At 65.3% G+C, this 57,145-nt stretch carries 45 protein-coding genes, 2 tRNA genes, 3 rRNA genes and 2 pseudogenes (2 of these 52 only partly in view); 26 read left to right on the top strand and 26 right to left on the bottom strand.

Annotated features, from left to right (window positions below; all coding sequences use genetic code 11):
- A protein-coding gene (locus FCE95_RS14455; RefSeq protein WP_137267757.1) for a twin transmembrane helix small protein crosses the window boundary here: on the top strand, positions 1-191 show its 3' portion. 37 nt of this gene lie to the left of the window's left edge; 191 of the gene's 228 nt are visible here — the last part of the coding sequence; its start codon lies off the left edge, out of view; it ends in the stop codon at positions 189-191.
- Positions 192-375: 184 nt separating this feature from the next.
- On the opposite strand, the gene FCE95_RS14450 is transcribed toward FCE95_RS14455, so the two are convergent.
- From FCE95_RS14450 to coxB, 5 genes and pseudogenes are all read right to left on the bottom strand, one after another.
- Positions 376-1,263 (bottom strand): cytochrome c oxidase subunit 3, encoded by an 888-nt coding sequence (locus FCE95_RS14450; protein ID WP_137267756.1) that lies wholly within the window; start codon positions 1,261-1,263, stop codon positions 376-378.
- 27 nt (positions 1,264-1,290) lie between these two features.
- Complete coding sequence (locus tag FCE95_RS14445; RefSeq protein ID WP_137268221.1) at positions 1,291-1,842, bottom strand: cytochrome c oxidase assembly protein; 552 nt, start codon at positions 1,840-1,842, stop codon at positions 1,291-1,293.
- A gap of 35 nt (positions 1,843-1,877) precedes the next feature.
- The gene (locus FCE95_RS17395; RefSeq protein WP_262982807.1) at positions 1,878-2,006 is read right to left on the bottom strand and encodes a hypothetical protein; all 129 of its coding nucleotides are present in this window, start codon (positions 2,004-2,006) and stop codon (positions 1,878-1,880) included.
- Positions 2,007-2,055: 49 nt separating this feature from the next.
- A pseudogene (gene ctaD / locus FCE95_RS14440) lies at positions 2,056-3,669 on the bottom strand (cytochrome c oxidase subunit I); the annotation flags it as partial.
- 26 nt (positions 3,670-3,695) lie between these two features.
- Positions 3,696-4,586, bottom strand: a complete 891-nt coding sequence (gene coxB, locus FCE95_RS14435; RefSeq protein ID WP_223266910.1) for a cytochrome c oxidase subunit II — start codon at positions 4,584-4,586, stop codon at positions 3,696-3,698.
- Between the two features lie 248 nt (positions 4,587-4,834).
- On the opposite strand from coxB, the gene putA reads away from it, so the two are divergent.
- Both putA and FCE95_RS14425 read left to right on the top strand, forming a co-directional pair.
- A complete protein-coding gene (gene putA, locus FCE95_RS14430; RefSeq protein WP_425481313.1) occupies positions 4,835-8,017 on the top strand; it encodes a bifunctional proline dehydrogenase/L-glutamate gamma-semialdehyde dehydrogenase PutA in 3,183 nt (1,060 codons plus the stop codon).
- A 198-nt stretch (positions 8,018-8,215) separates the two neighbouring features.
- Positions 8,216-9,376, top strand: coding sequence for a GGDEF domain-containing protein (locus FCE95_RS14425; RefSeq protein WP_137267754.1), 1,161 nt, complete (start codon positions 8,216-8,218; stop codon positions 9,374-9,376).
- 180 nt (positions 9,377-9,556) lie between these two features.
- On the opposite strand, the gene FCE95_RS14420 is transcribed toward FCE95_RS14425, so the two are convergent.
- Positions 9,557-10,912, bottom strand: a complete 1,356-nt coding sequence (locus tag FCE95_RS14420; RefSeq protein ID WP_137267753.1) for an OmpP1/FadL family transporter — start codon at positions 10,910-10,912, stop codon at positions 9,557-9,559.
- 298 nt (positions 10,913-11,210) lie between these two features.
- On the opposite strand from FCE95_RS14420, the gene FCE95_RS14415 reads away from it, so the two are divergent.
- Genes FCE95_RS14415 through FCE95_RS14405 form a run of 3 tightly spaced genes read left to right on the top strand, consistent with a single transcriptional unit; the run spans position 11,211 to position 12,793 of the window.
- Entirely contained in the window at positions 11,211-11,903 is a 693-nt protein-coding gene (locus FCE95_RS14415) for a rhomboid family intramembrane serine protease (protein ID WP_137267752.1), read from the top strand.
- Positions 11,904-11,921: 18 nt separating this feature from the next.
- On the top strand, positions 11,922-12,242 hold the full coding sequence (locus FCE95_RS14410) for a DUF1820 family protein (protein ID WP_137267751.1): 321 nt from the start codon (positions 11,922-11,924) through the stop codon (positions 12,240-12,242).
- Between the two features lie 2 nt (positions 12,243-12,244).
- Positions 12,245-12,793, top strand: a complete 549-nt coding sequence (locus FCE95_RS14405; RefSeq protein WP_137267750.1) for a hypothetical protein — start codon at positions 12,245-12,247, stop codon at positions 12,791-12,793.
- 202 nt (positions 12,794-12,995) lie between these two features.
- On the opposite strand, the gene FCE95_RS14400 is transcribed toward FCE95_RS14405, so the two are convergent.
- The 5 genes and pseudogenes from FCE95_RS14400 to gpmI form a co-directional block, all read right to left on the bottom strand.
- Entirely contained in the window at positions 12,996-13,697 is a 702-nt protein-coding gene (locus FCE95_RS14400; protein ID WP_137267749.1) for an RES family NAD+ phosphorylase, read from the bottom strand.
- A 6-nt stretch (positions 13,698-13,703) separates the two neighbouring features.
- The gene (locus FCE95_RS14395) at positions 13,704-14,120 is read right to left on the bottom strand and encodes an antitoxin Xre/MbcA/ParS toxin-binding domain-containing protein (protein ID WP_137267748.1); all 417 of its coding nucleotides are present in this window, start codon (positions 14,118-14,120) and stop codon (positions 13,704-13,706) included.
- Positions 14,121-14,268: 148 nt separating this feature from the next.
- Positions 14,269-15,627 (bottom strand): annotated as a pseudogene (locus FCE95_RS14390) (S41 family peptidase); the annotation flags it as partial.
- Positions 15,628-15,716: 89 nt separating this feature from the next.
- Positions 15,717-16,928 (bottom strand): murein hydrolase activator EnvC family protein, encoded by a 1,212-nt coding sequence (locus tag FCE95_RS14385; RefSeq protein WP_137267746.1) that lies wholly within the window; start codon positions 16,926-16,928, stop codon positions 15,717-15,719.
- Positions 16,925-18,433 carry a 2,3-bisphosphoglycerate-independent phosphoglycerate mutase gene (gene gpmI / locus FCE95_RS14380; RefSeq protein WP_262982806.1) on the bottom strand — a complete coding sequence of 503 codons (1,509 nt, stop codon included), beginning with the start codon at positions 18,431-18,433 and terminating at the stop codon, positions 16,925-16,927. The genes FCE95_RS14385 and gpmI overlap by 4 nt, the downstream gene beginning before the upstream one ends.
- Before the next feature lie 164 nt (positions 18,434-18,597).
- Between gpmI and FCE95_RS14375 the strand changes: the two genes are divergently transcribed.
- A complete protein-coding gene (locus FCE95_RS14375) occupies positions 18,598-19,284 on the top strand; it encodes a DUF4097 family beta strand repeat-containing protein (RefSeq protein ID WP_223266909.1) in 687 nt (228 codons plus the stop codon).
- Between the two features lie 470 nt (positions 19,285-19,754).
- Positions 19,755-21,473: a M28 family metallopeptidase gene (locus FCE95_RS14370; protein ID WP_137267744.1), complete on the top strand. Its 1,719-nt coding sequence runs from the start codon at positions 19,755-19,757 to the stop codon at positions 21,471-21,473.
- A 220-nt stretch (positions 21,474-21,693) separates the two neighbouring features.
- Here the strand turns inward: FCE95_RS14370 and FCE95_RS14365 are convergent, their stop codons facing one another.
- A complete protein-coding gene (locus FCE95_RS14365; protein ID WP_137267743.1) occupies positions 21,694-23,049 on the bottom strand; it encodes an amidohydrolase family protein in 1,356 nt (451 codons plus the stop codon).
- 141 nt (positions 23,050-23,190) lie between these two features.
- Between FCE95_RS14365 and FCE95_RS14360 the strand changes: the two genes are divergently transcribed.
- The gene (locus FCE95_RS14360; protein ID WP_137267742.1) at positions 23,191-23,586 is read left to right on the top strand and encodes an MAPEG family protein; all 396 of its coding nucleotides are present in this window, start codon (positions 23,191-23,193) and stop codon (positions 23,584-23,586) included.
- Here the strand turns inward: FCE95_RS14360 and FCE95_RS14355 are convergent.
- The 7 genes from FCE95_RS14355 to tyrS form a co-directional block, all read right to left on the bottom strand.
- Positions 23,577-24,638, bottom strand: a complete 1,062-nt coding sequence (locus FCE95_RS14355; protein ID WP_137267741.1) for a serine hydrolase domain-containing protein — start codon at positions 24,636-24,638, stop codon at positions 23,577-23,579. The two genes, FCE95_RS14360 and FCE95_RS14355, sit on opposite strands and share 10 nt — an antisense overlap.
- A 157-nt stretch (positions 24,639-24,795) precedes the next feature.
- Positions 24,796-24,909 (bottom strand): 5S ribosomal RNA (gene rrf, locus FCE95_RS14350).
- Positions 24,910-25,041: 132 nt separating this feature from the next.
- A 23S ribosomal RNA gene (locus tag FCE95_RS14345) occupies positions 25,042-27,907 on the bottom strand.
- Positions 27,908-28,143: 236 nt separating this feature from the next.
- Positions 28,144-28,220 (bottom strand) — tRNA-Ile (locus FCE95_RS14340).
- Between the two features lie 11 nt (positions 28,221-28,231).
- Positions 28,232-28,307, bottom strand: a tRNA-Ala gene (locus FCE95_RS14335).
- Positions 28,308-28,381: 74 nt separating this feature from the next.
- Positions 28,382-29,926 (bottom strand): 16S ribosomal RNA (locus FCE95_RS14330).
- The 16S, 23S and 5S rRNA genes sit together here with 2 tRNA genes alongside, the layout of an rRNA operon.
- Positions 29,927-30,421: 495 nt before the next feature.
- Positions 30,422-31,633 (bottom strand): tyrosine--tRNA ligase, encoded by a 1,212-nt coding sequence (tyrS, locus tag FCE95_RS14325; RefSeq protein ID WP_137267740.1) that lies wholly within the window; start codon positions 31,631-31,633, stop codon positions 30,422-30,424.
- Between the two features lie 172 nt (positions 31,634-31,805).
- On the opposite strand from tyrS, the gene FCE95_RS14320 reads away from it, so the two are divergent.
- Together FCE95_RS14320 and FCE95_RS14315 are read left to right on the top strand one after the other, a co-directional pair.
- On the top strand, positions 31,806-33,233 hold the full coding sequence (locus FCE95_RS14320; protein ID WP_137267739.1) for a M23 family metallopeptidase: 1,428 nt from the start codon (positions 31,806-31,808) through the stop codon (positions 33,231-33,233).
- Between the two features lie 67 nt (positions 33,234-33,300).
- A complete protein-coding gene (locus FCE95_RS14315) occupies positions 33,301-34,422 on the top strand; it encodes an anhydro-N-acetylmuramic acid kinase (protein WP_137267738.1) in 1,122 nt (373 codons plus the stop codon).
- An 89-nt stretch (positions 34,423-34,511) separates the two neighbouring features.
- Here the strand turns inward: FCE95_RS14315 and FCE95_RS14310 are convergent, their stop codons facing one another.
- Together FCE95_RS14310 and FCE95_RS14305 are read right to left on the bottom strand one after the other, a co-directional pair.
- Positions 34,512-35,861, bottom strand: coding sequence for an AmpG family muropeptide MFS transporter (locus FCE95_RS14310; protein ID WP_137267737.1), 1,350 nt, complete (start codon positions 35,859-35,861; stop codon positions 34,512-34,514).
- A 62-nt stretch (positions 35,862-35,923) separates the two neighbouring features.
- Positions 35,924-36,697: an exodeoxyribonuclease III gene (locus FCE95_RS14305; protein ID WP_137267736.1), complete on the bottom strand. Its 774-nt coding sequence runs from the start codon at positions 36,695-36,697 to the stop codon at positions 35,924-35,926.
- A 177-nt stretch (positions 36,698-36,874) separates the two neighbouring features.
- Here FCE95_RS14305 and FCE95_RS14300 point away from each other — a divergent pair, with 177 nt between their 5' ends.
- The 3 genes from FCE95_RS14300 to FCE95_RS14290 are packed head-to-tail and all read left to right on the top strand — an operon-like array spanning position 36,875 to position 38,839.
- On the top strand, positions 36,875-37,366 hold the full coding sequence (locus FCE95_RS14300) for a GNAT family N-acetyltransferase (protein WP_189644784.1): 492 nt from the start codon (positions 36,875-36,877) through the stop codon (positions 37,364-37,366).
- A 15-nt stretch (positions 37,367-37,381) separates the two neighbouring features.
- Positions 37,382-38,044 (top strand): orotate phosphoribosyltransferase, encoded by a 663-nt coding sequence (pyrE, locus tag FCE95_RS14295; RefSeq protein WP_137267734.1) that lies wholly within the window; start codon positions 37,382-37,384, stop codon positions 38,042-38,044.
- 60 nt (positions 38,045-38,104) lie between these two features.
- Positions 38,105-38,839, top strand: coding sequence for a hypothetical protein (locus tag FCE95_RS14290; protein WP_137267733.1), 735 nt, complete (start codon positions 38,105-38,107; stop codon positions 38,837-38,839).
- 143 nt (positions 38,840-38,982) lie between these two features.
- On the opposite strand, the gene FCE95_RS14285 is transcribed toward FCE95_RS14290, so the two are convergent.
- Genes FCE95_RS14285 through coaBC form a run of 3 tightly spaced genes read right to left on the bottom strand, consistent with a single transcriptional unit; the run spans position 38,983 to position 42,966 of the window.
- Positions 38,983-41,304, bottom strand: coding sequence for a phosphomannomutase/phosphoglucomutase (locus FCE95_RS14285; RefSeq protein WP_137267732.1), 2,322 nt, complete (start codon positions 41,302-41,304; stop codon positions 38,983-38,985).
- Positions 41,305-41,317: 13 nt separating this feature from the next.
- Positions 41,318-41,776 (bottom strand): dUTP diphosphatase, encoded by a 459-nt coding sequence (dut, locus tag FCE95_RS14280; RefSeq protein WP_137267731.1) that lies wholly within the window; start codon positions 41,774-41,776, stop codon positions 41,318-41,320.
- Positions 41,773-42,966, bottom strand: a complete 1,194-nt coding sequence (gene coaBC / locus FCE95_RS14275) for a bifunctional phosphopantothenoylcysteine decarboxylase/phosphopantothenate--cysteine ligase CoaBC (RefSeq protein ID WP_223266908.1) — start codon at positions 42,964-42,966, stop codon at positions 41,773-41,775. Before coaBC ends, dut begins: the two co-directional genes overlap by 4 nt.
- 151 nt (positions 42,967-43,117) lie before the next feature.
- On the opposite strand from coaBC, the gene radC reads away from it, so the two are divergent.
- Entirely contained in the window at positions 43,118-43,792 is a 675-nt protein-coding gene (radC, locus tag FCE95_RS14270; RefSeq protein ID WP_137267730.1) for a RadC family protein, read from the top strand.
- Between the two features lie 342 nt (positions 43,793-44,134).
- Here radC and FCE95_RS14265 read toward each other — a convergent pair whose 3' ends face one another.
- Both FCE95_RS14265 and FCE95_RS14260 read right to left on the bottom strand, forming a co-directional pair.
- The gene (locus tag FCE95_RS14265; protein ID WP_137267729.1) at positions 44,135-46,207 is read right to left on the bottom strand and encodes a S9 family peptidase; all 2,073 of its coding nucleotides are present in this window, start codon (positions 46,205-46,207) and stop codon (positions 44,135-44,137) included.
- Positions 46,208-46,337: 130 nt separating this feature from the next.
- Positions 46,338-48,107 (bottom strand): potassium/proton antiporter, encoded by a 1,770-nt coding sequence (locus FCE95_RS14260; RefSeq protein WP_189644783.1) that lies wholly within the window; start codon positions 48,105-48,107, stop codon positions 46,338-46,340.
- A gap of 74 nt (positions 48,108-48,181) precedes the next feature.
- On the opposite strand from FCE95_RS14260, the gene rsmG reads away from it, so the two are divergent.
- The 11 genes from rsmG to FCE95_RS14205 all read left to right on the top strand — a co-directional run.
- Complete coding sequence (gene rsmG, locus FCE95_RS14255; protein ID WP_137267727.1) at positions 48,182-48,832, top strand: 16S rRNA (guanine(527)-N(7))-methyltransferase RsmG; 651 nt, start codon at positions 48,182-48,184, stop codon at positions 48,830-48,832.
- A gap of 230 nt (positions 48,833-49,062) precedes the next feature.
- Entirely contained in the window at positions 49,063-49,857 is a 795-nt protein-coding gene (locus FCE95_RS14250; protein ID WP_137267726.1) for a ParA family protein, read from the top strand.
- Complete coding sequence (locus FCE95_RS14245; protein WP_137267725.1) at positions 49,854-50,771, top strand: ParB/RepB/Spo0J family partition protein; 918 nt, start codon at positions 49,854-49,856, stop codon at positions 50,769-50,771. Before FCE95_RS14250 ends, FCE95_RS14245 begins: the two co-directional genes overlap by 4 nt.
- 10 nt (positions 50,772-50,781) lie before the next feature.
- The gene (locus tag FCE95_RS14240; RefSeq protein WP_137267724.1) at positions 50,782-51,525 is read left to right on the top strand and encodes a suppressor of fused domain protein; all 744 of its coding nucleotides are present in this window, start codon (positions 50,782-50,784) and stop codon (positions 51,523-51,525) included.
- Positions 51,526-51,632: 107 nt separating this feature from the next.
- Entirely contained in the window at positions 51,633-52,598 is a 966-nt protein-coding gene (locus FCE95_RS14235; protein WP_137267723.1) for an NAD-dependent epimerase/dehydratase family protein, read from the top strand.
- A 158-nt stretch (positions 52,599-52,756) separates the two neighbouring features.
- Positions 52,757-53,491 carry a glycosyltransferase family 2 protein gene (locus FCE95_RS14230; protein ID WP_137267722.1) on the top strand — a complete coding sequence of 245 codons (735 nt, stop codon included), beginning with the start codon at positions 52,757-52,759 and terminating at the stop codon, positions 53,489-53,491.
- A gap of 19 nt (positions 53,492-53,510) precedes the next feature.
- The gene (locus FCE95_RS14225; RefSeq protein WP_137267721.1) at positions 53,511-53,852 is read left to right on the top strand and encodes a lipid-A-disaccharide synthase N-terminal domain-containing protein; all 342 of its coding nucleotides are present in this window, start codon (positions 53,511-53,513) and stop codon (positions 53,850-53,852) included.
- A 333-nt stretch (positions 53,853-54,185) separates the two neighbouring features.
- Complete coding sequence (rpmB, locus tag FCE95_RS14220) at positions 54,186-54,422, top strand: 50S ribosomal protein L28 (RefSeq protein ID WP_137267720.1); 237 nt, start codon at positions 54,186-54,188, stop codon at positions 54,420-54,422.
- Positions 54,423-54,429: 7 nt separating this feature from the next.
- Complete coding sequence (gene rpmG / locus FCE95_RS14215; RefSeq protein WP_175489134.1) at positions 54,430-54,597, top strand: 50S ribosomal protein L33; 168 nt, start codon at positions 54,430-54,432, stop codon at positions 54,595-54,597.
- 111 nt (positions 54,598-54,708) lie between these two features.
- The gene (locus FCE95_RS14210) at positions 54,709-55,311 is read left to right on the top strand and encodes a DUF1579 family protein (protein ID WP_137267719.1); all 603 of its coding nucleotides are present in this window, start codon (positions 54,709-54,711) and stop codon (positions 55,309-55,311) included.
- A gap of 58 nt (positions 55,312-55,369) precedes the next feature.
- Positions 55,370-57,145, top strand: the 5' portion of a protein-coding gene (locus FCE95_RS14205) for a hybrid sensor histidine kinase/response regulator (RefSeq protein ID WP_137267718.1). Its footprint extends 1,677 nt past the window's final position; the window shows 1,776 of its 3,453 coding nt (coding positions 1-1,776); its start codon is at positions 55,370-55,372; its stop codon lies off the right edge, out of view.

Below are 57,145 nucleotides of genomic sequence, written 5' to 3'. Positions count from 1 at the left end.
TCCTGATCTTGATCCTGTGGAACCTCGGCGCGGGCCTGTACTACATGCTGGTCGACAAGGGCCAGACCAAACGCACCGTCAACGCGCTGACCAAGCGCATCGCGCTGTCCGTCGCGCTGATCCTGCTGGTGATCCTGGCGATCTACATGGGCTGGATCACGCCGCACGGGATCGGGCGCAATCCCGGGTGATTCCTGCTTCTCCTTCTCCCGCCGGGAGAATGTGGCGCGAAGCGCCGGATGAGGGTTCGGCGAAGTTTGCGACGCCAAAGATCGCGAGATTGAGCGGAATTCTGCGATCGGAAGCGTAGTCGCTTCCCCGAACCCTCATCCCAACCCTTCTCCCGGGGGAGAAGGGCTTGAAGCGCGAAGCCGCTTACAGCACGTAGACGAACATGAAGAGGCCCAGCCAGACCACGTCGACGAAGTGCCAGTACCAGGCCACCGCTTCGAAAGCGAAATGGTCGTCCTTGCTGAAGTGGCCCTTCAGGCACCGCAGCCAGATGATCGCCAGCATGATCGTGCCGAGCGTCACGTGCGCGCCGTGGAAGCCGGTCAGCATGAAGAAGGTCGAGCCGTAGATGCCCGAACCCAAAGTGAGGTTCAGTTCGGTGTAGGCGTGGATGTATTCCTCGGCCTGGAAAGCGAGGAACAAGCCGCCCAGCAGCACGGTCAGCCCCAGGAACAGCAGCAGTTGCTTGCGGTGGCCGGCCTTCAGCGCATGGTGCGCGATGGTCACGGTCACGCCCGAGGTGAGCAGGATCAGCGTATTGAGCAACGGCAGGCCCCAAGCCGGGATCGTCTGGTAGACGCCACCGACTTGGCCGGGACCGTTGCTCGGCCAAGCCGCGCTGAAGCCGTCCCACAACAGCGCGTTGGTCATCACGCCGTCGCCCTCGCCGCCCAGCCAGGGCATCGCGAATTGGCGGGCGTAGAACAGCGCGCCGAAGAACGCGGCGAAGAACATCACTTCGGAGAAGATGAACCACACCATCCCCATCCGGAACGAAGTGTCGACCTGCTTGTTGTAGTAGCCGCGCAGCGATTCGGTGATCACGTCGGCGAACCACTTGAACAGAATCAGCGCGAGGAACACCAGGCCGACGAAGAACGTCGGGCGGCCCCAATGCGCTTCGTTGAGCCAGCTGGCGAAGCCGAGCATGGTGATGAACAGCGCGACCGAGGCGATCACCGGCCAACGGCTGCCGTGCGGCACGTAATAGACGTTGGAGTCGTGCTGGTCGTGGGTGTGGGCCTGGGCCATGTCGGTCGTTCCGTTGTGCTTATCGGATCAAGGCGCGGAGCGCGCGACTTGCGGGGCGCCGACCGGCGCGTTCTGCAAGCGCGAGGTCAGCGCATCGTTTTTGTAGAAGGTGTAGGACAGGGTGAGCGTGGTGATCTCGCGCGGCAGCGCCGGGTCGACGATGAAGCGCACCGGCATGTCGCGCGATTCGCCCGGCTGCAGCGTTTGCGCGGTGAAGCAGAAGCATTCGGTCTTGCTGAAATAGCCCGAGGCCTTGGCCGGCGCCACCGAAGGCACCGCGTTGCCGACGATGGCGCGGTCGCCGTTGTTGCGGGCGAAATAGGTCGTTTCGTACTGCTCGCCCGGGCGCACTTTCATCGTCAGGTTGTTCGGATGGAAGCCCCACGGCAGCTTGGAATTGACGCCGCCGTCGAACTGCACCGTCACCCAGCGCTCGTTCGGATCGGCCTTGGCCGCCTGCGCGGACGCTTCGACCGGCGACTTCTCCAAGCGGATGCCGAACACTTTCTCGCAAGCGATCCGGTACAGCGGCACCAGCGCGAAAGTGAAGGCGAACGCGGCCACGGCCACGCCGACCATCTTGGCGACGCCGAACGGCTTGGCCTGCGGCGCAGTCACGACGCGGTCACTCCCGACAGGATGAAGGCGACGTAGATCGCCACCGCGATCGCCGCCAGCACCAGCACGGTGCGGCGCACGCCGCGGCGGGCGTTCTCGCTGCGCGGGTCAGGACTGGCGGGCATTCTGGTGGGCGGCGGTGTCGGCGCCGGTGGTCGCGGTGTCGTAGTCCAGGTGCTCGAAGTCGCCGTGCGCCAGGTCGCCTTCCTTGATCACCGGCGGCACGGTGAAGGTGTGGTGCGGGGCCGGCGAAGGCACCGTCCATTCCAGGCCGCGCGCGCCTTCCCAAGAACGGGCTTCGGCCTTCGCGCCGCTCTTCAGCGAGACGTAGAGGATCGCGAACATCATGAACGGCGTGAGGAACATGCCGAACGCGCCGATCGAGCTGACCAGGTTCCAGTCCGCGAACACCACGTTGTAGTCCGGGATGCGGCGCGGCATGCCGGCCAAGCCCAGGAAGTGCTGCGGGAAGAACAGCAGGTTGACGAACACGATCGTCCACCAGAAGTGGAACTTGCCCCAGAACTCGCTGTACATGCGGCCGGTCCACTTCGGCCACCAGTAGTAGGTCGCGGCGATGATGGAGAACAGCGCGCCGGTCACCAGCACGTAATGGAAGTGCGCGACCACGAAATAGGTGTCGTGGTACTGGAAGTCGGCCGGCACGATCGCCAGCATCAGGCCGGAGAAGCCGCCGATGGTGAACAGGATCACGAAGCCGATCGCCCACAGCATCGGCGTCTCGAAGCTCAGCGAGCCCTTCCACATCGTGCTGACCCAGTTGAACACCTTCACCCCGGTCGGCACCGCGATCAGCATGGTCGCGAACATGAAGTACAGCTCGCCGCCCAGCGGCATGCCGACCGTGAACATGTGGTGCGCCCACACGATGAAGCTCAGGAACGCGATCGAGGCGATCGCGTACACCATCGCCTGGTAGCCGAACAGCGGCTTGCGCGAGAACGTCGGCAGGATCTCCGAGACCACGCCGAACGCCGGCAGGATCATGATGTAGACCTCGGGATGGCCGAAGAACCAGAAGATGTGCTGGAACATCACCGGGTCGCCGCCGCCGGCCGCGTTGAAGAAGCTGGTGCCGAAGAACTTGTCGGTCAGCAGCATCGTCACCGCGCCCGCCAGCACCGGCATCACCGCGATCAGCAGGAAGGCGGTGATCAGCCAGCTCCACGCGAAGATCGGCATCTTCAGCAGGTCCACGCCCGGGGCGCGCATGTTGAGGATGGTGGCGATGACGTTGATCGCGCCCATGATCGAGCTGATGCCCATCATGTGGATGGCGAAGATCGCGAAGGCCACGTTCGCGCCGCCCTGCAGCGACAGCGGCGGATACAGCGTCCAGCCGCCGGCCGGCGCGCCGCCCGGCAGGAACAGGGTCAGCAGCAACATGGTGAAGGCGAACGGCAGGATCCAGAACGACCAGTTGTTCATGCGCGGCAGCGCCATGTCCGGCGCGCCGATCTGCAGCGGGATCATCCAGTTGGCCAGGCCGACGAAGGCCGGCATCACCCCGCCGAAGATCATGACCAGCGCGTGCACCGTGGTCATCTGGTTGAAGAACTCGGGCTTGACGAACTGCAGGCCCGGCTCGGCCAGTTCGGCGCGGATCACCACCGACATCGCCGCGCCGACGATGAACATGACGAAGCTGAAGATCAGGTACAGCGTGCCGATGTCTTTGTGGTTGGTCGAGAAGAACCAACGCTCGACGAAGGTCTGCTTGTGACCGTGATCGTCGTGATGATCTGCAACGGCGGAATGCGTGGCCATGTACGGACTACCTCGTTAAGACTTGATCAGCCGGCCGCAGGAGCGGGAGCGGCGGCGGAATTCGCGGCGGTGGGCGCGGCAGGCGCGGCCTCGGCGGGCGCCGCAGCGGGAGCGGCGGGCTGCGCCGGAGCCGGCGCGCGCTTGGCCTTCTCGGCCGCCAGCCAGCTGGCGAACTCTTCCTTGCTCACGGCCTTGACCACGATCGGCATGAAGCCGTGGTCCTTGCCGCACAGCTCGGCGCACTGGCCGCGGTAGATGCCTGGCTCGCGGATGTCGGCCCAGGCTTCGTTGACGATGCCGGGGATCGCGTCCTGCTTCCAGCCCAACGACGGCACCCACCAGGCGTGGATCACGTCGTCGGCGGTGACCACGAAGCGGACCTTGGTGTCCACCGGCAGCACCAGCACGTTGTCGACGTCGAGCAGGTAGTGCGGGTTCTTGACCGGATCGGGCTTCTCGCCGCTCTGGCGGATGCGGTCGCTCTCGCGGTCCAGGCGGCTGGTGAAGCTGACGTTCTCGCCCAGGTACTCGTACTTCCACATCCACTGGTAGCCGGTGATCTTCACCGTCATCGCAGAGTCGCGGGTGTCGTACATCTTGATCAGGTTGGCCGCGGCCGGCCAGGCCAGCGCGATCAGGATCACCACCGGCACCACGGTCCAGATGATCTCGGCGGTGGTGTTGTGGCTGAACTGGGCCGCGACGGCGCCCTTGGACTTGCGGAACTTGAACATGGCGTAGAACATCGCGCCGAACACCATCACGCCGATCACCACGCAGATCCACAGCACGATCATGTGCGATTCGTAAGCGATCTGCGAGGTGTGGGTCACGCCCTCGCGCATGTTCAGCTGCCAGCGGTGCACCTCGGCGGGCTGGGAGGCCCACGCCAGGCACGGCGCCAACAGCGCCAGCATTCCCCATCGCATCGCACGCGCTAGATTCATCGTTGCCTAGACCCCGGATCGCAGGTAATTCGTCGTCGGTATGGAGCGTCCGCAGCCGAGGGAGCCGCGACCGGCGCGATTCGCGCCGGATCGGGCGGCCTGACGGGCTGGCGACCGCGGAAAACTGCGAAATGGTAGCTCCCGGGGGCCTTCGCGGGCAAGCCAGACGCCCCCGTACGCGACTGCGCGGCTGCCGCTAAACCCGCGCAAACGCTAGAATTGGCGGTCTTGCGTCCGCGAATGCCATCGTGACCGAAATCCTCTCTTCCGAACTGCCCGGCCCGCCTTCGGCGCTGCGGGGAGCCATCACTGCCGCCTGGGCCCGCGACGAAGCCGAGCACGTGCGCGAGCTGCTCGCGCAGGCGCGCCAGCCCGACAGCGACCGCGCCGCGATCCAGGCCACCGCCGCCGATTTGGTGCGCCGCGTGCGCGCCCGCGCGCAGGACCAGGGCGCGATCGAGGCGTTCATGCGCCAATACGATCTGGGCAGCGAGGAAGGCGTGCTGCTGATGTGCGTGGCCGAGGCGCTGCTGCGCATCCCCGACCAGGACACCGCCGACAAGCTGATCCGCGACAAGCTGGGCGAAGCCGACTGGAAGCGGCATATGGGCCAATCGGACTCGGTCCTGGTCAACGCCTCGACCTGGGGCCTGATGCTGACCGGCCACTTGGTCGATCTGGCCGACGACACCAAGCGCGACGTCCATAGCGCGTTCAAGCGCCTGATCGGCCGCGTCGGCGAGCCGGTGATCCGCCTGGCGGTGCGCCAGGCGATGCGGATCATGGGCCACCAGTTCGTGATGGGCCGCACCATCGAGGAAGCTCTGGCCCGTTCGCGCAAGGGCGCCAATGCGGCCTATCGCTATTCGTTCGACATGTTGGGCGAAGGCGCGCTGACCACGAAGGACGCGCTGCGCTATCTGGAAGCTTATCGGCTCGCCATTCATGCCATCGGCAAGACTGGGCCGTTTGCGGACGTTTTCGCGGCACCCAGCATCTCGGTGAAGCTCTCCGCACTGCATCCGCGCTACGAACACGCCAAGCGCGCCCGGGTGATGGCCGAACTGACCCCGCGCGTGCTGGAGCTGGCGCAAATCGCCAAGTCCTACGGCATCGGCTTCACCATCGACGCGGAAGAGTCCGACCGCCTGGAGCTGTCGCTGGACGTGATCGCCGCGGCCTACGCCGATCCGTCGCTGGATGGCTGGCAGGGCTACGGCCTGGCGATCCAGGCTTACCAGAAGCGCGCGCCGTACGTGATCGACTTCATCGCCGACCTGGCGCGCCGCACCGGCCGCCGCATTCCGGTGCGGCTGGTGAAAGGCGCGTACTGGGATTCGGAAGTGAAGCGCGCGCAGGTCGACGGCCAGGCCGGCTACCCGGTGTTCACGCGCAAGCCGAATACGGACGTGTCGTATCTGGCCAACGCGCGCCGCATGCTCGATGCCAGCGACGCGTTGTATCCGATGTTCGCCACCCACAACGCGCAGACCATCGCCGCGATCCACCGCCTGGCCGCCGGCCGCGACTTCGAATTCCAGAAGCTGCACGGCATGGGCGACGATCTGTACGCGGAAGTGATCTCGGCCGATCGCTTGAACGTGCCGTGCCGCGTGTATGCGCCGGTCGGTTCGCACGAAGACCTGTTGCCGTACCTGGTGCGGCGCCTGCTCGAGAACGGCGCCAATTCCAGCTTCGTCAACCGCATCACCGACGAAGACGTGGCCATCGACGATCTGATCCGCGATCCGGTCGAGACCGTCGCCGCATTCGAATCGATTCCGCATCCGCGCATTCCGCTGCCGGTCGATCTGTACCGGTCGCAAGGTTTTGAGAGAGACAATTCCATGGGCATCAACCTCGCCAACGACGACCAGCTGCGCGCGCTCGCCGAGCAAGTGAACGCATCGACAGCGAACTGGCGCGCCGCGCCGCTGGTGCCGGGCGCGAAAGCGTCGGGTCCCGACATCGCGGTGACCAATCCGGCCGACCGCCGCCAGACCGTCGGCCAATGGCAGGCGGCCGATGCGGATACCGTGGAAAAAGCGCTGCAGAACGCGGTGGCCGCGCAACCGGCCTGGGACCGCACGCCGGCCGCATCGCGCGCCGCGATCCTGGAGCACGCCGCCGAGCTGCTGGAAAAGCGCATGCCGCAATACATGGCGCTGTGCACCAAGGAAGCCGGCAAGACCCTCGCCGACGGCGTCGCCGAAGTGCGCGAAGCGGTGGATTTCCTGCGCTATTACGCCGCCCAGGCGCGCAAGATCTTCGCCGCCGAAGCGCTGCCGGGCCCGACCGGCGAATCCAACACGCTGCAGCTGCAGGGTCGCGGCGTATTCGTCTGCATCAGCCCGTGGAATTTCCCGCTGGCGATCTTCACCGGTCAGATCGCGGCCGCGCTGGTCGCGGGCAATGCAGTGATCGCCAAGCCGGCCGAACAGACCAACCTGATCGGCTACGCCGCGGTGAAACTGCTGCACGAAGCCGGCGTGCCGGAAGCCGTGCTGCAGTTCCTGCCCGGCGACGGCGCCACCGTCGGCGCCGCGTTGACGAAAGATCCGCGCGTGGCCGGCGTCGCCTTCACCGGTTCCACCGACACCGCGCGCGCCATCAACCGCGCCCTGGCCGCGCGCGATGCGGCGATCGGCGTGCTGATCGCCGAGACCGGCGGCCAAAACGCGCTGATCGCCGACTCCTCGGCATTGCCGGAGCAATTGGTGAAGGACGCGCTGTCGTCCGCGTTCACCTCCGCCGGCCAGCGCTGCTCGGCCGCGCGCGTGCTGTACGTGCAGGAAGACATCGCCGACAAGGTGATCGGCATGCTGGCCGGTGCGATGGCCGAACTGAGCGTCGGCGATCCGGGCCTGCTCTCGACCGACGTCGGTCCGGTGATCGACTCCGACGCGCTGAAGCTGCTTGAAGACCACGCCGCCAAGATGGAGAAGATCGCCAAGCCGATCGCCACCGCCAAGACCGATGAGTCCGTCGCCCACGGCACCTTCTTCGCGCCGCGCGCCTGGGAGCTGCAGTCGCTGTCGCAGCTGACCCGAGAAAATTTCGGCCCGGCCTTGCACGTGCTGCGCTGGAAGGCCGACCAGCTGGACCAGGTGATCGACGCGATCAACGCCACCGGCTACGGCCTCACCCTCGGCATCCATTCGCGCATCGACGAGACCATCGAACGCATCGCCGCGCGCGCCAACGTCGGCAACGTCTACGTCAACCGCAACCAGATCGGCGCGGTGGTCGGTGTGCAGCCGTTCGGCGGCCAGAATTTGTCCGGCACCGGCCCCAAGGCCGGCGGCCCGCACTATCTGCCGCGCTTCGCCACCGAGAAGACGGTGACGGTCAACACCACGGCGGCCGGCGGCAACGCGTCGCTGCTGACGCTGGGCGACTGATCCGCTTTCGCTCTTTGTAGGAGCGGCTTCAGCCGCGAGCTTTCTCTCTGAAATCGCTGCGATGTCTCGGTTTGGAGGAAAGAGCTCGCGGCTGAAGCCGCTCCTACGAAAATCCAGCTCGCCGCGCGTGAAGGCCCGCAGGCCTGCGCTTGCTAAAGTGCGACCCATCGCGAGATCGGTGGGGGGCCGAGCGAGCGGATGGATACCGACATCTACCATGTCCTGCTGAGCGACTGCCTGCTGGCCGTCGTTCTGTTCGGATTGTTCTGGTACGTCGCGCGGCTGGCGCGCAGCGTGCGCGGCATCAAAGCATGGGGCGGCGCGCATCTGGTGTATACGCTCGGCGCGACCTTGCTCGACGCTTTCTCGCCGGCCTTCGCCGAAGCCGGCGAACCCGCCGCCGCCGTATTCACCCTGAATTTCGGCAGCTTGCTGGCCTGTATCGGCATGGTCGGGCTGGCGTGGTCGATCATCCTCTTCACCACGCAACGCGCTTTGTCGCGCATCGAAATGGCGCTGATGCCGGCGGGCATCGCCCTGTCGCTGTTGGCCTGGATCCTGCGCGGCGACACCGACGCGCAAGGCATCGCCCTGAGCACGGTGGAAATCGTATCGCTCGCCATCATGGCCTGGCGCTTGTTCCGCATGCGCGACCGCCCCGGCCGCTTGCCCGCGCGCTTGATGGCGGGCGGCTGCCTCGCCTTGATCCTGCTGTACGGCAGCGTGGTGCCCGGCTGGCTCGACGGCTTGTTCGGCATCGATCCGATCTGGGTCAGCGTGGATCTGTCGGTCTGGTTCATGCTCAATTTCTGCATGCTGATGCTGACCAGCTTCCGCGCCGCCGACTCCTGGCGCCACGGCGCGATGCACGATCTGCTGACCGGCCTGCTCAATCGCCGCGGCTTGGAACTGGAATTGGAATCGCGCACCGCGCGCCTGTCGGGCGATACCGAGATCGCCGCGATCGCCTTGGATCTAGACCGCTTCAAATCGATCAACGACCGCTACGGCCACGAAGCCGGCGACGGCGTGCTGGAACGCTTCGCGGCGATCGCGCGCAGCTGCCTGCCGGAGCGGGCGCTGTTCGCGCGGCTCGGCGGCGAGGAATTCGTGGTGGTGCTGACCGGCGCCGAGGCGGCGTCCGCGCCGGCGTTGGCCGATCGCATCCGCGAACACGTCGCCGAAGCCGAATTCGCCGCCGGCCAAGCGCCCACCCGGGTGAGCTGCAGCCTGGGCGTATGCCGCGGCGGCACGTTGCGCGATCCTTTCGCCGATCTGCTGCGCACCGCCGACCAGGCCTTGTACGACGCCAAGCGCGGCGGGCGCGACCGGGTGGCGCTGCGCGCCTACGCCGGCTGACATTCCGCTTTTTTGTAGGAGCGGCTTTAGCCGCGAGCTTCTCCCTCCAAATCGCTACATCGCAGCGATTTCAGGAAAAAAAGCTCGCGGCTAAAGCCGCTCCTACAAAAGCGAAAGGTCGTCGAGCGCAAAAAAGAAAACCCCGCCGAAGCGGGGTTTTCGGTAGCGCAGAACTTCGGATCAGAACTTGTACTGCGCCGACACGCCGAAGATGTTCACGTCCGCATCGTAGCTGCCGGTCAGGGTGCTCGCGGTGCTGGAGTGGATGTTGGCGATCTTCGGATCGTCGACGAAGATGCGGGTGTAGGCGGCATTCACTTCGAACGCGGGGCTCACGTTCCAGGTCAGGCCGATCGAACCCCACTGGCGGTCCGCATCGGGCAGGCGCGGGGTGCGGGTTTCGATCTTGGTCGGCGACTGGTCTTCGGCGTAGCCGGCGCGCAGGGTGAACTTGTCGTTCAATTCCCATTCGCCGCCGATCGACCAGAACGTGGTGTCCTTCCACTGGAACTGCTCGACCGAAGGCGCCTGGCGCGAGTTGAAGTAGATGGTCACGTTCTCCAGCGAACTCCACTGCGTGCGCGAGAAGTCGGCCAGCACCTTGAAGTTGTCGGTGATGCCGTAGGAGATGCTGATCGTGTCCACGGCCGGCGTGGTCAGCGGCGCGAGCGCGGTGGTGTCGACGAACTGGCCGGGACGCGCAGCCGCCAAAGCGACCGCGACGCTCGCCGGCATGGTGAAGTCGGCGGTGCCTTCCAGGTCGTGGTCGATTTCCGAGCGGTGCGAGAAGCCGATCGCGGTGCGCTCGTTCGGGTGGATGTGCATGCCGATCACCCAGCCGATGCCGGTGTCGTCGCCCTTCACTTCGACGAAGCCGTCGTTGCCCTGCGGATGGAACGGGAAGGCCGGATTGAAGCAGGCGGCCGGGTTCGGCGAGGCGCACAGCGCGGTGCCCATGTCGAGCGCGTTGGACAGCGTGGCTTCGGCGCGCTGATAGATCAGGCCGACGCCGATGGACACTTCGGAGCTGAAGTCGAACGAAGCGGCCAGGGTCAGGTCGACGGTCTTCACGTCCGACTTGACGGCGTTGTAGCGGCCGACCCAGTTGCGGTCGTATTCGGTCTTCAAACCGAACGGCGCGCTGACCTGGGCGCCGAGAGTCATGCCGGTGTCGCCGATCGGGAAGATCGCGGCGATCGACGGCACCGGCGTGGCATCGCCCGGATCGCCGCCGTTGCCGCCGGTGAGCGTGGTGCCGACCGCGGTCTTGCCGCCGCCGGTGAAGTCGGCCGACAGGTCGATCACCGCCACGTCGGCCTGCACCGCGCTCTGCTTGAAGGTCGACATCGCGGCGGGGTTGTTGGACACCACCGACACGTCGCCGGACGCGGCGCCCGAGCCGGCGAACGCGCGGCCCAACGCCTTGGTGCTGTTCTCTTTGATCTGGAAGCCGGACGCATGGGTCTGGCCCATGGCCAACGCACCGACGATGCCAATGGCCAGTGCGGTGACGCGGGCGAAATTCTGGTTGTGCATGTACGTTCTCTCCGGGGCAATTGAAAAAGGCCGGCTTGCACATGCAAGCCGCGGAAGCTTGGCTTCCCTGCTTCGCCGCGCCGGTTCCCCTCCCGACGTACGTCGCCGTATGCAATATACCGTGTTTTTAACCCTATGCTAACAATACGATTTATCACGGTTGCGTACGGAGCTCCGGTTTTTGTAGGAGCGGCTTTAGCCGCGAGCTTTCTCTGAAATCGCAGCGGTGTCGCGATTCAAGGGAAAGAGCTCGCGGCTAAAGCCGCTCCTACAAAAAAGCCGCCCCATAATCCCCGCCATGTTCGTCACCATCCCCTCCCGCTCGAAGAATTCCATCCGCTGGGCCACGCCGCTGCTGCTGGTTTCGCTGTGGGCGGCGTTCCTGTGGGTGATCGCGCGGCCGGACGCGGCCCACCGCACCCTGCTGATGGAATGGGGCGTGCTGACCGGCGCTTGGGACGCTTCGGGCGGCTGGCGTTCGGCGTTCGATCGCGACCACGGCCTGCGCCTGCTGTCGGCGCTGTTCCTGCACGCCGACTGGGCGCATCTGCTGGGCAATCTGGTGTTCTTGCTGATCTTCGGCCTGCCGGCGGAACGGGCGATGGGCTCGTGGCGTTTCCTGCTGCTGTTCCTGCTGGGCGGCGCGGTGGCGAACTTCGCGGCGATGTTCACGATCAGCGCGCCGGACCGGGTGATCATCGGCGCCAGCGGCGCGGTGTCGGCGGTGATCGGCGCTTATCTGGCGCTGTTCCCGCGCGCGAAGCTGGGCGTGGTGCTGCCGCTGGGATTGTTCCTGGAATTCGTGCGCGCGCCGGCGTCGCTGCTGATCGGCATCTGGGTGGTGCTGCAGATCGTGTTCACCTACATCGGCCCGGCCTACGGCGCGGTGGCGTGGTCGGCGCATTTGGCCGGCTTCGCTTTCGGCGCGGCGTCGGCGCTGGCGATGCGCGGCTCGATCGCGCGGCGAATGCGGCACAAGCACGGTTATTGAGCGCCTTATAATTCCGCCATGGCCAAGACGCTCTACAAAGTCACCTTTCACAACCACGGCAAGGTCTACGAGCTGTACGCGCGCAAAGTCGCCAGCAGCGGCTTGTGGGGCTTCACCGAGGTCGGCGAATTGGTGTTCGACGTGCACGACGGCCTGGTCGTCGACCCGACCGAGGAACGCCTGCGCGACGAGTTCGGCGGCACCCGCGCTTTGCATCTGCCGATGCAGAGCATCGTCCGCATCGAGGAAGTGGAGAAGAAGGGCCAGGCGGTGATCCGCGATGCGGAGACCGGCGAGAAGGTGGTGACGCCGTTTCCGTTGCCGGCCAAGCCGCGATAGCCGTGTGCCATTTCATCACCGCTGTTCTGTCAAGCGAGGCCTATCAAGCATCGCTCGATGCGCTTGCGCGCAAGCACGGGCGTATATTCCAGCCTCTGTCCAACCCGAGCATCCAACGCCAGCTCCGTCAGGGCCAACAGTACTTTCGGACTACGCCCGGACACTGCGATTGCGGCACTGCATTGGGCGCCGGTCGGCGTAAGGGTTTCGACGCGACGTATTGGGCCGCCGAAGAACAACGCCTTCTGAAAAAAGGCTGGAGCAAGACGAAGATCGACCGGACGATGGCGCAGAAACGCGACAAAGCTGCGTCCGACGACCGAGGCCTCGAAGCGAGGGCTTCATCCGGCCTTGCACCTTGGGTAGGACTGATTCGCGAAACGCTCGATTCCGGCATCGCCACAGAATTGGGTTTGTTGTTGCACCAATATCGCGGCGCCCTGGATGAGGACATCCCCCTCCAGGGCGCCGAAACCATACGGACTGACGATGCGCTGGCCGATGCGTTGCGGCTGATGCGCGAGGATGTGCTGGTTACGTTCGTGCGCTGACACCGGTCGCGCCGCGTAAGCCCCCTCTCCCGCTTGCGGGAGAGGGCTGGGGGTGAGGGCGCGCGGGCGAGCCGCTCGCATCGAACCCATATTTCCCGATTATCTCTAAAAGCGCCGCAAGCAACTGCTCGTCGCGACCTTCAACTTGCGCGCGCCCTCACCCAACCCTCTCCCGCGCGCGGGAGAGGGCTTTGCATCGCGGCTATCTGAAACGACGCAGCTCGGACGCTCCCAGTACGCGCTCCACCACCCCCGGCTTGCGCTCGATCGCCACCGCATCGGCAACAGGATCGATCCGGTACGTGAGGTAGTAGATCAACTGCGGATCCGACAACGGTTCCGGCTTGAACGCAGCCAAGCAACTGCCGTCCGTCCAGCGCGCGGCCGGATACAGCAGGCCTTGCAACCCCTGTCCCGCTGCGTGCTTGGCGATGCCCTGCGTCGCCGCGTAATCCTCGTCCAGCAATTCCGGATGCTCGCGCTCCTTGCCGCGCAACTCCAGAAACAAGCCGCGCGCGCGGATGCGGTACATGGCGCGGTAGCGCGTCACCGGGCGGTCGACGCCTTCGATTCCCTTCACTTGCTGGAGCGCATGCCAGCAGGTTTCGGCGACCGACGTGTCCTCTTCCAGCGCGCCGTACCAGACACGCAAGCTGCCATCGCCGTAGCGGCTGGCGACGGTCTTGTCGCTGGCGAAGGGGTAGGCGATGGCCTGCGAATATTCGAAGCCGCGATCGATCACGCCCGGCGTGCCGGGCTTCATCCGCATCTCCGCCGCGATCGCCGCGTTCTGGCCGGCCGCATCGGGCACCAGGTCGTCGAACAGATGCTCGGTGCTGCGCAGCGAGACGATGTTACGGTAGACGCTGCCGTCGAAATCGGTCAGCGCGTCGTACAGCGCCATGCCGCGTTACTGGCCGCGCTGGAAATCGGCGAAGCGGGCGATGCGGGCCAGGCCGACCAGGCCTTCGTCCAGCATCACTTCCAGCGGCTGCTTGCCGTCCAGCATCTTGTTGCGGCGGCGCACCCAGCCGTAGCGCAGCGCTTCGTCTTCCGGGAACAGCAGGCGCAATGCCTTGTGGATGCCGAGCAAGTAGCCGGCGCGATCCAGCGTGTCGCGCGTGTTGGGCAGCGCGCGCTCGCCGCGGCGGAACTGCGGCAGCACCTTGCGGCTTTCCGGACTCATGCCGAGCAGGGCCAGCTGGGTCTCGGTCGGCAGCGCCCACTTTTCCAGCAGCGCGGCGACCACCCGGGCCAGGTCGTGGCGGACGGATTCGTCGTCGAGGTCGGCGATGGGATCGGCGAAGGTGTGAGCGGTCAGGCCCATGGCGACTGCCTAGATTGGGGACTAGTCAACCTTATAAGGGGATTTGTCCCCAAAGTCAATGGGCAAGCTATTGCCTTGTGGGAGGGGCTTTAGCCCCGATGGGATCCCGTCGGGGCTAAAGCCCCTCCCACAAGGCTAAAACTCAGTTCTTGGAACCGCTCGACGTCGGCGCCGCTCCAGCCGCCACCGGCTTCTTCAACTCCGCCAACGCCGCCGTGATCGGCGCATCGCCGTCGAGCACTTCGCCGGCGGCGTAGCCTTCCTGGCCTTCTTCGTCGCCGCGCAAGTGGCCGGGCAGGTTGGCTTCGGTGTAGGGGTCCAAGCCGTCGAGGCCGTCGTCCTTGGCGCCGGGTTTCTTTTCCGGATGCAGCACCACTTCCGGGGCGATGCCCACGCCCTGGATCGATTTGCCGCTGGGCGTGTAATAGCGCGCCGTGGTCAGCTTGACCGAATCGCCGTTGTCCAGCGGCAGCACGGTCTGCACCGAACCCTTGCCGAACGTGCGGCTGCCGACCACGCGCGCGCGCTTGTTGTCGCGCAGCGCGCCGGCCAGCACTTCCGAGGCGCTGGCCGAACCGGCATCGACCAGCACCACCACCGGCGCGCCGTTCAAGCGGTCGCCCGGCGTGGCCGAGAACTCCGCGTCGCTCACCGCGATGCGGCCGCGGGTGCTGACGATCTTGCCGCTGTCCAGCAAATCGTCGGCGATCTGCACCGCCGCGGTCAGCAAGCCGCCCGGATTGCTGCGCAGATCGAGCACCAGGCCGGACAGCTTGCCGCCGGCGCTCGTCTTCAGCTTGTCGACTTGTTTGGAGAAGTCCGAAGCGGTGTCGGCTTGGAAGGTGCTGACGCGCACGTAGCCGTAGCCGGGTTCGAGCATGCGCGTACGCACGCTGGCGACGCGGATCTTCTCGCGGGTGACGGTCACGTCGAAAGGCTTGGCGACGCCGGCGCGGACGATCTTCAATTTCACCTTCGTGCCGGGCTTGCCGCGCAGCGGCGTGGAGTCGGCGTCGTCGCCGATCGGCTTGCCGTCGATGGCGATGATCAGATCGCCGGATTTCAAGCCGGCGCGCGCCGCGGGCGTCTCGTCGATCGGCGACACCACGCGATACGTGCGATCGGGCAACTGCTGCAGTTCGACGCCGATGCCGTCGTAGGCGCCGCTGGTGGCCTCGTCGAATTCCTTGGCGTCGTCCTTGTCGAAATAGACGCTGTGCGGATCCAGATCGCTGAGCAGGCCGCGCACCGCCGAGTGCATCAGCTTCTGGTCGTCGACGGGGTCGACGTAGGCCTGTTTGACCGCGTTGTAGACCGCTACGTAACGGCGGATCTCGTCCAACGGCACTTTCGAGATGGTCGATTCGGCCGCATCCGGGTCGTCGCTGGAAGCGATCTCCAGCGTCTGTTGCTCGGATTCCTCGTCCTGGCCCTGGCGTTGGGCGTGCAGCGCGAAAGCCGGCGCGAGCAGCGCCAACAACAGGAACGCAGAAGGACGTGGGCGCATGCTCAAGCTCCGGAAACGGTCGGCAACCCGGGTTTGGACCGCGGTCGGCGGGGCGGGTTCGGCCGGATTATGCCGCGTCGAGCGTTGGTTCAGCGTTTCTGCAGCCAAACGTTGGGATTCACCGGCTGGCCGTTGCGGCGCAGTTCGAAATACAGCGCCGGGCGGCCCTGGCCGCCGGAGCTGCCGACGCTGCCGACCGCGTCGCCGCGCTTGACCGTATCGCCCGCGTCCTTGAGCAGCGCGTCGTTGTTGGCGTACAGGCTCATATACCCGTTGCCGTGATCGACGATCAGCAACAAGCCGTAGCCGGTCATCCACTCGGCGTAGACCACGGTGCCGTCGGCCACCGAACGCACCGGCGCGCCGGCCGCGGCGCCGATCAGCATGCCTTCGCTGCGGCGGCCGTCGGGCATGGTGCCGCCGAAACCGGCGAGCAAGGCGCCCGAAGCGGGCCAGCCCAAGCCGCCGACGTTGATCGGCGCGGTGCTGGCGACCTGCACCGGCTTGCGCGTGCCGGCCGAAGACGGCTTGGACGCGTTGGCGGCGGCCCGCGCCGCAGCCTCGCGTTCGCGCGCCGCGCGCGCGGCGGCGGCGCGCAATTGCGCGAGCAAGCGCTCGAGCGCTTTGACGTCCCGGCCCAGCGCTTTTTCCTTGGCGTTTCGGTCGCGGTATCGCTCGTCCAGCTGCGCGATCAGCGCGGCGCGGTCGCGGCGCTGTTTTTCCAGTGCGGTCAGTTCCTTGCGCTTGTCGGCGCGGGTGGCGTCGAGCTGCACGCGCTTTTGCGCGATGTCCTTTTCCAGCTCGTCCAGTTCGTGCAGTTGTTCGTTCAGGGCGGCGATCCGCTGCGCGCGATCGCGTTGCAGATAACGGTGATAGGCCAAGTCGCGGCCGGCGTCGGCGACGCTGTCCTGCGACAGCAGCACTTTCAGCGGCGCGTCGTCGCCCAGTTTGTAGGCGGCGCGCAGCAGGCGGGCCAGTTCCTCGCGCTGCGCGCCGAGCTTGATCCGCAACGCGTCGCGCCGCTGCTGCAATTCGGCGAGCGCGGCGGCCTGGCGCTGCAGCTCGGATTCGGTCTGGCGCAGCACGCGCGAGGATTGGCCGACCTGCTCGTCGGCCTGGCGCAGTTCGCGGTTCGCCGCGCCGCGCTGGCCTTCGATCTTGCGCCGCTCGGCGGCGATGTCCTTCAACTCGCTGCGCGCGCGTTCGAGCTTGCGCTCGGTTTCGCGGCTGCTTTGCGCCTGCGCTGCGCCGGCGGCGAGCAGGGCGGCTAGCAACAGCGCGGGCGCGCGCGCGGGCTTCATCCGGCGAACAGGCTGCGCCCGGTCATCTCGGCCGGCGCCGGCAGGCCGAGCAGATCGAGCACGGTCGGCGCCACGTCGCGCAACGCGCCGCCCGCGCGCAGCTGCGCGTCGCGTTCGCCCACGTACACGAACGGCACCGGCCCGACGGTGTGGGCGGTGTGCGGCTGTCCGGTTTCCGGATCGCGCATCATCTCCAGGTTGCCGTGGTCGGCGGTGATGAGCAGCGCGCCGTGCGCGGCGCGGACCGCGGCGTCGATCGCCCCCAGGGCTTTGTCCACCGCCTCGGCGGCTTTGATCGCCGCCTGCAGATCGCCGCTGTGGCCGACCATGTCGGGGTTGGCGATGTTGCAGACGATCACGTCGAATTTGTCGGAGGCGATCGCTTCGACCAGCTTTGCGGTCAGTTCCGGGCAGCTCATTTCCGGCTGCAAGTCGTAAGTGGCGACCTTGGGACTGGGAATCAGGATCCGCTCCTCGCCCGGATACATGTCCTCGCGCCCGCCGCTGAAGAAGAAGGTGACGTGCGCGTATTTTTCGGTTTCGGCGATGCGCAGCTGATGCAAGCCCTGCTCGGAGACGAGCTCGCCGAGGGTGTGGCGCAAATCGTCCGGCGCGAACGCGGCCGGCGCCGGCAATTTGGCGTCGTATTCGGTCAAGCAAACGAAGCGCGACAACTTCGGCCGGCGCGCTTCGAAGCCGGCGAAAGCGGGATCGACGAAAGCCGCGGTCAATTGCCGGGCGCGGTCGGCGCGGAAATTCATGAACACCGCCGCGTCGCCGTCGCGCATCGGCTGCGCGCCGTCGATGACGGTCGGCAGCACGAATTCGTCGTTTTCGCCGCGTTCGTACGCCGCCCGCAGCGCGGACGACGCATCGGGCGCGCGATGTTCGGACTGCCCTTCGACGATCGCATCCCAGGCCTTGCGCAAGCGGTCCCAGCGCTTGTCGCGGTCCATCGCGTAATAGCGGCCGCTGACGCTGGCGATATGCGCATTGCCCAGTGCGTCGCAACGCGCCTGCAGCGCGCGCAGGCTGGGTTCGGCCGAACGCGGCGGCGTGTCGCGGCCGTCGAGGAAGGCATGCACCGCGACCCGCGGCACGCCTTCGCGTTTGGCCAATTCCAGCATCGCGAAGATATGGGTTTCGTGGCTGTGCACGCCGCCGGGCGACAGCAATCCCATCACGTGCAGCGTACCGCCCGCGGCCTTGGCCGCGGCGCAGGCGGCGCGCAATTCGGCATTGGCGAAAAATTCGCCACTCTCGACGGCCGCGTCGATCCGGGTCAGGTCTTGGTAGACGATGCGCCCGGCGCCCAGATTCATATGCCCGACTTCGGAATTGCCCATCTGCCCGTCCGGCAAGCCGACGTGGCGGCCTTCGGTATGGATCAGCGTATGCGGCGAGCCCGACCACAAGCGGCGCCAATTCGGCAGCTGCGCCTGGGCCAGGGCGTTGTCCGCCGGATCCTCGCGATGGCCCCAGCCGTCCAGGATCAGCAGGACCACCGGCTTGGGCCGGGCGGCCTGCGGTCGCGAAGCATTTGGTTTAAACGTCTGCTCGGGCAAGACGACAGTCCCAGTGACTAACGACAGTCGAGGATTGTAGCGAAGCCGCCTAAGCTCCTGGACAAGATATCGTCACGGCTTCCAGGCCGGTTCAAGGAGTTCCCATGCTGCGTCTTCCGCTCGTTCTCGCCCTCGCCGCCGCCCTGGCCGCCGGATCCGCCGTCGCCGGCGACGGCGATCGGCCCGACAGCGTCGACAAGGTCAACGGCAGCATCACCGCGCAGGCCGGCCAAACCTACCGCGATCTGAGCACGGTCAACGGCAGCATCCGGATCGAAGAAGGCGCCCATACCGAAGACGCGAGCACGGTCAACGGCAGCATCAAGGTCGACGACCGCGCCCAGACCCGCGATATGGAAACGGTGAACGGCGGCATCCGCCTGGGCCGCGAAGTGCAGGTCGACGGCAGCCTGGAAACGGTCAACGGCGAAGTGTTCGTCGACCGCGGCGGGCGCGTCAGCGGCGGCATCACCACGGTCAACGGCGCGATCGGCTTGGTCGCCACCGAACTGGGCCGGAACATCGAAACGGTCAACGGCGACATCACCGTCGGCGTCGGCTCGCACGTGCGCGGCGGGATCAAGATCGAGAAGCCGACCAGCAATTGGATGCCGATCAGCTTCGGCCGCAAGCAACCGCCGCGGATCATCATCGGCCCGAACGCGACCGTCGACGGTTCCTTGGTGTTCGAACGCGAAGTGAAACTGTACGTGCACCGGACCGCGAAGATCGGGCCGGTGACCGGCGCCACCGCGGTGGCCTACGACGGCGATCGCGCGCCGGGAGATTGATGCGGCGCAGCTTTTTGCTTTCAGGCGCCATAGAAACCTCACCCCAGGATCGCCAGCGACTACACAGCGAAGCGACGCTAATACAAACGGCCCGCCATCGAACTACGGGCCGAGATCGAGAATCGGCGTGCTGTCCAGCTGCAGCGCCTTGCGGATCGAGAAGTGGCGACGCCACGCACCGCCGTTGAAGTTAGGCACTTTCTTTGGTTACTTTCTTTGTGCCAGCAAAGAAAGTGACCCGGGCGTCAGCCCGGAAGCTGTTTTCCATGGTGCGAGTCGCACCGCCGCTGACACGAAATCGGATGCCCTGGATCCCGGCCTTCGCCGGGATGACGAGCAAGATCGCAGCGCTCTAGCTCCAGCTTGCGACGGGACGACATGACAAGCGCTCATTGGCCCATGCCGCCAGGCACTACCCGCACGCGCTCCACCTCGTAGAATCGGCATTTCCGCCCAACGAGGATCCCGGAATGCTGCGCCCCCTGCTGTTGAGCACCATCGCGGTAGCGATGCTGGCGGCCTGCCAGCGCGAAGCCGCACCTCCGGCCGCCGAAACGGCCGCGCCGCCACCGGCCGCCGCGCCCGCGGCATCGGCCCACGCTTTCGATCCCGCGATCCGCGCCGAGGATTTCGCCGAACTGGTCAAGACGTTGTCTTCGGACGAATTCGAAGGCCGCGGTCCCGGCAGCCCCGGCGAAGACAAGACCGTCGAGTACATCAAGGCTCAGTACGAACGCCTCGGCTTGAAGCCCGGCAACGGCGACAGCTATTTCCAGACCGTGCCGATGACCGAGACCACGGCCGATCCCGCGACGACCACGCTGAAGATCGACGCCAACGGCAAGCCTTACGATCTGAAGTTCGGCACCGACATGGTGGTCGGCACGCGCACCGGCCAGAAGGAGGTGAAGATCGACGGCAGCGACCTGGTCTTCGTCGGCTATGGCGTCAACGCGCCGGAACAGAAGTGGAACGATTACGCCGGCGTCGACGTCAAGGGCAAGACGGTGGTGATGTTCGTCAACGATCCGGGCTTCCACACCCAGGACGAATCGCTGTTCGAAGGCAAGCGCATGACCTATTACGGGCGCTGGACCTACAAGTTCGAAGAAGCCGCGCGCCAAGGCGCCGCCGCCGCGATCATCGTCCACGACACCGACGGCGCGTCCTACGGCTGGGAAGTGGTGCGCGGTTCCTGGTCGGGCGCGCAGTTCGACCTGCGCGCGGCCGACGATCCGGCGCCACGCCTGCCGGCGCAAGGCTGGATTACCGCGGACGCGGCCAAGAAGCTGTTCGCCGACGCGGGCCTGGATCTCGCCGCCGAATACAAGGCCGCTAACAAGCGCGGCTTCAAGGCCAAGCCGCTCAACGCCAAGCTGTCGCTGGATTTGAAGAGCGCGGTGACCGAGAAGCAATCGCGCAACGTGATCGGCGTGCTGCCCGGCAGCAAGCGACCCGACGAAGCGATCGTCTACATGGCGCATTGGGACCATCTGGGCAAGCATCCGGACGAGCCGGGCGACAACATCTACAACGGCGCGATCGACAACGCCACCGGCGTGGCCGGCATCATCGAAGTGGCCGGCGCCTTCGCCGCGCAGGAGCCCAAGCCGGAACGTTCGGTCGTGTTCCTGGCGGTGACGCTGGAAGAATCCGGCTTGCTCGGGTCGAAGTACTACGTCGCGCATCCGACCTTCCCGTTGAACAAGACCGTCGGCGTGGTCAACATCGATGCGATGTCGGTGGCGGGCAAGACCCGCGACATCACCGTGGTCGGTTTCGGCAGTTCGGAACTGGAGGACATCCTCAAGCCGATCGCCGACAAGCAGGGCCGCAAACTGCACGCCGAGACGCACCCCGAGGCCGGCGGCTTCTTCCGTTCGGACCATTTCAACTTCGCCAAGGCCGGCGTGCCGGCGCTGTACGTGGACGGCGGCAACGACCTGGTCGAAGGCGGCGTCGCCGCGGGCGAAGCGGCGGGCAAGGATTACGGCGACAACCGCTATCACAAGCCCGCCGACCAGTACGATGCGGCGACCTGGAAACTCGACGGCACGATGGACGACCTGACGGCGGTCTACGACGTCGGCCGCGAACTGGCCGGTTCGGACAAGTGGCCGAATTGGTACAAGGGCAATGCGTTCAAGGCCGCGCGCGATGAAATGATGCAGGCCAAGCCGGCGCAGTAACCGCCGGCCCAAGCTCTATCGAAGCCCGCGACCGGAAACGGCCGCGGGCTTTTTCTTTGTAGAGCGGAACTTGCTCCGCTGCTTTTTTGCGGGAGCGGCTTCAACCGCGAGCTCTTTTCTTGAGATCGCAGCCATATGTGGAAGAGCTCGCGCCTGAAGCCGCTCCCACAAAGGCAAGAGCAGCGGAGCAGCCTCGCTCTACAAAGCAAAGCAGCATCGGTCATCGATGGTGCGCATCCGCCGAAGGCTGGCTCGGCTTGGCGGGTGGGTTCCGACTTTGCTTTACCGCAATGCCGGCATCGAAAATCGTCCGGCCGTCCCGTAATACGTAACGCACGCGCGTCCACGCTTCCGGGTCTTGCGCGGGATCGCCGTCGAGCACGACCAAATCGGCGATCTTGCCCGCTTCCACCCGTCCGCGTTCGCCGCCGCCGGGCAACCGGCTCGCGGGCGACGTCGTCAGCGCCGCGAGGATCTGGTCGAACGACAATCCGGCGCGTCGCAGCAACGCGAATTCGACCGCCGGGTCGTAGTCTTCGAGGTAGCCGACATCGGTGCCGAACCAGATGCTGCCGCCGAGCCGCTGGTAGTCGCCGACCTCCTGCAGAATGGCGCCGAGCTTGGGTTCGCCCACGTCGCCGAACAGCTTGAGCGTGGGCACCAGCACCATGCGCTGCGCCCGCATCCGCTCCAGGTGCGATCGCTCGAAACCCTCCAGGTCTTCGACCGAATGCGCCAGGACATCGACGCCCGACGCCAACGCCACTTCCAGACCGGCGACGTTCGAAGGATGGGAGAACACCAGCGCACTGCGGCGATGGGCTTCTTCGACCGCTCCTCGCGCGATCGCGACCGGCATCGGCTTGACGCGGCCCCGCGCGACCCACGATCCGGTGAACAGCTTCACCACCTCGCCGCCGCCGGCTAGGTTCGCGCGCACGATCGCCGCGGCCTGTTCCGGCGTCGCCGGCTGCGAAAGCTGCGCGAGGAATTCCTTGGGGATCGATTCGCGGACGTAGAACGGCACGCCATCGGGCGGAAACAACGGCGACATGGCCGTGATGATGCGGGGGCCGGGGATTTCGCCCGATTCGATCCGTCCGCGCAGCGGAACGGTATCGCGCGGATCCGAGCCGGTGTCGACGACGGTGGTGAAGCCGTATCGCACCAGCATGTCCTGCAACTGCGAGCGCAGGCGCGGCGCCGGCAGTTTCGCCGCACCCGCCCACTGGGGCTGGGTGAAGTGCACGTGGCTGTTCCAGAAGCCCGCCAGCAGCGTGCGGCCGGCAGCGTCGATCACTGCGGCGTTCTTGCCTGGAGCGACATCCTTCGCGGATCCGACGGAGACGATCCGGCCGTCGCGGATCAGCACTGCGCCGTTTTCGATCGGCGCCACGCCCGGCGCCGTGTAGATCCTGGCCCCGGTCACCACCGTATCGCCGGCCGCAGCGGCCGATGTCGCGCCTAGAACGGCGAATAGGCCCAGTGCGAGCGCGTACCCGTTCTTTCTCCAGCGCCTGGGCGCCCTGCCGATGTCCATGCCGTTTCCGTCGTCGACGATGAGCCTTCGAACCATGGACGAAGGCGATTTACGAAGGATACGTCGAGAGCCTTCGCGGTTGCGCTGCGGGACCGCGAGCGCATCCGGCCCCCGCGAAAAGGCGGCAGCGGCAGGGCTTGGGCTAATCTGGCCTTCCGATCCCAGCGGAACCGAGCCATGGCCATTGCCTATCTCTGCATCTTGATCGCGGCCTTGTTGCCCTATCTGTGGGCGTACATCTCCAAAGCCAGCGGCCAGCGCTACGACAACCGCGATCCGCGCGGCTGGCTGGCCAAGCAGGAGAATCCACGCGCGCACCGCGCCAATTCCGCTCAGCTCAATGCGTTCGAAGCCTTCGCCCCGTTCGCCGCCGGCGTGCTGATGGCGCAGTTCGCCGGCGTGAATCCGAGCGCCATCACGGCCTTGTCTCTGGTTTTCGTCGCCGCGCGCCTGGTCCATGGCTTTTTCTATTTGGCCAATCGCGCGCTGTGGCGCAGCCTGGTCTGGGGGGCGGGTTTTATTTGCGTGCTTGGGCTGATGTCGGCCGCAATCTGGCGCATTTCTCAGGGATAAAGCGCGGCTTGGAGCTCATCGGCCAGCTTGCCGATCCGCAGATGGTCGAAGCTGGTGTTGTTCATCACGATCACCGTGCGTCCATCGCGCAGCGCTCTCTTGGCAAGCACCCGGTAGGCGCCGTTGGAGCCGTATTCGTCGGCGAAAACATAGGATTTTCCCGCGATTTCCTGACTCCTGACCCTCCCGCCCAGCGCGTAATGCTGTTCCGGCATCAGTGTAGCCATCAGCGTCTCCCTCGATTCCGCCGACAGCACGGGGCCGTCGAGCACGCCGTCCATCAGCTTCAACAGGTCGCCAGCGCTGGTGTAGTAACCGCCGGTCATCGCCATGTACGCGGGCACGGGCGATACCTTGCGTTGCGCCGCCGGCGCGAGACTCGCATAGCCGACGGCGCCGTTTTCCACCGCCGCCGAATCGCCTGCGAAGACGCCACTGTCCTTCAATCGCAGCGGCCGGATCAGGATGCGCTCGACCAATTCCTCGTAGCGTCGACCGCTCGCCCGTTCGACCACCGCTTTGACCAGGATCCAGTTGGAGTGGGAGTAGTCCCACTGTTCGCCGGGCGCGAAGGCGAGATCGCCGCTAGCGTATCGTCGCACCGCCTCCCTCAGCGGGAGCTCCGCCGACTTGACCGCCTCATCGTTCTTGCGCGCATCCTGCACTTGGTTCGGCAATCCGCTCGAATGGCTCATCAGCCTGCGCAGCGTCAGCTTGGCTCCGGTATCGGCGCGGTAATCGGGCAGATAGGTCGAAATCGGCGCATCCAACGAGAGCTTCTTTTCGTCGACCAGCTTCATGACGACGATCGCCGCTATCCATTTGGATATCGAGCCGGTTTCGAATCGGGTATCGGCGGACATCGCACGCCCGTGTTCGGCGTCGGCGACGCCGAAGGCTTCGACGTATTCGATCCGGCGGCCCTGTCCGACCAGCACCACGCCATCGAACTTTTCCTCGGAGGCGAAGCGGCGGGCGATGCGCGCGTAATCGCCGTCGCCGGCGATCGCCATCGCCATCGCCGGCGCCATCGCCAACACCGCGGTCAGCATTAACCCGCATTTGACCGAGGCTCGCGCAGCCGCTCGGATTCCCATCGCGATCTCCAAGATTCGATCCGGATGGGATTCGCCTCGAAGCGGCAGGGTTTAAGCGCAGTAGAGCGCGCAAAGAAAAAGCCCGTCCTTGCGGACGGGCTTTTGGGATAAATCCTGGCGATGACCTACTCTCGCATGCTAGATGCACACTACCATCGGCGCAGCTGCGTTTCACTTCCGAGTTCGGGATGGGATCGGGTGGTGCCACAGCGCTAATGTCGCCAGAAAGACGGTGAAGCGTCGCGGGCTACCCGAAGAAAACCGGGAGTCGCGCCGTCTTGCATAGGGTCGTGACGTAGCGGGCTGGTCGAGCGAGAGACCTGACGGTCGTCTTCGGCTCAAGGCCACTTGAGGTTATATGGTCAAGCCACACGGATCATTAGTACTGGTTAGCTCAACGCATTGCTGCGCTTACACACCCAGCCTATCAACCACCTAGTCTTGATGGTTCCTTTAGGGGACTTGTGTCCCGGGAGATCTCATCTTGAGGCGCGCTTCCCGCTTAGATGCTTTCAGCGGTTATCGCTTCCGAACATAGCTACCCGGCAATGCCACTGGCGTGACAACCGGAACACCAGAGGTTCGTCCACTCCGGTCCTCTCGTACTAGGAGCAGCCCCTCTCAAATCTCCAACGCCCATGGCAGATAGGGACCGAACTGTCTCACGACGTTCTGAACCCAGCTCGCGTACCACTTTAAATGGCGAACAGCCATACCCTTGGGACCGACTACAGCCCCAGGATGTGATGAGCCGACATCGAGGTGCCAAACACCGCCGTCGCTATGGACGCTTGGGCGGTATCAGCCTGTTATCCCCGGAGTACCTTTTATCCGTTGAGCGATGGCCCTTCCATTCAGAACCACCGGATCACTAAGTCCTACTTTCGTACCTGCTTGATCCGTCGATCTTGCAGTCAAGCACGCTTATGCCTTTGCACACAGTGCGCGATGTCCGACCGCGCTGAGCGTACCTTCGAGCTCCTCCGTTACTCTTTGGGAGGAGACCGCCCCAGTCAAACTACCCACCATACACGGTCCCCGACCCGGATTACGGGCCCAGGTTAGAACGTCAAGCACATCAGGGTGGTATTTCAAGGTTGCCTCCGCCTCAGCTAGCGCCAAGGTTTCATAGGCTCCCACCTATCCTACACAGACGAACTCAACGTTCAGTGTAAAGCTATAGTAAAGGTTCACGGGGTCTTTCCGTCTTGCCACGGGAACGCTGCATCTTCACAGCGATTTCAATTTCACTGAGTCTCGGGTGGAGACAGCGCCGCTGTCGTTACGCCATTCGTGCAGGTCGGAACTTACCCGACAAGGAATTTCGCTACCTTAGGACCGTTATAGTTACGGCCGCCGTTTACTGGGGCTTCGATCAAGAGCTTCGCCTTGCGGCTGACCCCATCAATTAACCTTCCAGCACCGGGCAGGCGTCACACCCTATACGTCCACTTTCGTGTTTGCAGAGTGCTGTGTTTTTGATAAACAGTCGCAGCGGCCTGGTCACTTCGGCCTCCCCCAGCTATTAACCAGAAGAGGCGCACCTTCTCCCGAAGTTACGGTGCTATTTTGCCTAGTTCCTTCACCCGAGTTCTCTCAAGCGCCTGAGAATTCTCATCCTACCCACCTGTGTCGGTTTACGGTACGGTCTGCGTGAGCTGAAGCTTAGGAGCTTTTCCTGGAAGCGTGATATCAGCAGCCTAGTCCTAATGGACCGGTCCTTAGTCTCAACGTTGCGCCCCCGGATTTGCCTAAGGGCACCGCCTCAACTCTCTCACCAGGACAACCAACGCCTGGCCTGCTTAACCTTCTCCGTCCCTCCATCGCACTCACGCGAGGTGCTGGAATATTAACCAGCTTCCCATCGACTACGCATTTCTGCCTCGCCTTAGGGGCCGACTCACCCTGCGTCGATTAACGTTGCGCAAGGAAACCTTGGGCTTTCGGCGTGCGGGCTTTTCACCCGCATTATCGTTACTCATGTCAGCATTCGCACTTCCGATACCTCCAGCGGACTTCTCAATCCACCTTCGCAGGCTTACGGAACGCTCCTCTACCGCGCACAAACAAGTTTGTGCACCCCAAGCTTCGGTTCATCGCTTAGCCCCGTTAAATCTTCCGCGCAGACCGACTCGACCAGTGAGCTATTACGCTTTCTTTAAAGGGTGGCTGCTTCTAAGCCAACCTCCTGGCTGTCTGTGCCTTTCCACATCGTTCACCACTTAGCGATGAATTTGGGACCTTAGCTGTGGGTCTGGGTTGTTTCCCTTTTCACGACGGACGTTAGCACCCGCCGTGTGTCTCCCATACAGTCCGTCTCGGTATTCGGAGTTTGCCATGGTTTGGTAAGTCGCAATGACCCCCTAGCCATAACAGTGCTCTACCCCCGAGAGGATACATATGAGGCGCTACCTAAATAGCTTTCGAGGAGAACCAGCTATCTCCGGGTTCGATTAGCTTTTCACTCCTAATCACACCTCATCCCCTACCTTTGCAACGGGAGTGGGTTCGGGCCTCCAGTCGGTGTTACCCGACCTTCACCCTGGGCATGACTAGATCACCCGGTTTCGGGTCTACTGCCCGCGACTATGCGCCCTTATCAGACTCGGTTTCCCTTCGCCTCCCCTATACGGTTAAGCTCGCCACGAACAGTAAGTCGCTGACCCATTATACAAAAGGTACGCAGTCACCCTTGCGGGCTCCTACTGCTTGTACGCACACGGTTTCAGGGTCTATTTCACTCCCCTCGCCGGGGTTCTTTTCGCCTTTCCCTCACGGTACTGGTTCACTATCGGTCGGTCAGGAGTATTTAGCCTTGGAGGATGGTCCCCCCATGTTCAGACAGGGTTTCACGTGCCCCGCCCTACTCAATTTCATCTGCATGGCCCTTTCGCGTACTGGGCTATCACCACCTATGGCCGGCCTTTCCAGACCGTTCTGCTAAAACCATGCAAACTTTTGGGCTAGTCCCCGTTCGCTCGTCGCTACTAAGGGAATCTCGGTTGATTTCTTTTCCTCCGGTTACTTAGATATTTCAGTTCACCGGGTTTGCCTCCATGAGCTATGTATTCACTCATAGATACTCCTTGCGGAGTGGGTTTCCCCATTCGGACATCGCGGGATCAAAGCTTGTTGCCAACTCCCCCGCGCTTTTCGCAGGCTGCCACGTCCTTCATCGCCTCTGACCGCCAAGGCATCCACCGTGTGCGCTTATTCGCTTGACCATATAACCCCAAGTCGCCTCAGGGTTGTCGGTGTCTGCGGGTACAAATCGCAGACGCGAATATCAACGACAACTTCAAATGTAAGAGTGTCTCTCGACACTCCGCCTTAGCCTCTTACGACACGTCAAGAATTTCTCATCTCAAACGCTCGCTACGTCACGAATTTTCAAAGAACACGACGCGGGCTTCAGCGCCCGGCCGTTTCAGATCTTTGTGTGCGCTATGTACATTCAGAGTGGTGGGTCTGGGAGGACTCGAACCACCGGCCTCACCCTTATCAGGGGTGCGCTCTAACCACCTGAGCTACAGACCCAATGTGTCGTCTGGTGGAGCCAGTCGGGATCGAACCGACGACCCCCTGCTTGCAAAGCAGGTGCTCTCCCAGCTGAGCTATGGCCCCGTATTTCGGGACGAACTCTGAATGCAGGTCACTTGTGCGGACGTCTGACAAGCAATTAGCTGTCTTTAGTCTCTAAAGGAGGTGATCCAGCCGCACCTTCCGATACGGCTACCTTGTTACGACTTCACCCCAGTCATCGGCCACACCGTGGCAAGCGCCCTCCTTGCGGTTAAGCTACCTGCTTCTGGTGCAACAAACTCCCATGGTGTGACGGGCGGTGTGTACAAGGCCCGGGAACGTATTCACCGCAGCAATGCTGATCTGCGATTACTAGCGATTCCGACTTCACGGAGTCGAGTTGCAGACTCCGATCCGGACTGAGAAAGGGTTTCTGGGATTGGCTCGCCCTCGCGGGTTTGCAGCCCTCTGTCCCTTCCATTGTAGTACGTGTGTAGCCCTGGCCGTAAGGGCCATGATGACTTGACGTCATCCCCACCTTCCTCCGGTTTGTCACCGGCGGTCTCCTTAGAGTTCCCACCATTACGTGCTGGCAACTAAGGACAAGGGTTGCGCTCGTTGCGGGACTTAACCCAACATCTCACGACACGAGCTGACGACAGCCATGCAGCACCTGTGTTCCGATTCCCGAAGGCACTCCCGCATCTCTGCAGGATTCCGGACATGTCAAGGCCAGGTAAGGTTCTTCGCGTTGCATCGAATTAAACCACATACTCCACCGCTTGTGCGGGCCCCCGTCAATTCCTTTGAGTTTCAGTCTTGCGACCGTACTCCCCAGGCGGCGAACTTAACGCGTTAGCTTCGATACTGAGTGCCAAGTTGCACCCAACATCCAGTTCGCATCGTTTAGGGCGTGGACTACCAGGGTATCTAATCCTGTTTGCTCCCCACGCTTTCGTGTCTCAGTGTCAGTGCTGGTCCAGATGGCCGCCTTCGCCACAGATGTTCCTCCCGATCTCTACGCATTTCACTGCTACACCGGGAATTCCGCCATCCTCTACCGCACTCTAGCCTGCCAGTATCCAATGCCATTCCCAGGTTGAGCCCAGGGCTTTCACATCAGACTTAACAGACCACCTACACACGCTTTACGCCCAGTAATTCCGAGTAACGCTTGCACCCTTCGTATTACCGCGGCTGCTGGCACGAAGTTAGCCGGTGCTTATTCTTTGGGTACCGTCATCCCTACCGGGTATTAACCGACAGGATTTCTTTCCCAACAAAAGGGCTTTACAACCCGAAGGCCTTCTTCACCCACGCGGTATGGCTGGATCAGGCTTGCGCCCATTGTCCAATATTCCCCACTGCTGCCTCCCGTAGGAGTCTGGACCGTGTCTCAGTTCCAGTGTGGCTGATCATCCTCTCAGACCAGCTACGGATCGTCGCCTTGGTGGGCCTTTACCCCGCCAACTAGCTAATCCGACATCGGCTCATCCAATCGCGTAAGGTCTTGCGATCCCCTACTTTCACCCGAAGGTCGTATGCGGTATTAGCGTAAGTTTCCCTACGTTATCCCCCACGACAGGGTAGATTCCGATGTATTCCTCACCCGTCCGCCACTCGCCACCCACAGTATTGCTACTGCTGTGCTGCCGTTCGACTTGCATGTGTTAGGCCTACCGCCAGCGTTCACTCTGAGCCAGGATCAAACTCTTCACTTAAGTTTTTCGGCTTTCGGCCCCGAAGGGCTTTGGCCAATTTTTTGAGTGCAGTCGTCGTCACCGAGCTCCAGAACCACTCGCTTGCATTTCTGCATTTGAATTGATTTGGAGACTCTGTTCGAACGCCCTGCAAATGGACAGTCATCCACCTGCCAGACGCCCGCACAAGTCACCTGCGCACACTGTCAAAGATCATCGGGATGGCCTCAGCGCCGGTCCCTTTTCGCTGCCGAGCAATCTGCCCGAGCGAGCCGCCCACTATACAGCCAATTTCCAGTCCGTCAACACCTTTTCACAAGATTTTTCGGTCTGGCTGGCCGGCGCCGGAAGGTGATGCTTTCCCGGCAGCGGGTCGAAAAGAATAACAGCCTCCGCGAGGCTTGTGAACTCCCCCATCACGCTTTTTTCGAGGCCCGACGCGATAACGCGGAAAACACGGGAAAAGAATGCAGCAGAGCTCTCAGAGCCCTATTTTCTAGGAATTTTCTGCAGCGCTTAGCCTGCGGCGATCAGCTTTACGCGGGCAAAATTGCGCTTTCCGACTTGGAGCACGCCTTCGAAGCCCGGCGCGAACATTTGCTGCGGGTCCTCGGTCACTGAACCGTCGATCCGGACCGCCCGTTCGCCCAGCTTGCGCATACCCTCGGCATTGCTGGCGGCCAGGCCGGCGGCCTTGAGCAGAGCGGCGATCCGCAGCCCCTCCGCGGGCACCTGGATTTCGGCCAACGGCAGCAACGAAGTGTCGCCCTCGCCCCGAACCACGGCATGCCAGCCGGCCACCGCTTTTTCGGCCTCGGTCGGGCCGTGGAAGCGGGCGGCCAGTTCCCGGGCCAGGCGCAGCTTCACGTCCCGGGGATTCAGGGCGCCGACGGCGACCTCGGCCCGCAGCTTTTTGGCTTCGTCGATGCCTATTTCGAAGCTCAGCAGGTCGATCCAGCGCCACATCAGCTCGTCGCCGACCTTCAGGGTCTTGGTGACGATATCGATCGCCGGTTCGGCGATGCCGATGTAGTTGCCCAACGATTTGGACATCTTCTGCACGCCGTCCAGGCCCTCCAGCAGCGGCATGGTCAGCACGATCTGCGGCGGCTGGCCGAAGTGCTCCTGCAAGCCGCGGCCCATCAGCAGGTTGAACTTCTGGTCGGTGCCGCCGAGTTCGACGTCGCTTTTCAAGGCGACCGAGTCGTAGCCCTGCACCAGCGGATACAGGAATTCGTGGATCGCGATCGGCTGCTGCGCCGCGTAGCGCTTGGCGAAATCGTCGCGCTCGAGCATGCGCGCGACGGTGTGCTGCGCGGCCAGCTTGATCATGTCGGCCGCGCTCATCGCGCCGAACCACTCGGAATTGAAGCGCAATTCGGTTTTTTCGCGGTCCAGCACCTTGAACACCTGGTCGGCGTAGGTGCGCGCGTTGGCTTCCACGTCTTCGCGGGTGAGCGGCTTGCGCGTGACGTTCTTGCCGGTGGGGTCGCCGATCATCCCGGTGAAGTCGCCGATCAGGAAGATCACTTGATGCCCCAGATCCTGGAACTGGCGCATCTTGTTGAGCAGTACGGTGTGGCCGATGTGCAAATCCGGCGCGGTCGGGTCGAAACCGGCCTTGATCCTCAATGGGCGGCCTAGCTTGAGCCTCGCCTCGAGCTCCTCGCGCTTGAGGATTTCGTCGGCGCCGCGGGCGATGAGGTCGAGATCGTTTTGCAGAGACACGGCCGGTTCCGTAAAAACTGAATAGGGAAGAGGTGTAAATTTTGTATTAAATAAGCGTTAACTGTGCGCCGCGTCAAAAAATCCAGGCAGATCAGGCATTTGACGGGCTCATTTGACGTGATTATGGTACCGGCGTTACGCGGCCGTCACATGCGGCCCCCGGGATAAGAACATGAAGAAATCCGGCAGCGGCGGCGATGCACGACGCGAACGTCTGAAGGTTTTACGCGAAGCCGCGCTGCACCGGAAGGTGCTGGCGAAATTGCCCACCGGATTCGATGGCCGCTGGACGCGCCGCCATTGGATGCACGCCAGCCTGTTCGCCACGCTCGGCGCTTTGGTCGCCGCGATCGTGCCGGGCTTCTCCACCGCGATGCAAACGCCCAAGCAAGGCCCGCGCACTTCGATGGCGCTGGCGTTGCCGCAACTGAGCTTGGCGCAATTGCGCGGCCATCCCGGCGACAGCTGGCAGACGATCAGCGTCGAACGCGGCGACACGCTGAGCGACGTGTTCGAAGATCTCGGCATCCCGCATTCCGAACTGCAACGCGTGATGGCGCATCCCGGCGTCAAGAGCACGCTGACCAAGATGAAGCCGGGCACGGAGCTGTCGTTCGACTTGCCGGTGGACGGCCAGCTGCGCGCGATGCGCTTCAACAAGGATCCGGCGACCCAAGTCCAGCTGACGATCGGCAAGGAAAAGATCAGCGAGTCGGTGGTCGCCAAGGAAACCGACGTACGCACCGTGGTGCTCAGCGGCAAGGTCGGCAAATCGCTGTTCCGCTCGGCGCGCAAAGCCGGGCTCACCGGCAAGAACGTCAATCAGCTGACCGACGACATCTTCAAGTACGACATCGATTTCGATTCGGACGTCGGCGCCGACGACCGTTTCAGCGTGGTGGTCGAGCAAACCTGGCAGAACGGCGAGCTGGTCAACACCAGTCCGGTGCTGGCCGCGGCGTTCACCGTCGACGGCAAGCTGCACAGCGGCTTCCGCTACGTGCGCAACGGCAAGCCGGAATACTTCACCGCCGAAGGCCGGCCGCTGCAGCGCGCCTTCATCCGCATGCCGATCCCGTACGCGCGCCTCACCTCGCGTTTCGGCGCGCGCCGGCATCCGGTGCTAGGCACGATGCGCATGCATCAGGGCGTGGACTACGCCGCCGGCACCGGCACGCCGATCATGGCCGCCGGCGACGCGCGCGTGCAGTTCGTCGGCCGCAAAGGCGGTTACGGCAATGCGGTGATCCTCGACCACGGCCGCGGCTACACCACGCTGTACGGGCACATGTCGCGCTTCGGCAAGATCCGCCAGGGCCAGCGCGTGCCGCAGGGCACGGTGATCGGCTACGTCGGTTCGACCGGCCTGGCCACCGGCCCGCATCTGCATTACGAATTCCGGATCAACGGCGTGCACCGCAATCCGCTGTCGATCACGATGCCGCCGCCGGAACCGCTGGGCGGCAAGCAACTGGCCGACTTCCGCGTGGAAACCAGCCGCGCGCTGGCCAAGATCCGCACGGTCGAGAACATCATCTACGCCGAGCCCAAGCGCGTGGCCTCGGCGGCCAAGCCTGCGCCGGCCGGCAAGAAGGGCTGATCGCTCCGACGGCTTTTTGCTGCGGCCGGTTGCTAACATCGGCCGATCTTCGATTCGGCCATCGCCCATGTCCGGCGCATCGCTTTACCTCGGTCTGATTTCCGGCACCAGCACCGACGGCATCGACGCCGCGCTGGTGCGTTTCCACGATGCGCCGGCCGACGCGCGCTGCGAGCTCGTGCGCGGACGCACGTACGCGTGGGACGCGGACGTGCGCGCACGCCTGGTCGCGCTCGGGCAAGGGCGCGACGGCGTATCGCTGGACGAATTGGGTTCGCTCGACGTGCAAGTCGCGCACGCGTTCTGCGAAGCGGCGCTGGCCTTGCTGGCCGAAGCGGGCGTGGATCGCGCGCAAGTGCGCGCGATCGGCTCGCACGGACAAACGGTGCGGCACCGCCCGGAACGCGAATTCCCCTTCACCTGGCAGATGGGCGACGGCAACGTCATCGCCGAACGCAGCGGCATTGCCACGGTCGCCGATTTCCGCCGCCGCGACGTCGCCGCAGGCGGCCACGGCGCACCACTGATGCCTGCGTTCCATGCGGCGATGCTGCATTCGCCCGACGAAGACCGCGCTGTGCTGAACCTGGGCGGGATCGCCAATTTCACTTTGCTGCCGCGCCAAGGCGATGTGCGCGGTTTCGACACCGGCCCGGCGAACGCGCTGTTGGATGCCTGGTGCGAGCGGCATTTGGGCCATGCCTACGATGCGGATGGGGCGTTCGCCGCCAGCGGCGCCGTCGACAGGGCCTTGCTCGCGCGCTTGCTGGACGACGCTTGGTTCGCTTTGCCACCGCCGAAAAGCACAGGGCGCGAACAGTTCCATTTGGATTGGGCCGAACGCCGGATCGGCGGCGCCGCGCGCACGCCGCAAGACGTGCAAGCGACCTTGCTGGAACTCACGGCGGCGACCGTCGCCGATGCGCTGCGCGCGACCCAACCGGACACGCGCCGCGTGCTGGTCTGCGGCGGCGGCGTGCGCAATCCGGTGCTGATGGCGCGGATCGCGGCGCGTTTGTCCGGAGTGGTCGTCGAATCGACCGCGGCGCACGGGCTGGATCCGGATTTCGTCGAAGCGATGGGCTTCGCCTGGCTGGCGCGCGAGACGCTGGCCGGGCGGCCGGGCAACCTGCCCAGCGTCAGCGGCGCGAAAGGACCGCGGGTGTTGGGCGTGGTTTATCCCGCCTAAGCGTTTTGTAGAGTCGAGCCTGCTCGACTGCTTTTCTGCCGCCGATCGAACAAGAGCAGTCGAGCAGGCTCGACTCTACAAACGGGAGGCTATCCGGTGGATGCAGCCAGTTGCGGCTGCGCCTTGCGCATCGACAGGATCAGGCACAGAACGAACGCGGGTATCCCGGCCAGCGCCGTACTCAGGAAGAACAATGCATAACCGTCGAGCAAGGTTCCGCCCTCGGCGAACCGCTCGACCAACACGCCGGAAAAGCCTTTGAGCACTTTGCCCAGCAATGCGTAGAACGAACTCAGCAAGGCGTACTGCGTGGCGGTATAGCCGACGCTGGTGAGGCTGGACATGTAAGCCACCAGCGCCGTGCCCGCGAAGCCGGTGGAGAAATTGTCGATGACCATGGCCGCGGTGAATACGCCGATATCGTTGCCGCTGTAGGCGAGCCAGGTGAACGCGGCATTCGATCCCGGCCCCAGGATCGCTCCGGCGAGCAAGGTCGGAACGAAGCCGAAGCGCGCGGCGAACAAACCCGCCGACGCGATTCCGATCAAGGTCGCGACCAAACCCACCGAAGCGCGCACTTCGCCGACCAATTCTTTGGCCACGCCCAGATCGGCGTAGAAGGGGTTGGCCATCGGCCCCATCATGAAATCGGGCAAGCGGTACAAGCTGATCGCCAGCAGCATGAGCAGCGCCCAGCGCCCGTGCTCCTTGAAGAAGGCGATGAACGGTCCGGCGACGGCATCGAACAAGCCTTGCGGCGTCCACAACGAAGCCTGGTGCGCGACGGCCGGCAGTTTCGACGCTTGCGGCTCCCGGGCCAGGAAAACAGCCGCCACGCCGACGCCCATCAGCAGCGCCATGATGCCGTACGACGGCGCCCAGCCGATGTGGGCCGCGATGATCAAGATCAGCGCATCGGTCATGAGCAGCGCACCGCGGTAACCGAGCTGCGCGCCCGCGCTGAGCAGGCCCAATTCCTCGCCGTTCTCCGAAATTTCGATGCGCCAAGCGTCGATCACGATGTCCTGGCTCGCCGAGGCGAAAGCGGCGATCAGCGCCATCACGCCGAAGGCGACCAGCCCGCCTTGCGGTTGCACGATCGCCATGCCGGCCAGCCCGCCCGCTACGACGATCTGCGACAACAGCATCCAGCCGCGGCGATGTCCCAATCGGCCGAGCAAAGGGACGTCGGTTTTGTCGATGATCGGCGCCCAAAGAAATTTGAGCGAGTACACCAGGCCTACCCAAGACAAGAAGCCGATCGCCGACAGCTCGCTTCCGCCTTCCCGCATCCAATAGCCCATCGTGTTGCCGACCAGGTACAGCGGCAGGCCCGAAGCGAAGCCCAGCATCAGCATCGCCAGCACTTTCGGCTGGCGCAGCGAGCGCAACACATCGCGAGAGCTGAGCTTCTTCTTGGTTTGCGTCTGGTCCGACATCGTCTGCCTTGATGGTTGTTGAAGCGCGTGGTCGCAGCCGACCGCAGAGGCGAAAAACGGCGTTACAACTTGTAATCCACCACGAACGGCGCATGGTCCGAAAACCGCGGCTCGGGATGGATCGAGCACGCCTTCAGCTTGTCGCGCAGCGAGGGCGTGACGATCTGGTAGTCGATCCGCCATCCGACGTTGTTGGCGCGGGCGGCGCCGCGCGCGCTCCACCAGGTATAGTCCTGGCCTTCGGCGTTGAGTTGACGGTAGGCGTCGACCCAGCCTGTGTTTTCCGCGCATAGGCCGTTGAGCCAGTCGCGCTCGGGCGGCAGGCAGCCGGAGTTCTTCTGGTTAGACGCCCAGTTCTTGATGTCCATCCTGCTGCGCACGATGTTCCAATCGCCGCACAGCACGTAGTCGCGGCCGCTGGCCAGCCACTGGTCCAGAATGGGTTTCAGCCATTCCATCACTTCGAATTTGAAGCCCTGGCGCAATTCGCCCGACGAACCGGACGGGATGTAGAACGAGACCACGCTCAGGTTGCCGTAGCGCGCTTCCAGATAGCGCCCTTCGTCGTCGAACGGCGCCCAGCCCAGCGAGCTGATCACCTCGTCCGGCTCGCGCTGGGTGTAGACCGCCACGCCGCTGTAGCCCTTCTTGGTGATCGCGTCCTTGAAGAAGGCCTTGTAGCCCTTGGGCAAGAATTCGGGGCCGGCCAGCTGGTGCTCCTGCGCCTTGGTTTCCTGCACGCAAAGCACGTCGGCCTTCTGCGCGGCGAACCAGTCGAAGAAGCCCTTGGTGGCGGCCGAGCGCAGGCCGTTGGCGTTGAAGCTGATGATGCGCATGCCGGTCCGGGGAAGTGGTCGTGGGCCGATTGTAGGGGCGTTGCAGGCCGCATGCGCAGCGTGCCGCCCTTGTGGGAGCGGCTTCAGCCGCGAGCTTTCCGAATCGCAGCGACTTGTATGCAAGAGCTCGCGGCTGAAGCCGCTCCCACAAGGGGGTCGTACCGTTATGATCCGATCATGATGGAGCTCCCGACCATCCGCGTAGCGCTCGTCACTCGCGAACTGGCCGCCCAGGTGCGCGCCTTGCGCGTGGCGCCCGACCAATACAGCTTCGTCGGCGATGTGGAATTCAACCTGGTCGACGCCGAACGCGACCCGCAAAGCGACGCGATGGCGATCCTGGCCGGCGACGAGGTGATCGGCTTCTATCGGCTCGATTACGCGCCGACCGTGGTCGCCTGGAAGCCGGTGCCCGCCAGCGTGGGGTTGCGCAGCTTCCTGATCGATCGGCGCCACCAAGGGCATGGCTACGGCGCCGCCGCGATCGAAGCCTGCTGCGCCGACCTGCGCCGGCGCCACCCCGAACGGCACCTGTTGGCGCTGAACGTGAATTGCATCAATCGCGGCGCGATCCGCGCCTACCGCAAGGCCGGCTTCGTCGATACGGGCGAGCTCTACTTCGGCGGCCGCGCCGGACCGCAGCATTTGATGCTGCGCAGCCTGGACTGAGGCGATAATCGGCGCATGGACGACCACCGCTCGCGTTTCCTGCAACTGGCCCTGCGCGCCGAGGCGCTGCGCTTCGGCGAATTCACCCTCAAGTCCGGGCGCACCAGTCCGTACTTCTTCAATGCCGGCCGTTTCGATTCCGGCGCGGCGCTGGCCGATCTGGCCGGCTGTTACGCCGACGCGATCGAACAAGCCGGCATCGCCTTCGACGTGCTGTTCGGCCCGGCCTACAAAGGCATTCCGCTGGCGACCGCGCTGGCTTGCGAATTCGCGCGCCGCGGCCGCGACCTGCCGCTGGCGTTCAATCGCAAAGAAGCCAAGAGCCATGGCGAAGGCGGTCTGCTGATCGGCGCGGCGCTGGCCGGGCGGCGCGTGCTGATCGTCGACGACGTGATCACCGCCGGCACCGCGATCCGCGAAGCCTTGGCGATCATCGCAGAAGCGGGCGGCACGGCGGCCGGCATCGTCATCGCGCTGGATCGGCAGGAAGCCGTGGACCCGGCCGCATCGCGACGCTCGGCGGCAGAAACTGTCGCGATCGAACAGGGTCTGCCCGTCGTCGCGGTCGCCACCCTGGCCGATCTGCTCGCCTTCGCCGGCGGCAACGAAGCGCTGGCGGCGCAACGCGAGCGTTTGCTCGCCTATCGCCAAGCCTATGGCAGCGCTTTGCCCGGTTGAACGGCCGCGCTGCGTTGGAACCTACGCGTCCGAGCCCGGCCCGGACGCCAGGAGGAGGATATGGCCCGACTCTTGCGTGAGCCGCTACGAATGGACCGTGCGCAGTACGACAGAGGACGGATGGTGAACAAATCGCTCGTAGGCTTGACCGGCCTGCTGTGCCTGGCCTGGGGATTCGGCGGCCTGGCCCAGAACCCGCCGGCCAAGAAACTGTTCTGCTGGACCGAGAACGGCCGTAAGGTCTGCGGCGACGCCTTGCCCGCCAGCGCGGTCGACAGCGCCCGCACCGAAATCAGCGGCAAAAGCGGCCTGCGCGTCGGCGGCGTGGACCGGGCCTTGAGCCCCGAAGAGCAAGCCCTGCGCGATGCCGAACAGAAGCGCCAAACCGAAGCGACCGCCGCCGCCGAAGCCGCGCGCCGGCGCGATCTCGCCCTGGCCGAGTCCTACACCTCGGAAGAGGAATTGCGCCGCGCCTACAAGATCCGCTACGACCTGATCGACGAATCGATCAAATCGTCCAAGCTGGCGATCGGCAACCTGCATCAGAGCCTTCTGCGGATGCTGGAACAAGCGGGCGAACGCGAATTGTCCGGCCAGCCGGTGCCCAAGGCGATGGCCGACAACATCCTCAAGCAGCGCGAGGGCTATCAAGGCTTGCAAGCCGGCTACCAGCAGCAACTGCGCGATCGCACGGCGATCGACCAGCAGTTGCAGGAAGCGGTGGCGCGCTACCGCGACATGAAGGCGCCGAAGGCCGACGACGCGCCGCAAGAAAGCGGCGCGGATAAGGGCTGACGATCACTTACTACGGGCCGACTTGGCCGTCGCTCTTCATAGGAGCGGCCTTAGCCGAGAGCTCTTCCCTTCAAATCGCGACATCGCAGCGATTTAGAGAAAAAGCTCGCGGCTAAAGCCGCTCCTACGAAGAGCAAGCGGGGTTAAAACGGCAGGCTCAGGCCCGGATCCAGCGCCAGCAGGCGTTCGCGGAACACCTGCTGGATCCGCGCCAGCGCGTTCGCATCGTTGGCCTCGAAGCGCAGCACCAGGATCGGCGTGGTATTGGACGCGCGCACCAAGCCCCAGCCGTCGGGCCAGTCGGCACGCAGGCCGTCGATGGTGGACACGCGCGCGCCCTCGAATTCGCCGGAAGCCACGAACCGCGCCACGAAGCCGTGCGGATCGGCCGTCGGCGCCTTCAGTTCCGGCGTGGACACGCCCTCGGGCAGCGTCTCGAACACCTGGTCCGGCGTCTCGCTGCGGCGGCCGAGGATTTCCAGCAATCGCGCCGCCGAATAGATGCCGTCGTCGAAGCCGTACCAGCGTTCCTTGAAGAAGAAATGGCCGCTCATCTCGCCGGCCAGCTCGGCTTCGGTCTCGCGCATCTTGGCCTTGATCAGCGAATGCCCGGTCTTCCACATCAGCGGGCTGCCGCCGTGGCGCAGGATGTAGGGCGACAGCGCGCCGGTGCACTTCACGTCGTACACGATCACCGCGCCCGGATTGCGCTCGAGCACGTCGGCGGCGAACAGCATCAGCAAGCGGTCCGGGAAGATGTTGTGGCCGTTGCGGGTGATGACGCCCAAACGGTCGCCGTCGCCGTCGAAGGCGATGCCCAGGTCGGCGTCGAGCCGCTCGACCATGCGCTTGAGGTCTTCCAGATTGTGCGGTTCGCTCGGATCGGGGTGGTGGTTGGGGAAAGTGCCGTCGATCTCGCAGTACAGCGGCGTGACCTCGGCGCCGATCGCCTCCAGCACCCGCGGCCCCAGCTCGCCCGCGGCGCCATTGCCGGCGTCGACCACCACTTTCAGGCGGCGGTCGATCTGCACGTCGGAGGCGACGCGGTTGACGTAATCGCCGCTCACATCGCGCTGTTGCAGGCTGCCGGGCGTGGGCGCGTCGTACAGGCGGCCGTCGGCGATACGCGCGTACAAATCGGTGATGGCGTCGCCCGACAGCGTCTCGCCGCCGACCACGATCTTGAAGCCGTTGTAGTCGGGCGGATTGTGGCTGCCGGTGACGGCGACCGCGCTGCCGGTGCGCAGGTGGTAGGCGGCGAAGTACACCAGCGGCGTCGGCGCGACGCCGATGTCGACGACGTTGCGGCCGGCCTTGCGCAAGCCTGCGATGAGGCCACCGATCATGTCCGGGCCCGACAATCGCCCGTCGCGGCCGACCACGATGTCCTCCAAGCCCTGGTCCTTCATCGACGAACCGATCGCGTGGCCGATCAACTCGGCCACGCCGGCATCCAGGCTTTCGCCGATCACGCCGCGGATGTCGTAGGCGCGGAAGATGCCGCGGTCGATGGTCACCGGTGCGCGCTTGGGGGCTTCTTTCACTTCGATCTTCTTGCGTTCTTCGGTCTCGGCCGGAGCGGCCTGCAGGGCTTGGGTCAAGGTCGGCGCTTCTTCGGCTCCGGCCGCAACGCCGGCATGCGCGGAATCGCCTCGGCGCCAGCCGCGCCAGGCGAGGAAGGCGAGCAAAGCCGCGATCGCAGCGGCGATCACGCAGGCCATGCCGCCCAACCCCCACGGCCCGGGACCGACGTCGGGCACTTCGGCGACGATCCGGAAATCGGTGCCGGGTATTTTCGCGGCCAGGGCTTCGGCGCTACTGCCCAGGGTCTGGTCGCCGCGCGCCAGGATCGTATGGCTGCCTTGGCGCAGGGCGAGGTAGCCGTTTTCGTCGATCTCCGCCGAAGCCAATCCGGCGGTCAAGGTTTCCAGCGGAAACTGGGCGTACACCATGCCGACCGCCGGTTGCGTCGCGCCGGTGGGCGCGGCCAGCACGAAACGCGGCGCGCCTTTTTGCGCGACCACGCGCGCGACCGGCGCGTTCTGCGCCTGCGCGGCTTCGATCGCCGCCAAGCGGCCGTAGCCGGACTCGGGCAAAGCGGTGTACAGCGCCTGCAGATCGCCGGGCAGCACTTCCACCTTTTCCAGGCCGGGCCAGCCGGCGCCGATGCGCGTGGCCGCGGCGTTGGCGTCGTTGGCGTCCAACGCGGTCTTGACCGGCGCCTGCGCCAGCTTGTCCTGCAGCCGCTTGGTTTCGGCGGTCACCGCTTTGGCCACGGCGGCCACGGCGGCGTCGCGCTGCTCGGTCAGCGATTCGGAACGCGCCTGGCCGCGCAATTGCTGCACGCCGGACCAGGCCATCCACAGCGCGAACAACGCCAGCGCGCCGGCCAGCCAAGGCAAAGCCGGCCTGAGCGCGGCACTGCTGGGCTTGAGGCGGCTGGTCTCGGTATCGGAATCGGTCATTCGTATCCCCCTGTCAGCGCACGCCGGTATGGCCGAAACCGCCTTCGCCGCGCGCGCTGCTAGCGAAACCTTCCACCACTTGCAGCGCCACGCGCACGACCGGCAGCACGACCAACTGTGCGATGCGATCCCCCGGCTGCATCGTAAAAGCCTCGCGACCGCGGTTCCAGAGGCTGATCAGCAGCGGGCCCTGATAGTCGGCGTCGATCAGGCCGGTGCCGTTGCCGAGCACGATGCCGTGGCGATGGCCCAGCCCGGAACGCGGCAGCACCACCGCGCACAAAGCCGGATCGGCCAGATGGATCGCCAATCCGCTCGGCACCAGCGCGGCGTCGCCCGGAGCGAGCGTCAGCGGCGCATCGATCGCGGCGCGCAGATCCAGGCCCGCGCTGGCCTCGGTGGCGTAGGCCGGCAGCGGCCATTCGTCGCCGAAGCGCGGATCCAGCAATTTAACTTCCAGCGGCTGGCTCATAGTCGCTCCGCGATCAGGTCGAGCAATTGGTCGGCCAGACGCGTCTTCGGCGCCGGGCCGAGTTCGCGCGCAGCGTCGGCCGAATACACGGTCAGCGCGTTGTCGTCGCTTTCGAAGCCGCTGCCGGCCAAGCCGACGCGGTTGGCCGCGATCAGATCGAGGTTCTTCTTGCGCAGCTTGTCGCGCGCATGGCCTTCCACGTTTTCGGTTTCGGCCGCGAAGCCGACCACGCAGCGCGGCCGCGATTTCGACGCGGCCACTTCGGCCAGCGTGTCCGGCGTGCGCACCAATTCCAGCGTCAGCGTGTCGGCGGATTTCTTGATCTTGTTGTCGGCGACCGTGCGCGGCGCGTAGTCGGCGACCGCAGCGGCGCCGATGTAGGCGTCGGCCGGCAGCGCAGCCAGCACCGCGTCGCGCAGTTGCGCGGCCGAGCGCACGTCCACGCGATGCACGCCCGCCGGCGTGGGCAGATGCACCGGCCCGGCCACCAGCGTCACCTCAGCCCCGCGCCGCGCCGCCGCGGCGGCGATGGCGAAACCCATCTTGCCGCTGCTGCGGTTGCCGACGTAGCGGACCGGATCCAGATCTTCGTAAGTGGGGCCGGCGCTGACCACGATGCGGCGGCCGAGCAAATCGCCCGCGCCGCCTTGCGCCTGGATCAGGGCAGCGACGATGTCGTCCGGCTCGCTCAACCGGCCCGGTCCGGATTCGCCTTCGGCCAGCGGCCCGTCGGCCGGACCGATCACTTGCGCGCCGCGTTCGCGCAGCAACGCGATGTTGGCTTGCGTGGCCGGATGCAGCCACATGCGATGGTTCATCGCCGGCGCTAGCGTCAGCGGCGCGGTCGTAGCCAGGCACAGCGTGGTGACCAGATCGCCGGCGAAGCCGTGCGCCAGCTTGGCGAGCGTGTCGGCCGTCGCCGGCGCGACGATCACCCGGTCCGCCCAGCGCGCCAATTCGATATGACCCATCGCCGCCTCGGCGGCCGGGTCCCACAGCGAAGTGCGCACCGGTTGCCCCGACACGGCCTGGAAGCTGGCGGTGCCGACGAAATGCTGGGCGTGCTCGGTCATCGCCACGCGCACTTCCGCCCCGGCGTCGCGCAAACGGCGCACCAGCTCGACCGTCTTGTAGGCGGCGATGCCGCCGCAGACGCACAGCAGCAGGCGTTGTCCGGACAGCGATCCCACGCGCGGAAGATTCCTACGTCAAAACAGACCGCTAGCTTACCCGATGGCCCGGCGAGGCCCGATCCGGCGGCTTAACCGCTTCCGTTAATTTGATCGAAGCGCGTGCGGCCATCGCCGGTTTGTGCGCTGCGTCCCAGGAATCGCCCCATCCATGCACATCCGCGAATGGCCCGCCGCCGAGAGACCCCGCGAAAAACTGCTCGCGCACGGCGCACAGGCCTTGTCCGACGCAGAATTGCTGGCGATCTTCCTCGGCTCCGGGCTGCGCGGCCGCGACGCGGTGGGCACGGCCCGCGAACTGTTGGCCGTGCACGGCCCGCTGCGCGCTCTATTGGATCGACCCGCCGAGGCCTTGGCCCGCCTGCCCGGACTGGGACCGGCGCGGGCTTGCGCGCTGGCGGCGGCGCTGGAATTGGGCAATCGGCACCTGGCCGGCGCGTTGGAGCGCGGCGATGCGCTCGGCGATCCCGCCGCCGCCGGCCGTTACTTCGCGCAACGTTTGCGCCATCAGCGCCAGGAAGTGTTCGCCGCGCTGTTCCTGGATACCCGCCATCGCGCGATCGCATTCGAAGAAATGTTCCGCGGTACTTTGGACGGCGCTGAAGTGCATCCGCGCGAAGTCGTGCGCCGCGCGCTGGCGCACAACGCCGCGGCTTTGATCGTCGGCCACAATCATCCCAGCGGCCACCCCGAACCCAGCGCCGCGGATCGCGCGCTCACCGCGTGCCTGAAACAGGCCTTGGCGTTGGTGGACGTGCGCCTGCTCGATCATTTCCTGATCGCCGACGGCCCGCCGGTGTCGTTGGCGGCGCGCGGATGGGTGTGAGGCGTTTGCTCCTCACTTCTCCCATCGGGGTGAAGGCGTGCTGCTTGCGAGCCATGGCTCGCGCGCGCATGAACGCCTTTGCGCATTGCGCAAGGGCGCGGAGCGAGGTGGCGCGCAGCGCCGGATGAGGGTTCGGTGGAACGAAACTGGATCAGATTGCGGCTCGATCCGTCAACCGACGGTCGCATGCGTTGCTCCAACTACATCACTCCGCCGAACCCTCACCCCAGCCCCTCGCTCCGCGCCCCGGCCCGCGCCAGCGGCGCGGGCGTTCAACCGCACGCGCGCCAATGGCGCGCAAGCCGTGCGGTTTCACCCCGGTGGGAGAGGGGCTCCGCGCGATTACTTCTTGATTTCCTGCTTATGCGCCTTCAACGCATCCGCCAGGCCGGGCACGCCGTCCGCGCCTTCGGACACGACGATGCTGGAGCCTTCGAAATCCTTGCCGATCGGTTCGGCGCGCCCGCCCAGACACCGGCTGAGGAAACCTTCGGCGACGGCGTTGAAGGCCTTGCCGTTCTCCGGCCGCGCGAAGCCGTGGCCTTCGTCGGGGAACAGCACATAAGTCACCGGGATCTTCTTGGCCTTCATCGCCTGCACGATCTGATCGCTCTCGGCCTGCTTCACCCGCGGATCGTTCGCGCCCTGGCCGATCAGCAGCGGCTTGCCGATCTTGTCGACACGAGTCAGCGGCGAACGCTCGGCCAGCAGCTTCTTGCCGTCCTCGGTGCGCGGATCGCCGACGCGTTTGGCGAACTGCTCGAAGAACGAAGCCCAGTACGGCGGGATGGTGCTGAGCAACGTGTTGAGGTTGGACGGGCCGACGATGTCCACGCCGCACTTGAACGCGTCCGGCGTGAACGTCAGGCCGACCAGGGTCGCGTAGCCGCCGTAGCTACCGCCCATGATCGCGACCTGGTCCTTCGTGGTGACGCCCTGCTTCACCGCCCAGTCGACCGCATCGATCAGGTCGTCGTGCATCTTGCCGGCCCATTCGCCGTCGCCCGCGCCGATGAAGTTTTTGCCGAAACCCGCCGAGCCGCGGTAGTTCACCGACAGCACCGCATAGCCGCGGTTGGCCAACCACTGCGGATAGCCGGCATAACCGTATTGATCGCGTCCCCACGGTCCGCCGTGCACCAGCAGCACCAACGGCGCCGGCTTGTCGGCCTTGCCGTCGCCGTTCGCATCGGCGACCTTGGGCAAGGTGAGATAGCTGACCAGGGTGAGGCCGTCGCGGGCCTTGATCTCCTGCGGCCACATCGGCACCAGCGGCTTGCCGTCCAGCGCCGGACGCACCGAGAACAGCTTCACCGGCTCGCCGCCGCGCGGATAGCGGTAGAACACGGTCGGCGCTTCGGCCGCGGAGTAGCCGACGATCCAGGTCTTGTCGTCCAGGGTCCGCGAATAGACCGTGGTCTCGCCCGGGCCCAGCGACTGCAATTTCTTCAGATCCGCGGCGATGGCCGGATCGACCGGCTTCCATTCCTCTTTCAGATAATCGATCGCCACCGCCTGCACCGCATCGGTTTGCGGATCCTTCAGCATCCCGCCGACATCGGCGCGCGGGTCTTCGACGACGAGCTTTTTCTCGCCGCTGGCGGTATCCACGGCGAACAACGCGGCGGTGTCGCGGCCGCGCGAGTCGACGTAGTACAAAGTCTTGCCGTCGGCGGTGTAACCGTCGGGAAAGGTGGTCAACGAATCCTCGAACGGAATATCGTCGATCTTCTTCCAGCCGCCTTTGCCGTCCGGCGCCAGCACGTTCTGACCGCCGTCGGGGCGCTGTTCGAACGCCATGCGCACTTTGTAATCGGCATCGGCCATATAGCCGGCGAAGGATTGCGTGTTCTTCTCCACCAGCGTGCGCCGGCCGCTGGCCAGGTCGACCCGGTACAGATCGTGCCATTTCGGATCGCGATCGTTCATGCCGACCAGGATCGATTCCGGATGCAGATGGCTGACCGCGCTGACCTGGGCGCGCGTCTTCGCGAACGGGCTGAGGTCGCGCTTTTCGCCGGAGACGACGTCGACGCTGTAGAGGTGGAAGTCCTCGTCGCCGCCGGTGTCGCGCAAATACAGCAGCGTGCCGGGCCGGTAGCTCCAGAAGTATTGGCGGATGCCGCGCGCCTTGTCGTCGGTGACCGCCTTGGCTTGCGACGGATCGTCGGCCAGCGCGACCCAGACGTTGACCACGCCGTCCAGCGGCGCGATCCAGCTCAGGTATTTGCCGTCCGGGCTGATCTGCACCGCAGCGCGTTCCGGATTGCCGAACAAAGCCTCGCGCGGAATCAGTTCGACCGGCGCCGACGGCGCTTGCGCCGCGGGTTGGCCGGGACTGCTTTCCTGGGTTTTCGGACTATCGCAAGCCGATAGCGCCAGTGCCAATCCGACGGTGAGCGCAAGACGTTGCATAGGCTTCTCCAGTGGTCGAACGAGGTCGAGGGCTGCGGACGATCCCGAAGTAGATGCGCCGCGGCGGGCCGAGGTCGCAGGGTACGGGATCGGTCGCCGAAAACATGGCGCAATGCGGCAATTCCGCCGGCTATTTGCCGCCGATCAGCCGCTCGCCGACGCCGGCGAAGCGCAGCCCGACCTGGGCCACGCGGTCCTCGCGCAGGCTGCGCACCACCAGCACCGCGCGGCCCAGGGTCACGCTATCCCCGATTTGCGCCTGCTCGTCGAAACGCTCGTCGAACAACTGCGCGGCGGTGCTCTTGGCGAAGCGCGCAGGAATCGCCAAGCCGTAAAAACTGGCGAGTTCGCCCAGCGGCACGTCGCCGGGCAGGATGAAGCTGCCGAACGTTTCGGTCTCGGCTTGGCGCGCGTCGGCGGGTTCGGCGAACAACCAATCCATCTTCGGCGCGCGCCCGCTCGGCGCCAGGAAATAAGCGTAGTCGCCGGCCCGCAATTCGGCCGCCTCTTCCGGCAGCAGTAGCCGGCCTTCGCGCGCGACCATCGCCAGGCGCACGCGCCCGGGCAGCGCGGCGCCGTGCAGGATCGCGCTGGCGGAAGCGATGCGGTAGCCGACCAAGTCGTAGTCCAACTGTCCCGGCAGATCCAATTGGATGCGGCGCGTGTTCGGATCCGGGCGCGGCACCGCCACGCCGAAAGCGTGCGCCGCGCGCGCCAAAGTCCAGCCCTGCACGATCAGCGACGCCAGCACCACCACGAACGCCACGTTGAAATACAACGATGCGTTCGGCAGCCCCGCCAGCAACGGGATTGATGCGAGGAAGATGCCGACCGCGCCGCGCAATCCCACCCAGGAAATGAATCCGATCTCCGCCCAGCGATAGCGGAACGGCAACAAACACGCGGCCACCGCCAGCGGCCGCGCCGCGAACATCAGGAACGCGGCCACGCCCAGCGCCGGCCACAGCACGCCGAGCAGCTTGTTTGGCGCGGCCAGCAGCCCGAGCAGCAGGAACATCGCCAATTGCGCGAACCAAGTGGCCGCGTCCTGCACCGACATCACCGCCTGGCGCGCGCGCAGCGGCCGGTTCGCCAAGACGATGCCGGCGAGATAGACGGCCAGATAGCCGCTGCCGCCGATCAAGTTGGTCAATGCGAACAAGGTCACCGCACCCGCCAGCGCCAACCACGGATGCAGGCCCGACGGCAGGTCGTAACGGTTCAGCACGGCGACCAGCGCGCGGCCGCCGAAATAGCCGACCGCCAAGCCCGCGGCCATCGCCCAGACCATGCTCAGCGCGATCGTCCAGACGCCGCCTTCGTGATCGCCGGAGACCCACAGCGTCAGGCCGATGGTCAGGAACACCGCGACCGGATCGTTCGCGCCGGATTCGACTTCCAAGGTCGCGCCGGTGCGCCGTTCCAGATGCAAACCGCCGGCGCGGATCAGGAAAAACACCGCGGCCGCGTCGGTCGAAGCCAGGATCGTGCCCAGCAGCATCGCCTCCAGCGGCGGCAAGCCGAGCAATTTCGATGCCGCCAACGCGGTCAACGCCGCGGTCGCGACCACGCCGACGGTGGCCAGCAGCAGCGCCGGCTTCACGCTGCCCTGCACGTGCGCGGCACGGGTGCGCAGGCCGCCGTCGAACAGGATGATCGCCAACGCCAGCGAACCGACCAGGAAAGTGAAGCGCGTGTCCGAATAGCGGATCCCGCCCGGCCCGTCGACACCCAGCAACAGGCCCAGCAGCAGGAACACCAACAGCAGCGGCGCGCCGAAGCGGCGCGCGAGCAACGACGAAGCGATCCCGGCCAGGATCAGCAACGCGCCGCCGAGCAATCGCAGATCGATGGCGTGCAGGCTTTCCAGGAAGAGCCCTCCGCGGCGGGGTGACCCCATCCTAACAAGACGGAAACCGCGCATCGCCGGGTATTCCGTCGGCCCGGATTCGGCCCGTAGGCGATACTGACGCCATGAACCGCGACCTCACTCCTGCCCTACGCGACGAACTAGAAGCCGGCTTGGCGGCCTTGTCGCTGGATGCCGCGCTCGCCGATCCGCTGCTGGCCTATTTGTCTTTGCTCGATCGCTGGAACCGCACCTACAACCTCACCGCGATCCGCGATCCGCGCGAGATGGTGGCCAAGCACCTGCTCGATTCGCTGGCGATGCAGCCGTACGCGAGCGGAGTCGCCACGCTGGCAGACCTGGGCACCGGCCCGGGATTGCCCGGCATCCCGCTGGCGATCGCGCTGCCCGCTTTGCACGTGACCTTGGTCGAATCGAACGGCAAGAAGGCGCGTTTCCTGCGCGAAGCGGTGCGTTCGCTGAAGCTGGGCAATGCGCGCGTGGCCGAAGCCCGCGCCGAGGCGGTGGACGAACCCGGCGCTTATGAAGCGATCACCGCGCGGGCGCTGGCCACCTTGCCGGACATCCTGGCGGTGGGCGGGCATCTGCTGGCGCCCGGCGGACGGCTGCTGGCGATGAAGGGCGCGCGGCCGGACGAGGAGATCGCGGCCTTGCCCGCGGGATGGCGCCTGGAGGCCATTCATCCGCTCGCCGTGCCCGGATTGGCGGCGGAGCGGCATTTGGTGGTGGTAAAGCGCGACCGTAGCCCGGGTTGAGCGAAGCGATACCCGGGGCTTTCGGCTACGGTGGATGGCGTCCCGGGTATCGCCTGCGGCTCAACCCCGGCTACGGGCACTCCAGCGGCGAAAGCCGTCGTACCGTCTTCCGCAACGCGCGGCGGCGCGTTGAGACCGCATCGCAAGCCAATATTCACCCGGCGCGGCATAATCCCCGGTCCGGCCCGCGGCAACGCGGGCATCCCAGCGCACCGAGGCAAACGGACCCCATGGCCCGCATCATCGCCATCGCCAACCAGAAGGGCGGCGTCGGCAAGACCACCACCGCCGTCAACCTCGCCGCCGCCTTGGCCCGCACCCCCAAGCGCGTGCTGCTGGTCGATCTGGACGCGCAGGGCAACGCCACCATGGGCAGCGGCATCGACAAGCGCGAGCTGTCGGCGTCCAGCTGCGACGTGCTGCTCGAGGAAATGCACGCGAGCGACGCGATCGTGCGCACGCCCGAAGATTTCGACCTGCTGCCCGGCAACACCGACCTCACCGCGGCCGAAATCGAACTGATGGACGAAGAAGGCCGCGAACAGCGGCTCAAGCGCGCGCTGGATCCGCTGCGCGAGAAATACGATTTCATCATCGTCGATTGCCCACCGGCCTTGTCGCTGCTCACCTTGAACGCGCTGACCGCGGCGGACTCGGTGCTGGTGCCGATGCAGTGCGAGTACTACGCGCTGGAAGGCCTGACCGCGCTGCTGCAGACCATCGACGCGCTCAAGGCCAAGCTCAACCCGGCCCTGGAGATCGAAGGCGTGCTGCGCACCATGTTCGACGTGCGCAACAACCTCGCCAACGCGGTTTCGGCGGAATTGACCCAACATTTCGGCGACAAGGTGTTCCGCACCATCGTGCCGCGCAACGTGCGCCTGGCCGAGGCGCCCAGCCACGGCCAAAGCATCGTCGGCTACGACCGGGCTTCGCGCGGCTCCATCGCCTATCTCGGACTGGCCGGCGAAGTGCTGCGCCGCCAGCACGAGCGCAACAAGCACAACACGGAGAAAGCGGCATGAACGCCAGCAAGCCCCAACCGGCCAAGAAGCGCGGCCTCGGCCGCGGCCTCGAAGCCTTGCTCGGTTCCAAGGCCGCCGCCGAAGCGCCGGTGCTGGAGGCCACGCCGTCCGACACGCTGCGCACTTTGCCGGTGGACGCGCTGTCGCCGGGCAAGTACCAGCCGCGCCGCAATATGGACGCGGACAAGCTGACCGAATTGGCCGAATCGATCCGTGCGCAAGGCGTGATCCAGCCGATCGTGGTCCGCGACTTGGGCGGCAAGCGCTACGAAATCATCGCTGGCGAACGCCGCTGGCGCGCATCGCAACAAGCGGGTTTGACCGAAATCCCGGTGGTCGTGCGCGAAGTCGACGACCGCACCGTGGTGGCGATGGCGCTGATCGAAAACATCCAGCGCGAAGACCTCAACCCGCTGGAAGAAGCGCAGGCGCTGCATCGGTTGATCGAAGAATTCGATTTGACCCACGCCCAGGCCGCCGAAGCCGTGGGCCGTTCGCGCGCCGCGGTGTCGAATCTGCTGCGCCTGCTGGAACTGCCGCCGGCGATCCGCGCGCTGCTGGAATCGCGCCGGTTGGAGATGGGCCACGCGCGCGCGCTGCTGACGCTGTCGCCGGAATTGGCCAGCCGGCTCGCTTCCGACGCGGCCGAACACGGCTGGTCGGTGCGCGAAGTCGAACACCGCGCCCAGCAATACGCCGCCGGCTCGGTGCCGCAGGCCGCGGGCAAGAAGAAACCCGGCGCCAAGCCGCGCGCCAGCGCCGACATCGCCTCGCTGGAAAACGAATTGTCGGAAAGCCTGGGCACCAAGGTCAGCATCGCCCACGGCCGCGCGGGCAAGGGCCGGCTGGTGATCCACTACACCGATCTGGACACGCTGGACGGCGTGCTGGAGCGCTTGCGCGGAAAAGCCTGAGGGCACACGCATGGCATCGGGCAACGGTTCGGACGACGGCAAGCTGGTGAGCCTCAGCGGGCAACCGATTTATCACTACGACGAATCGCCGCCAGGACTCGAGGCGATCCAGGGCGAGATGTGCCTGGAAGAAATTTCCGCGCATATCCAAGCTCATCTCGGGCCGATCGAATCCGTCTTCCACGAAATCGTCTCCGACCTCGTCCACATCGACGTGCATTGGGTGCCGCCCAACGAAGCGAACCCGTTCCATCGTTTGGTCACCTCGGGCATGAGCGACCTGCCCATGCATGTTCCGGCGGAATTGGACGGGCTGAAGCATCTGGAGCTCATGGTCACGCTGCCGCCGGACTGGCGCGTCGAACAGGAAGCGTTCCAGGACGAAGCCTGGTATTGGCCGGTGCGCCTGCTCAAGACGCTGGCTCGCTTTCCGCACAAATACCGCACCTGGCTGGGGTGGGGGCATTCGATGCCCAACGGCGACCCGGCCGAACCCTACGCCGCCAATACCGGCCTTTGCGGGGCCATCCTGTTGCCTGCCGTCACCGCGCCGGAAGAATTCGCCGCGCTCGACATCGATTCGGAGAAGCGGATCCACTTCCTTGCCGTCGTTCCGCTCTACCGCGAGGAGATGGAGTTGAAGCTGCGCAAAGGCAGCGACGCGCTATTGGAGAAGTTCGGCGCGCACGATATCTCCGACGCGATAGATCCCGCCCGCAAGAACGTGGCCAAAAAGCGTTTTGGATTGTTCTGACGGGCCGAGCGGCGGAGCCGTCTGCGATGAACGATTCGCTCAGGTTGCGTCGGGCAAAATCAGGACTTTGAATTCCCGCCTTCGCGGGAACGGCGGCTAAGAAACCCATGACCATTCTCGTCACCGGCGCGGCCGGATTCATCGGCGCCTACGTCTGCCGCGAATTGCGGCGCCGCGGCGAAGCCTTCGTCGGCCTGGACAATTTCAACGATTACTACGATCCGCGGCTGAAGCGCGATCGCGGCGCCGCGTTGTGCGCGGACGCCGACATCCGCGCGCTGGACTTGACCGACCGCGACGGCCTGGCCGCCTTGTTCGACGAAACAGCGCCGGACCGGGTGATCCATCTGGCCGCGCAAGCCGGCGTGCGCTATTCGCTGCAGAATCCGCACGCCTACGTCGACAGCAACCTGGTCGGCTTCGTCAATCTGCTCGAACTGTGCCGGCATCGCGGCGTCGCACATTTGGCTTACGCCAGTTCGTCGTCGGTGTACGGCGATTCGGCCAAGCCGCCGTTCTCCGAAGACCAGCGCATCGATCGGCCGCGCTCGCTGTACGCCGCGACCAAGGCCGCGAACGAATTGATGGCGCACACCTACGCGCACCTGTACGGCCTGCGCGCGACGGGGCTGCGCTTCTTCACCGTGTACGGACCCTGGGGCCGGCCGGACATGGCGCCGCTGCTGTTCTCGCGGGCGGTGCTGTCCGGACGCCCGATCGACGTGTTCAACCACGGCAAGATGCGGCGCGACTTCACCTTCATCGACGACATCGTCGCCGGCGTGCTCGGCGCGCTGGACCATCCCCCGCAGGACGATCCGCCGCACCGCGTCTTCAACCTCGGCAACCACACGCCGGTGGAACTGGAGCGCTTCATCGCGGTGATCGAAGAGGCGGCCGGCAAGAAAGCGGAAAAGGTCTACAAACCGATGCAGCCGGGCGACATGGTCGAGACGATGGCCGATACCGCCCGGGCCCAGGCCGCGTTCGGCTTCGAGCCCGCCACGTCCATCGAAACCGGCCTGCCGCAGGTGGTGGCCTGGTGCCGGGACTACTTCGGCGATAATGCGTAACGCTTGCTTTTCCTTCTCCCCCCGAGAGAAGGTGCCCGAAGGGCGGATGAGGGTTCGGAGAAGCGACGCAAGTTCAGCCTCCAACGCTTCGCCGAACCCTCACCCCAACCCCTCTCCCCACGGGAGAGGGGCTCAAAAAAACGCGCCGAGTCCCGTTGATGGCTGAATCTCCCGCTCCGCAACTTTCCGTCGTCGTTCCTGTATTCAACGAACAGGACAACGTCGCGCCGTTGGTGAACGAAATCACCGCCGCGCTGCGCGGCGTGGCCGATTTCGAAATCGTCTACGTCGACGACAAATCCCGCGACGCCACACTGGACGTGCTCAAGCGCCTGAAAGCCGAAGTCCCGGAGCTGCGCGTGCTGCGCCACGCGAACCAGAGCGGGCAAAGCACCGCGGTGCGCAGCGGCGTGAGGGCCGCGCGCGGCGCTTGGATCGCCACCCTCGACGGCGACGGCCAGAACGACCCGGCCGACATCCCGAAACTGCTGGCCGCGAGCGCCGCGGCGACGCCGGACACCAAGCTGTTCGCCGGCTGGCGGGTGAACCGGCAGGATTCGGGCAGCAAGCGCTGGGCTTCGAAATGGGCCAACGCGATCCGCGCGCGCATGTTGCGCGACGACACGCCCGACACCGGCTGCGGCATCAAACTGTTCGAACGCGAAGCCTTCCTCGACCTGCCCTACTTCGACCACATGCACCGCTACCTGCCCGCGCTGATGCAGCGCGCCGGTTGGAAGACGGTCAGCGTGCCGGTCAACCATCGCCACCGCGCCAGCGGCGTGTCCAAGTACAACAACCTCAACCGCGCCCTGGTCGGCATCAGCGATCTGCGCGGCGTGGCCTGGCTGATCCGGCGCAGCAAGCGCACGGCCATCGAAGAAATCTCCTGACGGTCCCGCAGGTATCGCCATGACCCCCGATTTCATGAACGCCGCCATCCCCTGGCTGGAATGGACCGGCCTGCACATGTCGCCGTGGAAGCTGATCGGCCTGACCGGCGCGCTGATGTTCGGCGGCCGCTGGGTGGTCCAGTTCGTGGCCTCGCGCAAGCACCGCAAGCCGGTGATCCCGCGCCTGTTCTGGTACATGAGCCTGGTCGGCAGCGTGATGACGCTGAGCTATTTCGTGTTCTCGCAGAAACAGGACTCGGTGGGTGTGATCCAGAACCTGTTCCCCGCCTTCACCGCGGCCTACAGCCTGTATTTGGACATCCGCCATCGCGGCTGGCGGCGGGACAAGGCCTCGCATTGACCGGCTCACCCTCTCCCCTTGCGGGAGAGGGACAGGCGCGAAGCGCCAGGGAGAGGGTCCGGCTCTTGGCGCGAACCTCGCCCGTCCCACAGCCCGGCCCAGCGAACTACCCCTGTGGATAAGTTGCCTGTCCCAGGCCTTCCGGGCATAATGCCCGGCTCGCTGCGTCCGGTCGGCCGATAAGGCCCTCGACCGGGCGGTCCGGAAACGCAATTCCGGCCGCCGCCGGCAGCGGAAAAACCTACCCGAATTGCGTGCGGCCGCCCTCACCGGCATCCGCAGGGGCCGAAGTCTCCCTGGCTAAGGGCGGCAAAAAATCTTTCGAGGTGCGTTATGTCCCGCGTATGCCAAGTCACCGGCAAGGGCGTGCAGACCGGCAACAACGTCTCGCACGCCAACAACAAGACCCGCCGCCGCTTCCTGCCGAACCTGCACGAGCGCCGTTTCTGGGTCGCCAGCGAAAACCGCTGGGTCAAGCTGAAGGTTTCCGCGCAGGCCCTGCGCACCATCGACAAGAACGGGATCGATTCCGTTCTGGCCCAACTCCGCGCCCGCGGCGAAAAGGTCTGAGGAGAACATCATGGCTAGCAAGCGCGACAAGATCCGTCTGATCTCCTCGGCCAACACCGGCCACTTCTACACCACCGACAAGAACAAGAAGAACACGCCGAACAAGATGGAGGTCAAGAAGTACGACCCCGTCGTCCGGAAGCACGTGATCTACAAAGAAGGCAAGATCAAATAAGCCTTCCGGCTTGTCGATCCAACGAAAAACCCGCCTGCCCGGCGGGTTTTTTGTTGCCGGTTTCCTTGTAGAGTCGATCCTGCCAATTCGCGATACGACGGGAGATACGCCATGCGCTCCGCCCTCGTCCTGATCCTGCTCGCCGCGCTCGGCCCGGCGGCGTCCGCGCAACAGGCGCCGGCCGTCGAAGCGTCCGCCGCGCAACGCATGTCGAAGCCCGGACCGGAGCAGCAGCAGCTCGCGCGCCAACTCGGCCAATGGGACGTCGTCGCCAAGCTTTGGCCCGCGCCCGGCGCCGAACCCATCGTCACCCGCGGCCTGATCGCCGAACGGCGCATGATCGGTCCGATCCTGCAGGAGACGATGAAACCGGCGCCGGGCAGCGGCGTTCCGGATTTCGAACGGCTGGACTACCTGGATTTCGACCGCGTCGAAGGCCGCTGGAAATACGTTTCGATGGATACGCGCTTCCCGGTCAGCATCATGCCGGCGAGGAGCTTCGGCGCGGCGTCCGAAGGCACGATCCTGGTTCAATTCGAGCCCCAGGCTTTCGTAGGCTTCGGCAAGGACGTCGAAGGCCGCTTCATGGTCTCCGACATGGCGATCCGGCAGCCCGACGACGACCACGTCGTCAAAGAACAGCACGTGATCATGGCGAACGGCACCGGGCAGCGCTGGCGTTTCGTCCGCTACGAATACGTCCGCAGGCGCTGAAGCGCCCGCATCCGCCGGACGGCCGTACACTCGGCCCAACGCCGCCAACGTTGCGCCCATGCTCCCAGGCTGGATTCTGCTGCTGGTATCGCTGGCCTACGCCGGACTGCTGTTCACGGTGGCCTGGTGGGGCGACCGCCGGCCGCTATATCCGCAGCGGCCTTGGCTGCGGCCGCTGGTCTACAGCCTGGCGCTGGCGGTGTATTGCTCATCGTGGACGTTCTACGGCGCGGTGGGCAGCGCCGCGCGCACCGGCATCGGCTATCTGCCGATCTATCTGGGTCCGCTGCTGCTGCTGATCTTCGGTTGGCGCATCCTCGAACGCCTCGCGCTGATCGCGCAGACCCAGAACACGGTGTCGATCGCCGACTTCATCGCCGCCCGCTACGGCCGCGCGCAGCGTTTGGCGGCGTTGGTGACGCTGATCGCATTGACCGCAGCGGTGCCCTACCTGGCGCTGCAATACAAAGCGGTGGCGATCAGCTTGAGCGTGCTGAGCGGGCAGACGCCGACGACCACGCTGGGCGATCCAGCGCTGTACGTCGCGGCGCTGATGGCGCTGTTCGCGATTCTGTACGGCACGCGCCAGGTCGACGCGACCGAACACCACCACGGCATGATGCTGGCGATCGCGCTGGAATCGCTGGTCAAGCTGCTGGCGCTGGTGCTGGTGGGCGTGTTCGCGATCGGCTGGCTCAAGCGCAACGACCTGCACGTGATCGAAGCGACGCGCGCGTTGGTGACCAACGCGCCGCCGGTGGGTTTCGTCGGCCAGACCCTGCTCGCCTTCGCCGCGATCTTCTGCTTGCCGCGCCAGTTCCACGTAGCGATCGTCGAATGCGGCGACGTCCGCGACATCCGCCGCGCGCGCTGGCTGTTCGGCGCGTACCTGGTGCTGATTTCGCTGATGGTGCTGCCCATCGCCAGCGCCGGCCTGGAATTGTTCGGCCGCCAGAACGCGGCCGCGGCCGACAGTTTCGTGCTGGCGCTGCCGCTGGCCGAATCGCGCGAGGCGCTGGCGCTGTTCGCCTACATCGGCGGTTTCTCCGCGGCCACCGGCATGGTGATCGTGGCCAGCGTGGCGCTGGCGACGATGGTCAGCAACGACCTGATCATGCCGCCGCTGCTGCGCCGCGGCTGGGCCGAGCGCCATGGCGGCGACGTCGCCGGCACGGTGCTGTGGATCCGGCGCGTGGCCATCGTCTGCTTCGCCGCATTGGCGTACGGCTATTACCGCGCCAGCGGCAGCGACACCACACTCGCCTCCTACGGTTTGATGGCCTTCGCCGCGGTGGCGCAATTCGCGCCGGCGCTGATCGGCGGTTTGTATTGGCGCGGCGCCAGCCGGCAGGGCGTCGAAATCGGCATGGCGCTGGGCTTCGCGATGTGGATCTACACCTTGCTGTTGCCGACGCTGACCGACGCCGGCTGGTTGTCCGACGCGTGGCTGACGCAGGGCCTGCTCGGCATTTCTTGGCTGCGTCCGCGCCAGTTGTTCGGCTTGTCGGGTTGGGATCCGCTCACCCACGGCACGTTCTGGTCGCTATTGGTCAACATCGGCGCGTTGCTGCTGGTGTCCGCGCGCTGGCGACCCGGCTTCGACGAACGCCTGCGCGCGATTCCGTTCCTGGAGCCGTACACGGAAAAACGCACGCTGGCCGAAGGCGGGTGGCGCGGCAACGTGCACATCGCCGATTTGCTCGCGCTGGCCGGCCGCGTGCTCGGCGAACGCACCGCGCGCCGCGCGTTCGCCGAACAGGCGCAGTTGTTGGGCGTGGAGCTGCACCCGCAAGCGGCGGCGGACCGCGGCTGGGTGCAGTTCACCGAACGCCTG

The sequence above is a fragment of the Luteimonas gilva genome, assembly GCF_005239095.1.
Lineage (GTDB): Bacteria > Pseudomonadota > Gammaproteobacteria > Xanthomonadales > Xanthomonadaceae > Luteimonas_C > Luteimonas_C gilva.
Note: the sequence above shows the minus strand (reverse complement) of the source record. Positions and strands in the feature narration are given on the sequence as shown.

Excerpts from the sequence above, each read along its gene's own strand:
- radC (WP_137267730.1), top strand. The coding sequence starts at position 43,118 with ATGCACATCCGCGAATGGCCCGCCGCCGAGAGACCCCGCGAAAAACTG.
- FCE95_RS14250 (WP_137267726.1), top strand. The coding sequence starts at position 49,063 with ATGGCCCGCATCATCGCCATCGCCAACCAGAAGGGCGGCGTCGGCAAG.
- FCE95_RS14290 (WP_137267733.1), top strand. The coding sequence starts at position 38,105 with ATGGCCCGACTCTTGCGTGAGCCGCTACGAATGGACCGTGCGCAGTAC.
- pyrE (WP_137267734.1), top strand. The coding sequence starts at position 37,382 with ATGGACGACCACCGCTCGCGTTTCCTGCAACTGGCCCTGCGCGCCGAG.
- FCE95_RS14300 (WP_189644784.1), top strand. The coding sequence starts at position 36,875 with ATGATGGAGCTCCCGACCATCCGCGTAGCGCTCGTCACTCGCGAACTG.
- FCE95_RS14410 (WP_137267751.1), top strand. The coding sequence starts at position 11,922 with ATGGCCAAGACGCTCTACAAAGTCACCTTTCACAACCACGGCAAGGTC.
- FCE95_RS14245 (WP_137267725.1), top strand. The coding sequence starts at position 49,854 with ATGAACGCCAGCAAGCCCCAACCGGCCAAGAAGCGCGGCCTCGGCCGC.
- FCE95_RS14225 (WP_137267721.1), top strand. The coding sequence starts at position 53,511 with ATGACCCCCGATTTCATGAACGCCGCCATCCCCTGGCTGGAATGGACC.
- FCE95_RS14260 (WP_189644783.1), bottom strand. The coding sequence starts at position 48,107 with ATGGGGTCACCCCGCCGCGGAGGGCTCTTCCTGGAAAGCCTGCACGCC.
- FCE95_RS14420 (WP_137267753.1), bottom strand. The coding sequence starts at position 10,912 with ATGCACAACCAGAATTTCGCCCGCGTCACCGCACTGGCCATTGGCATC.
- FCE95_RS14365 (WP_137267743.1), bottom strand. The coding sequence starts at position 23,049 with ATGGTTCGAAGGCTCATCGTCGACGACGGAAACGGCATGGACATCGGC.
- FCE95_RS14450 (WP_137267756.1), bottom strand. The coding sequence starts at position 1,263 with ATGGCCCAGGCCCACACCCACGACCAGCACGACTCCAACGTCTATTAC.
- coxB (WP_223266910.1), bottom strand. The coding sequence starts at position 4,586 with ATGCTGGCGCTGTTGGCGCCGTGCCTGGCGTGGGCCTCCCAGCCCGCC.
- FCE95_RS14305 (WP_137267736.1), bottom strand. The coding sequence starts at position 36,697 with ATGCGCATCATCAGCTTCAACGCCAACGGCCTGCGCTCGGCCGCCACC.
- FCE95_RS14355 (WP_137267741.1), bottom strand. The coding sequence starts at position 24,638 with ATGCTGACCGCGGTGTTGGCGATGGCGCCGGCGATGGCGATGGCGATC.
- FCE95_RS14375 (WP_223266909.1), top strand. The coding sequence starts at position 18,598 with ATGCTGCGTCTTCCGCTCGTTCTCGCCCTCGCCGCCGCCCTGGCCGCC.
- FCE95_RS14445 (WP_137268221.1), bottom strand. The coding sequence starts at position 1,842 with ATGGTCGGCGTGGCCGTGGCCGCGTTCGCCTTCACTTTCGCGCTGGTG.
- FCE95_RS14415 (WP_137267752.1), top strand. The coding sequence starts at position 11,211 with ATGTTCGTCACCATCCCCTCCCGCTCGAAGAATTCCATCCGCTGGGCC.
- FCE95_RS14285 (WP_137267732.1), bottom strand. The coding sequence starts at position 41,304 with ATGACCGATTCCGATACCGAGACCAGCCGCCTCAAGCCCAGCAGTGCC.
- dut (WP_137267731.1), bottom strand. The coding sequence starts at position 41,776 with ATGAGCCAGCCGCTGGAAGTTAAATTGCTGGATCCGCGCTTCGGCGAC.
- FCE95_RS14235 (WP_137267723.1), top strand. The coding sequence starts at position 51,633 with ATGACCATTCTCGTCACCGGCGCGGCCGGATTCATCGGCGCCTACGTC.
- FCE95_RS14360 (WP_137267742.1), top strand. The coding sequence starts at position 23,191 with ATGGCCATTGCCTATCTCTGCATCTTGATCGCGGCCTTGTTGCCCTAT.
- FCE95_RS14385 (WP_137267746.1), bottom strand. The coding sequence starts at position 16,928 with ATGAAGCCCGCGCGCGCGCCCGCGCTGTTGCTAGCCGCCCTGCTCGCC.
- FCE95_RS14315 (WP_137267738.1), top strand. The coding sequence starts at position 33,301 with ATGTCCGGCGCATCGCTTTACCTCGGTCTGATTTCCGGCACCAGCACC.
- FCE95_RS14230 (WP_137267722.1), top strand. The coding sequence starts at position 52,757 with ATGGCTGAATCTCCCGCTCCGCAACTTTCCGTCGTCGTTCCTGTATTC.
- FCE95_RS14395 (WP_137267748.1), bottom strand. The coding sequence starts at position 14,120 with ATGGGCCTGACCGCTCACACCTTCGCCGATCCCATCGCCGACCTCGAC.
- FCE95_RS14400 (WP_137267749.1), bottom strand. The coding sequence starts at position 13,697 with ATGGCGCTGTACGACGCGCTGACCGATTTCGACGGCAGCGTCTACCGT.
- FCE95_RS14425 (WP_137267754.1), top strand. The coding sequence starts at position 8,216 with ATGGATACCGACATCTACCATGTCCTGCTGAGCGACTGCCTGCTGGCC.
- FCE95_RS14320 (WP_137267739.1), top strand. The coding sequence starts at position 31,806 with ATGAAGAAATCCGGCAGCGGCGGCGATGCACGACGCGAACGTCTGAAG.
- FCE95_RS14370 (WP_137267744.1), top strand. The coding sequence starts at position 19,755 with ATGCTGCGCCCCCTGCTGTTGAGCACCATCGCGGTAGCGATGCTGGCG.
- rpmB (WP_137267720.1), top strand. The coding sequence starts at position 54,186 with ATGTCCCGCGTATGCCAAGTCACCGGCAAGGGCGTGCAGACCGGCAAC.
- FCE95_RS14210 (WP_137267719.1), top strand. The coding sequence starts at position 54,709 with ATGCGCTCCGCCCTCGTCCTGATCCTGCTCGCCGCGCTCGGCCCGGCG.
- FCE95_RS14310 (WP_137267737.1), bottom strand. The coding sequence starts at position 35,861 with ATGTCGGACCAGACGCAAACCAAGAAGAAGCTCAGCTCTCGCGATGTG.
- FCE95_RS17395 (WP_262982807.1), bottom strand. The coding sequence starts at position 2,006 with ATGCCCGCCAGTCCTGACCCGCGCAGCGAGAACGCCCGCCGCGGCGTG.
- rsmG (WP_137267727.1), top strand. The coding sequence starts at position 48,182 with ATGAACCGCGACCTCACTCCTGCCCTACGCGACGAACTAGAAGCCGGC.
- FCE95_RS14265 (WP_137267729.1), bottom strand. The coding sequence starts at position 46,207 with ATGCAACGTCTTGCGCTCACCGTCGGATTGGCACTGGCGCTATCGGCT.
- FCE95_RS14240 (WP_137267724.1), top strand. The coding sequence starts at position 50,782 with ATGGCATCGGGCAACGGTTCGGACGACGGCAAGCTGGTGAGCCTCAGC.